Genomic DNA, 57,081 nt, shown 5'->3' on the forward strand with positions numbered 1-57,081 from the left:
CCTGCGGGTGACCTGCCCGGGTGCGGCGTTCATGGTGAACGCCTCGCCGGCCACCTGGAACGTGACCTGCTGCGGCAGGCCCACGCCGGCCCCGGTCCGGTCCACGGACAGCACCGCTTCGACGGTCTCGGCGGTGTTGGTCTGCTCGGGCACCTGGACGGAGAAGACCGGGGTGGTGACGGCCTTGACGTTGGTCACCGTGCCCTTGGCGTACAGGACGCGGCCGTCCAGGGTGAGTTGGATCTTGCCGCCGGTGGGGGTGTAGGTCCTGGCCTTGCCGAACTGGTCGGTGACGGTGACGCGTTCGGTGGTGGACAGCTCGACGGTGCGGGGGGTGTCGGCGGTGGTCCACAGGGTGCGGACGGTGTCGGAGCCCGACCCGAACCGGTAGGACCGCACCTCGGCGGCGCCCGCGTCGTCGCGTCCCGCGAAGGCACGCCCGGCCAGTTGACGGGTGAGCACGCTCAGGGTGATCGCACCTGGCTTGGGCTGCCAGGCGGTCACCGAGCCGCTCGGGCGCTGGAACAGACCGAAGTTGTGCTCCCGGTCGGTTGCGTTGGTGCCGTCGTTGACGACGTCGTACCAGTAGTAGCGGTCAACCCCCGACGCGAAGGCGAACACCTCCGCCCGCGGCAGGAACATCGCCTGGGTCGCCGGTGTGACGCCGTCGTTGTGGGTGGGGTAGCCGTTCTCGTCGAGCCACAGCGGCTTGTCCTGGCCGCCGGCCGCGTCGAGGTCGGCGCGGACCTGCGGCAGGGCGGCCAGCGCTTCCTCCGGCGGCCTCGGGTAGCCGTAGTGGTGGATGCTCACCGCGTCCAGGTGGTCCAGGCCGCCCAGGGAGTACAGCCGGTTGAGCCAGCTCCGGTCGATCCCGGCGATCGCGGGGCCGACGACGGTGGCGTCCGGCACCTTGGCGTGCACCTTGCCGTAGCTGGCCTTGAGCAACTCGAGGTAGCAGTCAGCGGTGAGGCCGCAGGCGCCGGTGTTGAACGTGGGGTGGTTGTACTCGTTGTAGATCTCCACCTCCTTCGTGTGCTGCTGGTACCTCTCCACGAAGGCGGCGGTGAACTTCCCGTAGGCGTCCAGGCCCTCGGGTGACGACGGGGTCTTGTTGTCGTCGTAGTTGGGATTGCGGAACGCGGTGATCGGCAGCACGGTCAGGCCCTGCGAGGCCGCGTACGGGATGGCGCCGTCAGTGGGGTACCTGTCCCAGGAGTACTCCCCGGGGGTCCGTTCGATCGCCGACCAGTTGGCGTCCGCGCGGACCTGGCCGGTGCCCATGAGTCTGATGGAGCGCAGCAGCTTGTTGTCGTCGCCGTTGTAGTGGCCGAAGTGCATGGCCACGCCGAAGCGTTCGTCGGCGGTCTCGTGGCCGGCGAGCGGGGGGACGACGCCGAAGTCGGCGGTGCGGGTGGTGTCGCCCGCGGTCGCGGAGAGCGTGTAGAAGCCGGGGCCGAGCCCCGACAGCTCCACGGTGGCCGTGCCGGTGGAGACCGGTGCGGTGCCGGAGGCCACCGGCAGGCCCTGGGCGTCCGCGGCGCGCCAGCTCACCGACGACTGGTCGGTGTTGAGCGTGATCTTCGTCTGTCCCCTGACGAAGAGCAGGTCGGGGGAGGTGACGGTGAGGGTGGCCGCGGCGTGCGCGGTGCCGGCGAGCGGCACAGCGGTCACCAGAGCGCTCAGCATCGCCGCCGTGCCGCCCCAGGCCAGGCAGCGGCGGAGCCGGCCAGCCGGTCCGGGACCTGACTCGGGTCTCGACCGGGTCGTGCCCTTCTGTTCCATCGAGCGTCCTCTCGATCGGATCGGTGCCGCGGTGCCCGTTGCCAACGCGCGTTCCACCGGCCGTACCCGGTGGAGCGCACCGCTCAGCCACCGGCGGCAGGCACCGCGCTGGCCGCCGGCGAGTCGTTCGTCCTCGGACTGGTGGGCGTGGCCCTGGTCCACGTGCCCCGCCGGGCTCAGCCCTTGAGCCCGGAGAAGCCCTCCCCGCCCCGCATGATCTGCCGCTGGAAGATCAGGAACAGCAGCAGCGGGGGAATGATCGCCAGCAGCATCGCGGCGATCAGGACCGACTGCTCCGCCCGCTCCGCCAGCCGGGGAAGGGCCGCAGCGATCGGCTGTTCCCCGGTGTCGGGGATGGCGATCAGCGGCCAGAGGAAGTCCTTCCAGGCGTTCATCACCGTCAACACGGTGATCACCGCGACGATCGGCCGGGACATCGGCAGCACGATCCGCCAGAAGACGGTGAACGGTCCCGCCCCGTCCACCTTCGCGGCCTCGAACAGCTCGCGCGGGATGCCGTCGAAGAACTTCATCACGATCAGCACCATGAAGGCGCTGGCCGCGTGCGGCAGCCACACCGCCCACGGCGTGTTCACCAGCGAGATCCCCAGCAGGGGGATGTCCAGGACGGTGAGGTAGAGGGCGACCAGGGAGATCGACCCGGGGATGAACAGCGTGGCCAGGACCAGCCAGCGGATCGGGGTCGCCCACTTGGGCCTGAGCACCGACAGCACGTACCCGCCCGTGGTGGCGACGACCAGGTGCGCGATGACCGACCCGGTCACCAGGATCACGGTGTTGCCCAGGTAGTGGCCCACGCGCAGGTCGGTCCAGGCGTGCGACAGGTTGCCCCACTGGGGGTCGCTCGGCCACAGCCTCAGCGGGTGGCGCAGCAACTCCTGCGTCGGGGAGACCGCCCCCTTGAAGGTCCAGTACAGCGGGCCCAGGCCGAACGCGAGCAGCGTCAGCAGGGTGATCCCCTGGATCGACGACAGCCACACCCGCACCGACGTGCGGCGACGGTCGGCCGACGACAGGAGCTTGCGGCCCCCGTCCTCGTTCCTGCGGTCCCTGCGGGCCAGGGCGCGTATGGCGTCCCTCGTGCTCCTGCTCATCAGTTGCCCCACCTCCTCGTCGCCCGCAGATAGACCGCCGACAGCGCGCACAGCACCAGCGCGAGCAGCACGCTCAGTGCGGTGGCGGCGCCGTAGTCGCCGTTCTGGAAGGCGTAGTTGTAGATCAGCATCAGCACGGTGACGGTGGAGTTCTCCGGTCCGCCGTCCGTCATGACGAACGGCTCGGTGAACACCTGGAGGGTGCCGATGATCTGGAGCAGCAGCATGATCAGGATGACGCCGCGCATCGACGGCAGGGTGATGTGCCACACCCGGCGCCAGATCCCGGCCCCGTCCAGCTCCGCGGCCTCGTACAGCTCACCCGGCACCGCGGCGAGCGCCGCCAGGTAGATGATCACCGTGCCGCCGAAGCCGGCCCAGGTCGCCTCCAGCACGATCGACACCAGCGCGGTGTCGGTGGACTGCAACCAGGGGAAGGGGCCGAGACCCACCAGCCCGAACAACTGGTTGAACAGCCCGTCCTCGGGTTCGTAGAACAGCTTCCACAGCAGCACGGAGACCACCGGCGGGATGGTCACCGGCAGGTAGACCAGGATGCGGAACAGCGTTCCGCCCTTCTTCAGCTCCGAGATGAGCACCGCGAGGAACAGCGGCACCGGGAAGCCGATGAGCAGGGCGAGCACCGCGAACATCCCGGTGTTCTGGACCGCCGTCCACAGCAGCGGATCGTCGAGCACCCGCTCGAAGTTGTCCAGGCCCACCCACTCGCTCGGCCCCACCAGGTTGGTCTGCTCGAAGCTCAGCCGCAGGCTCCGTGCGATCGGCCACCAGGAGAACAGGGCGAAGCACACCACCATCGGCAGACCGAACAGGACGGTGGTGATTCCGCCCTGCCGGACCCAGCGGACGAAGCGGACCGAGGGACTGCCCCGCCCCGGGGACACCGCCCGGGCCGACCCGGTGGGCCCGGAAGCCGGGTCACCGGGCCGCGTGGCCGTGTCGAGGTGCCGCGTCAGGCGGCCGGCGGGCTCCGGCGGGGCCTGCGACTTGCTCATGGAGGTGTCTCCTCGCTCCTGCTCACGGCGGCGCACCCGTCCGCCGTCTGTGTTCGACGACCGGCCACGACCGGTTACTGCTGGGCCCGCTCCACCTGGGACTTGACCAGGTCGTTGGCCTTGTTGAGCTCCTTGGCCGGGTCCGCGTCCTCGCGGGTCAGCACGGCCTGCACGGCGTTGTCCAGGGCCTTGTAGACGTTCTGGCCCTCCACCGGGGGTTCGACGACCAGCTCGTAGTCGCCGAGCGACTCCCGGTACGCGGCGAAGTGCTCGAGGGGCACGTTTGCGTGCTTGTTGACCGCCTCCTCGACCGGATCCGAGATCTCCGGCTTGAAGAACGCGACCAGCGGCGAGCCGACGGTCAACCCGTCCTTGTTCTGCACGGCGGCCTGGTCGCCGGCGCGCTTCGGGTCGTACTTCGAGGCCAGGTAGTAGAAGTCGATGAACTTGACCGCCGCCGCACGCTGCTCGGGGCTCGCCTTCGGGCTGATCACGGCGACGTTCCCGCCGACCAGGGTCCGCTTGGCGGAGCCGTCGCTGGGCATGGGGCCGATGCCCACGTCGTTCTTGTCGCTCTTGTACTGGTCGATGACATGGTTGATCATGTTCGGCGCGGCCATCGTCATGCCGATCTTGCCGGCGGCGAAGTCCCTCTCGATGTCACCACCGTTGCGGAGCTGGTTGCGGCCCATGCTCTTGTCGGTCCAGCGCATCTCCTTCAGCAGGTCCAGGGCCTTGTGCGAGCCGCTGCCCTCCTTGTGGAAGGAGTTCACCCACCTGCCGCCGGACTGCTCCTGCATGTCGTCGCCGAAGGAGTAGGTCATGGCGGTGAGCATCCAGCCGCCGGTGTTCTCCTTGGTCATCTGCGCGTAGCCGTCGACGCCGGTCTTGTCCTTGATGGTCTTGGCGGCCTCGCGCACCTCGTCCCAGGTGGTGGGTGGGGAGTCGGGGTCGAGTCCGGCCTTCTCGAAGAGCTTCCGGTTGTAGACCAGGCCGAGCGCGTACTCCTCGGTCGGGACGCCGTAGGTCCTGCCGTCCTCGCCCCTGGCGACCGACAGCACCTCGTCGTTGAACTGGGCGCCGTGCTTGACCTGCTTGAAGTCCTCGGTGATGTCGGAGACCTGCTTGCGCTTGATCAGCGAGGACATCTCGGTCAGCGGTACCCGGACGACGGTCTCCAGGTTGCCGCCGGCCACCTTGGCCTGGAAGCTCTGCTGGTCGTACTCGTACTCGTTGGTCTTGACCCTGATGTCGGGGTTGGCCTTCTCGAAGGCGGCCACCTTGTCGTCGAACAGCTTGACCGCCGCGGGGTTCGCAGCCGCCGGGCGGCCGGAGACGGTGATGGTGACGGTGCCGTCGGCGCCCGCGTCACCGGAGTCGGAGCAGGCGGCGAGCGGAATGACGAGCGCGCCGAGGGCGATGCCGGCCAGGGTGCGACGCGGGGAGGGTCTCATCGGATGGCTCCATGTATCGAAGGGGCGGGGCGAGTGCCCCCAGACGCTTTTCTGGAAAACGCTTTCCCACTCCGGGCTACCTTGCACTGGCTGACCGGTGGCGTCAATGGTCGCGGAGCAGGGATTCGTCCTAAATCCCCGAACCAATCCCCCTTGCTGTCCCGCCGTCAGGGACATAACCTCCGGAAAACGGATTCCGAGCTTGGAAGGCCCTCCCCGTGCCCTCTGCCCCGTCCCACGGCATGCGCGACCACGACCGCGCCCTGTTGCTCGCCGGCCTCGCCGAGGGCGACCGCCTCTGGGACCCAGACGAGAACCTGCTGCTCATCGAGGCCCCGTACAACCCGATCCACACCTCGATCAAGGGCGGCAAGGCCCATCCGACCCGCCACTCCCTGCACTACGCCCTGCTGCTGCTCGAGCGCGCCGCCGCCGCGGACGACGGCAGCGGCGACCTCGCCCGAGCGTGCGCCGTCCTGGAACGGATCGCCGCCCTCCAGGACCGGACCCCGGAGAACGACACCTACGGCATCTGGGGCTACTACGCCGAGGAGCCGCCGTGGGAGATGGTCCCGGCCGACTGGAACTGGGCCGACTTCCTGGGGACCGCCCTGCTGCTGGTGGACCTGCGCCACGGACGGCGGCTACCGGAGCCGGTCCGCGCCGAGGTGCGGGAGTCCCTGCGCCACGCCGCCGCGTCCATCGTCCGCCGCGACGTCTCCATGACGTACACCAACATCGCCGTCATGGGCACCTTCGTCACCCTGGTCGCCGGTGAGCACCTGGACGACGCCGAACTCGCCGCGTACGGACGGCAGCGGGTCCTGCGGCTCGCCCGGGCCATCGACGAGACCGGCAGCTTCGCCGAGTTCAACAGCCCTTCCTACTGGGGTGTCGTGCTGGAGTCCCTCACCCTCCTGCGCCAGTACGCGCGTGACCCCGACTCACTGCGGATCGTCGACCGGCTGCACGACCGGCACTGGGAGCACTTCCTGGCCCGCTGGCACCCGGCCACCCGTCAGCTCTCCGGCCCCATGGCCCGCTGCTACAGCAACGACCTGGGCGCACCGCCGCACCTGGTGAAGGCCGTGGGGGGCCTCCTGCCGGTCCAGGAGAAGACGCGGGCCGAACCCAACGACATCACCACCAGCATCACCTCCTGCGTCGACTACCGCGCCCCCCACTGGGCGCTGCCCCGGCTCGAGGCCCTCGCCGAACCCCGGGAACACCGCGAACTGTTCTCCACCCACGGCCCCGCCCCCGAGGTGGGCACCACGTGGCTCGACCACGTCACCACCCTGGGCAGCGTCAACCACATCGACACCTGGCTCCAGCGCCGCCCGCTGTTCGGCCACTGGCGACGCCCTGACGGCACCGCGGGCCACATCCACTGGCACCTGGTCAAGGACGACGGCGCGGAGGACTTCGACTTCGCCTCCGGGGTCGTGACCACCGTCCAGTCCGGCCCGCACGCGGCCTGGCTCGTCGGGTTCGCCAGCCCGGCGGGGGACCGCCACCACCACCTGGACATGATCCGGCCCGGGGACCGCTTCCCGGTGCGTTCGCTGCGCGTGGTCGTGGACGTCGTCGGCGCCCACCTCCCCGACGGCGGCGCCGACGGGGTGCGGGACGGCCACACCGTCCGGCTCGACCTGGGCACCGCCCGGCTCACCCTCCAGTCCGCGGTGGGCGGCTCGTTCGCCGGCCGGCCCACGGCCCCACCCCGGGTGACCCCCCGCGACGACGGAGTCCGCATCGAGACCGTCCTGTTCGAAACCTACCAGCCCACCGACCTGAGCTGGAACGACATCGCCGACGCCTACGCCGGCGGCACCCTCTCCCTGGAGCCGGCCCACCCCGACCTCCCCGACGGGCCCTGGGCCGCACCGTCCCTCACCCCGACCGGCGACGGCGCCGCGCGCCTGGAGTGGACCACCCCGCAGGGGCGGGCCCTGACGGTGGAGGGGGCCACCGGCGTCGTTGCCCGGGAGGCCCATGCCGCCCGCCACGCCACCACCCTCGACGGCGCCCCGGCCCCGGTCGTCCGCCTGTCGCGGTCGCTGGTGGCCGAGGGGGACTGAGCCGGACCGCCGCGGTCCACCCGCGGCCACCGGGTGCGTGCCGCACGGGCCGGCGCGCACCCGGTGGGGTACCGCGGCTCCCTGTCCGACGGTCTCGTGCGTGCGCTCCGCTTCGGTGATGCTCCGTGCCCCGGCCGGATCGCTGTGGGACCGCCCCTGTTCCCGGGCGGGTCCGCGGCGGGACCAGCCAGTACCGCACCGCCGTGGGGCTGTCCTCCAGCACCACCCCGGTACGCCCGCCAAGGCGTGCGAGCAGCATCTCCCCCACGCAGCGGTCGCCGACCCGCACCGCGTCCCAGTGCACCCCCGCGGCCACCGGCACGGCCATCACCCGGCGTGGCGGGGACCACCCCTCCCCCTGATCTTCCGAGCCCGTCACCGGTACCGAAAGCGCCGGCCGTAACCCTGCCGCCCTCAGACACCGACCCAGCGTGCATAGCGTGTCAACTCGCGGGACCGGCTCCGGGTTGCTCGCAGGAGAGCCGTGATCGTTTCTCGGGTCGTGGGATGGTAACGGGTCTGACAGGGAGCCGCGTTCCGCGCCCTCAGCAGCGCGGCCAACGCCTCTTCTCTCCTTCCGATGCGTTCGTATCCACGGGCCATGTCCATGTGGTGGTGACCAGCCCGGTTCAGCGCCCATCCCGGAGGAAAACGCAGGGCGGCGCCGTGCTCGACCGCGCCACCCACGTCCCCCACGTCGATCCGGACGGATGTCGCGTGGATCTCGACATTGGCCCGATCGAAGACCAGCCCGTGGGCATCTGGTTGGCCGGCCGTGTGCCCCGCCAGCTCGCGGGCTTCCTCGATGTGGGTGAGGGCGTCCTGCGTGCAGGTCTCGGTGCGCTGGCGGGAGTGGAGAACCGCGGCTTTGAGGTGCATGGTGCCCATGGCCGACAGTGCCCTCATGTCGCCGCGCCGTACCTGCTCGATGGCCCGGAGCCCGATCTCATAGGCGCCGTGGTGGAGGAAGTAGTTACCCCGGTAGTGACAGATGGCCACAGGAAGATAGGGGTCGTCGGAACGGGCGGCGGCGGTTTCCATCCGGTCCAGCGCGAGCAGGGCAAGGTCCAGGAAAACCGAGTTTGTGTGCGAAGGAGTTGGCGAGCCGGTAGGCCATGGCGAGTGCTGAGTGCAGGCCCTCCACTTCCGCCGTGGACGCCGCGTGTGCGGCGTTGATCAATTCTTCGATGAGAGCGGGAACGGAGGCCCCGATGCCCATGTACTCACCACGCAGACGGCTCTCTTCCAAGGTGCGGATGTCCGTGCGGATCGCTTCCAGGGGACGAGGCGGAACGTCGTCACGGGTGGGGAGGAAGGGATTGGCGATGGCGTGGCGCAGCGGCTGCACCAACTCCTCGAGTTGGTCCTGCCTGAGCTCTTCCATGTACGGCTGGCCCGTGAGGTCCGTGACGGGAACCCGCAGGGCACGGGCACATGCCGAGGTCACGGCGGGGGAGGCGGCCATGTGCCCGGATTCGATCTTCGTTAACGTGCTGTACGACACGAATGCGCGCTGTGCCAGGGCGCGCTGAGTCCACCCACGCTGTTTACGGATGGACGTGATGCGCCGGCCGACACTGTCATCGGTGTGTTCGTCGTGTGGTCCTGGCATGCTGAACTCCCTCCGACGTCAACAATGGGAACGGTACGCCTGGACGACTGCGGGGTCAGGACAACAGCTTTCGCCTCAATCAGAAGGTGAGCCCTGAACCGTGGGCGTGGCGCAATGATTTCCGGCCACCCCGTTCCTCTCGGTCTACTGCGCGATGTCCCGGAGGAAAGAGGGAAGGCAGTGCCGTGAGTTACGAAAACCCTCTCGAACTCTTCCGCCATGATGCTGGCGAAAGCCCGTCGGTCTTTGTGGATCGGCTCCGCGGCACGCCGTGCTCGGGATCGTCGGTGGCGAGTGGAGCCGTGACCGGGCGACCGGCAGCACCCCGTCTCCCGCGGAGTCGGGCCGGTGCGTTCGCCGTCGCCGTCGCGCCTCGGGAAGTCAGGGCGAGGTTCCGCAGCCGCCGCAGCCGTCGGCCTCGCCACGTTGGATCATGGCTCGCCCCTCCGCAGGTGACACCCGGGGCATCCGCAGGTCCACGGTGAAGCAGCCGGGGGCGTGCACGGTGGCGGGAGGGAGCGTCCCCGAGACGTGCCACCGCTTCTCCACCGCCCACCAGCGCGGCTCCTCCTCCGCCTCCCGGGTGGCGATCAGCCGGTCCACCAGCGCGAGTTGCGCGGCCAGCCACCGGCGTACGGTGCGGAGCTGGGGCAGGGTGGGGCCGGCGGGTTCGTGCATGTGTTCGATTCTAGGGGTTCTGTCAGCACACCGAGCCGCAGGTCATGGACCCCTCGGCGTTCGAGGAGGCGTTCTGCGTCCGACCCACGCCGCTGGCCGCCACCCTGGCCACCACCCTCGACCGGTGCCGGGGCTGGCTCGGGGAGCAGGGCCGCCCGTGGTAGATCGGCGGGATGGTTGACCGCTACTTCGCCGATCCCGACCTCGCCCGGTTCTACGACGCCCTGTGCGCGGGAAGGGACGACTTCCACTTCTACCTGCCCCTGGTGATGGCCGCCCGCTCGGTGCTCGACGTCGCCTGCGGGACGGGTGACCTGCTGCACCGGGCCAGGAGGGCCGGGCACACCGGGCGGCTGTGCGGCCTCGACCCCGGTGAGGGGATGATGCGGCGGGCGCGTCGGCGCACGGACATCGAGTGGGTCCTGGGCGACCTGTCCCGCACCGACTGGTACCGGGAGTTCGACCTGGTGGTGATGACGGGGCACGCGTTCCAGGTGTTCCTGACCGACGAGGAGTTGGGTTCCTCCCTGCGGGCGATCCGGTCAGCCCTGACCGACGACGGGCGTTTCGTCTTCGAGACCCGCAACCCGCTGGTCCGGGAGTGGGAACGGTGGACGCCGGACGTCGTCGTCGAGGCGACGGACGACGCTGGTGCGCTGGTGCGCGCCCGGCACGAGGTGGAGGAACCAGTGGTGGGGGACCTCGTGAGCTTCAACACGACGTTCACCAGTCCCGGGTGGGACGGCCCCAGGACCAGCCGGAGCACGCTGCGGTTCCTGGGTCCGGACGCCCTGTCGTCGTTCCTGGGGGACGCCGGCCTGGAGGTCGAGGAGCAGTTCGGTGACTGGTCGCGGGGCCCGCTGACCCCTGTGAGTCCGGAGATCATCACCGTTGCCGGGCGCCGGACCGGCCATGGTGCGCGTGGCCGGTTTACGTAGCCGATTAGGTAGTTCCACGGATGCCCGCGCAGGTGACGGTGGGGCAGGCTGTCGCTCAGATGGGTGGGGGAGGAGCAACCCCGCCGCGCGATCCGGCTCAAGGGCGGCGGCTGACCCGGTCCCGGGGACCCGGGGGCCGGCGGTCCCGCAGGGCGGCCGGCCCGCGCGGCGGGGCAGGTCTGTCCGTGGCGCGTCCGTCAGTGGCTTTCCCGCCAGTGGTGGCCAACCCCGGTCGCCCACCAGACCCACACTTTCGACAGCATTGAGTCCATGGCGAACACCTTCCAGGTCGACCTGCGGGGACTGGTCGACCTCCTCTCGCACCACCTCTACTCCAGCCCCAAGGTCTACCTGCGCGAGCTGCTCCAGAACGGGGTGGACGCCGTCACCGCCCGTCGCGCGGTCGAACCGGACGCGCCGGCCTCCGTGCGGCTGGTCCCCGAGGGGGGCACGCTCCGGGTCGAGGACAGCGGCATCGGGCTGACCGAGGCCGAGGTGCACAGTCTGCTGGCCACCATCGGGCGCAGCTCCAAACGGGACGGCCTGGAGGCGGCGCGCGCCGAGTTCCTCGGGCAGTTCGGCATCGGGCTGCTCGCCTGCTTCGTCGTCGCCGAGGAGATCCGCGTCGTCAGCAGGTCCGCCCGGGACGCCGAGGCGCCGCCGGTGGAGTGGCGGGCCCGCGACGACGGTTCGTACACCGTGCGCACGCTCCCCGAGGACGCCCGCCCCGAACCGGGCACCACCGTCCACCTCACCGCGCGGCCCGGCGCCGCGGAGTGGCTCGCCACCGACCGCGTCACCGAACTCGCCCGGCACTACGGCTCGCTGCTGCCGTACGACGTCCGCGTCGGGGACACCCCGGTGTCCGAGCGGCCAGCCGTGTGGGAGCGCCACCACCCGGGGCCGGCCGCGCGCCGTGCGGCCCTGGCCAGGCACTGCCGCGAGACGTTCGGTTTCACCCCGCTGGACGCGATCGAACTCGACGTTCCCCTGGCGGGGCTCCGCGGCGTGGCGTACGTGCTGCCCTCGGCGGTCAGCCCGGCACAGCGCGGCGCCCACCGGGTCCACCTCAAGGGGATGCTGCTCACCGAACGCGCCGACGACCTGCTGCCCGAGTGGGCGTTCTTCGTGCGCTGCGTGCTGGACACCGACAGCCTGCGCCCCACCGCCTCCCGGGAGAACCTCTACGCCGACGACACCCTCGCCGCCGTCCGCGACGTGCTGGGGACCCGCATCCGCGACTGGCTCAGCGAGCTGGCGGCCGGCGACCAGGAACGGCTGGCCCACTTCCTGTCCGTGCACCACCTGGGCGTGAAGTCGCTGGCGCGGCACGATCCGGAGATGTTCGCGGTCATGCTGCCGTGGCTGCCCTTCGAGACCACCGAGGGGCACCTGTCCCTCGACGAGTACGCGCGCCGCCACCCGGTGATCCACTACACCCGCACCACCGAGGAGTTCCGGCAGGTCGCCGCCATCGCCGCGGCCCAGGGCGTCGGCGTGGTCAACGGCGGGTACACCTACGACACCGAGCTGGTGGAACTGCTGCCGCGGGCCCGCCCGGGCACGGCCGTCGCCGAGCTGGACACCGACACCGTCACCGCCCACCTGGACCCGGTGGACGCCGAGGAGGAGCTGGCCCTCACCGCGTTCCTCGCCGTGGCCCGCGCCACCCTCGAACCCCTCGGCTGCGACGTGGTGCTGCGGGCCTTCCAGCCGCTGACCGTTCCCGCCCTGCACCTGGACGACCGGCAGGCCAGGCACGAGCGGGCCCGGGCGGAGGAGGCCGAGGCGGCGGACGGCCTGTGGGCGGGCATCCTCGGCTCGTTGCGGGACAGCCGGCCCCGCGCACGCCTGGTGCTGAACCACCGCAGTCCGCTGGTGCACCGCATGGCACGGGCCGAGAGCGAGGAACTCCTCGCCGCGGCCGTGGAGGCGCTCTACGGCCAGGCCCTGTTGATGTCCCAGCGGCCGCTGCGGCCCGCGGACTCCGCCCTGCTCAACCGCGCCTTCCTCGCGCTGCTCGACTGGGCGGTACGCCCCCAGGCGCCCTCCGACCCGACCGAACGACCCGCAGGGGAGCCCCATTGACCAGCCGTTCGATCGACGACATCCGCTTCGACCTGTACCGGAACGGCGACGAGCCCATCGGCTCCCCCCGCAACGCCCGGGCCGAGCAGCTCGTCGCCGAGGCGGAGGGCACCGGGGACCAGCCGCTGCTGGTGGAGGCGCTGATCGGGCTGACCATCGCCTACAGCCACAGCGCCGAGTGCGACAAGATGTTCGTGCCCTTCTCACGGCTGCTCCGGATGTGGGACGAGAACCCCGCGGACTTCGACGAGGACGACGCCCACCAACTGTTCTGGATGTTCAAGTGGGTCAGCGGTGACGCGATGGCGCAACCACAGATCCCACTCGCCTCCATCGAGGAGTGGCTGGTGGAGATGCGCCGCCGCTACCGCATCGCGGGCCACTCCGAACGGGCGGTGCACGCCCGGGACTTCGAGGTGGCCCGGTACCTGGGCGACGTGGAACGGGCCGAGCGCGCCCTGAGCGCCCTGCTCGCCGCCGACCGCGACGAGATGGCCGACTGCCACGCCTGCGAGCTGCACGAACAGGGCCAGTGGCAGGTGGAACGGGGCGACGACGCCGCCGCGTTGGAGGTGTGGCGGCCGGTCCTCGAGGGCCGCGAGAGCTGCCTGCACGAGCCGCACGCGACGCTCGCCCGGTCGCTGCTGCCGCTGGTGCGGCTCGGCCGCCTGGACGCCGCGCGCTCCCACCACCTGCGGGGCTACCGGATGGCGCGGTCGGTGGAGGCGTTGGGCAGCTCCGTCGCCGCCCATGTGGAGTTCTGCGCGCTGACCGGCAACGAACCGCGCGGCTTGGAGATCCTGGCCGAGCAGACGCCGCGCTGGGAGCTTCGCGGGGACGCCCTGCCGTACATGGAGTGGATGGCCTGCGCCGCGCTGCTGTCCCGCCGGGTGGTGGACCTCGGCCACGGCGACCGGCCCGTTCCCGGCCCTCCCGGCAGGCAGTGGACGGCCGCCGCCCTGCTCGAGCACGCCACCGACGAGGCCCTGGCGATGGCGGTGCGCTTCGACGAGCGCAACGGCAGCACCCGCGTCTCCGACCTGCTCCGGCTCCAGATGGGTGCCGAGCCGCTGCTGGACTCGCTCCCCCTGGGCCTGCGCTCCGCGCCGCTCGGTCAGGCAGCGTCAGCGGTCGGTGCCGCGCGGGGCACGGGGGCGCGGGTCCCGGCCGTGCCAGGGACGGGGACGGAGGCGGGGGCGCGGCAGTCGGCTCCGGCGCCGCGGTCCGCGTCGGCCGGAGCTCCCCGGGCGTCGGACGACCCCCGGGAACTGCTGGTCCGGGCCAGGCAGCTCAGCGACACGCTCCACCCCTCCGCCGGCGCCGCCTGGCAGCGCGCCGCGCGGGCCGTCGAGGGTGGGGGCGGCGCCCTCGACGACGGTGACCGGGCCGACCTGCTGGACGCCACGGCCCTGGGCCTGCGCGGCCCCGGTCAGCGGGCCGCCGACCTGCTCGCCGAGGCGGCCGAAGCCCACGAGCGCGCCGGGCAGCCGGGGAAGGCGTTGGTCTCCCGGGGGCGCGTCACCCTGGCCGCCCTCCGTTCCGGTCGGGCCGAAAGCGCCCTGGAGGAGATCGAGGAGCTGTGTGCCCGGGCCGAGGCGCTGCACGCGGACGGCCGTGCCAGCACCCGCCAGGTGGCCACGGTGCTGGTGTTCCGCTGTCGGGTGCGGGCCGCGCTGCTCGGTGCCGCCGCCGACCCCCACGCCGAGGCCGCGCGGCTCAAGGCGGAGCTCGATGACCTGCTCGCCTTCGCCCGGCCCCACCACGACGAGCCCGGCGTCCTCAGCCGGGTCGCCGACGCCACCGAACTGCTCGGGCTGCTCGCCGCGATGGACGACCCGGCCGCCGCCGTCCCCCTGTTCACCGCGGCGGTCTCCCACCACCACGCGTCGGGGCGGCCGTGGTTGGCGGTGAGCGCCGAGATCCAACTCGCCCAGTCGCTGTTGGCGCAGGGGGAGAAGGACAGGGCCACGGCGGTCGTCCGGGCCGTACTGGACGACCCCGACCGGGTCGCCCTCCTGGACCCGGTCAGTCGGGCCCGACTGTGCTTCGCCCTGGCCCAGGCCGTGTCCGGCCAGGAGGGGCACGAGGCCGAGGAGGCGGCGCTGCTGGTGGACACCGCGCACTACGCCGACCTCTCCGGCGAGTTGCCAGCGCTCGCGCTGCGGGCCCGGCACCACCTCGGGGGCCTGTACTGCGACCGGGGGCGCCTGGAGGAAGCGGCGTCCGTCCTGGAGTCCGTGCTGCCGGACCTGGCGCAGACGCTCGGGGAGAGCGACATGGTGCAGGCGAGGGTGTGGCTGGCGCACTGTTACACCGGTACCCAGGAGCACCGCCTCGCCGCCGAGCAGTACGCGCTGGCCGCCACGACCGCCCAGCACTGGGACGACCAGCGGCACCACGCGGTCCTCACCCACCAGGCCGGACAGGCACTCAGCGCGGCCGGCATGAACGAGGAGGCCGTGCGGGCCTACGAGCAAGCCGTGGCGCTGTGGCGCGGGATCGGTGACGTCGGCGCCACGGTGCGCGCGCTGCGCGCCCAGGCGTGGGAGGCCCTCGGGGCGCGCGGGCAGTCCACCGCCGAGGCCCTGATGCGCGAGGCCCTGGCGGAAGCCGAGAAGGGCCTGCGGGACACCGAACTGCCGGAGGAACGCGCCGCGCTGGGCATCGACGTGGGCGAGACCCACCAGCAGTTGGCCCAGTTGCACCTGGAGGGCACCGACGGCCCCCCGGACCGGCAGCACGACACCGACGAGCAGTACGCCATCAACGTCGCCGCGTTCGAGGCGGCGCTCGTCTGCGCGGGCCGGGCCGTGGGGGCCTTCCGCGCCTGCGGCCAGCACGGGCAGCAGGCCATGCTGTCGGCGGAACTCCAGGCAGCCCGGCTTGAGCTGGCGCTGGAACGTCCCCGGGACGCCGCGCTGCGCACCCGCCGCCTCCGCGCCGAGCTGGAACGGCTCCCCGATCCTGACGGGACGCTGGCCGACCTCGCCGACGAGTGCGACGCCGTCCTGATGATGGCGGAACGGAACCTCCCGGGGCGGTAGGGGGCCAGCCGGAGGAGGAACCCCCGCGGCGCGGTACGGTACCGGGCGCGGCGGTGGGCTGCCCGCCGGCCACCGTGCGGGACGGGGCGGAGCGGGAGTGCACGGATGACCGGGAGCCGCGCGGTGCGTTTCCGCAAGCACCCGGGCCGAACGCGGGGGACGCAGTGGGACGAGTGATCGACGGTCGTTTCGAACTGCTGGAACGGCTCGGCGGGGGCGGCATGGGCACCGTGTGGCGGGCCCGTGACCTGGTCCTGCGGCGCGAGGTGGCCATCAAGGAGGTGCGGCCCCCGGACCCCGCGTACGCCGACGTCGACCCGGAGGGCGCCCGGATGCTGCGTGCCCGGGTCCTGCGGGAAGCCCGTGCCCTCGCCCGGATCGACCACCCCCACGTGGTGACCGTCCACCACGTCGTGGACAGCGCCGACGAGGCGTACCCGTGGATCGTCATGGAGCTCGTGGCCGGCGGCTCGCTCCAGGAGCGTTGCGACCGGGGCCCGATGGACCCGCGCGCCGCGGCCCGGCTGGGCCGCCAGGTCCTGTCCGCGCTGCGGGCGGCCCACGACGCCGGGGTCGAGCACCGCGACGTGAAGCCCGCCAACGTGCTGCTGCGCGCCAACGGCGCCCCGGTCCTCACCGACTTCGGCATCGCCGCCGTGCGCGAGTCCACCAACCTCACGGCCACCGGCTCGGTCATCGGCACCCCCGACTACATGGCGCCCGAGCGGGTCAGCGGGAAGGACAGCGGGCCCGAGGCGGACCTGTGGTCGCTCGGCATGCTGCTGTACGTCGCGGTCGAGGGCCACCACCCGCTGCGCAGGCAGAACACCCTGGCCACCCTGGCAGCCGTGCTCAGCGAGGACGTGCCGCCGCCGCGCCGGGCCGGGCCGCTCGCCGGCGCGCTGGTGTCGCTGCTGGTGCGCGACCCGGGGGCGAGGCCGGACGCGGCGACCCTGGACGGCATGCTCGCGTCCGCCGCGGACGGCAACCCCACGGTGCCCCTGGTCCCGCGCGACGCGCTCGCGCCCCGGCCCCTGCCCAGCCCTCCGCCCCGGACCGGCCCCGGGGGCCCACCGTGGCCCGGGCCGCACACCCCGCTCCCGGTACCTTCGGCACCGGGGAACCGACGGGTGCGGGTGCTGGTGGGCGCCGGGCTCGTGCTGGGGCTCGCGGGAACCGCTGTGGCCGGTGTCCTGGGGTGGCGGTCGCTGACCTCCGACGACGGGAAGGCGGACGATGCGGAACGCCCCCGGACCTCCGTGTCGTCCACCGTCACCGGCACCAACGCGGGGACCGGCACCGACGCGGGGACCGGAGCCAACGCGGGGACCGGCACCGACGACACACCGGAGGCGCCGAGCACGCCGAAGAAGGTGAACCTGCTGACCGCGGACGGCATCCGCACCGCCATCGACAAGCTCGAACCGGTCATGGGCGGCACCGAGGTGACCGGTTTCGTGGTGTACCCCGACTACGTGGTGGCGGAGGCGCTGGTCAAGGGGAGCACCAACCGGTACGACCGGTTCAGCTACCGGGGCGGGGACGTGGCCATCCGGGACGGCGCCGGCGGCACCGTCATCACCGGCACCGTGCCGGTGGACCTGGACACCTACGACTGGGACGCCGTCCCCGCCCTGCTGCGAAGGGCGGACCGGGACCTCGGCGTGGCCGAACCCACCCACCGGTACCTGGTCGTCGACCCGCCCTCGACCGTGTTCAACACCGAAGCGGGCCTGAGCATCTACCTCTCCGACGACTACGCGTCCTCCTACCTCGAGGCGGACAGGCAGGGCAAGGTGACCGACGTCCACGCCCGCGAGGACTGACACCGATCCGCGGGCCGGCGCCCCGGCCCGTCACCACCGGCCGGCCCCGTCACCGCGGGCTATCAGCGAGGCGAGCGCGGCCCGCGACGGCACGCCCGTCTTCCGGTAGACCCTGGCGACGTGGCTCTCCACGGTGCGCGTGCTGAGGCAGAGCCTGCTGGCCACCGCCTGGTTGCTGAGGCCCTCCGCGATCAGCTCGGAGATCTGGCGTTCCCGCGGGGTCAACCCGGCCAACCGACCGGCCGGGCCCGGTGGGACGCCGTCCACCGCGCCCCGCACCTCCACGCCCGTGCGGTCCGCCAGGGCCACCAGTAACCGGGCACCGCCGTCCACCGCCAGCCGCCGCCCCCGCCGCCACATGGACGCCGCCCGTGAGCCGTCACCCGCGGCCAGCACCTGGGGAGCGCCGAGCAGGAGGCTCTGCGCCTCACGCAGCGTCGCCCGGGACCTGGCGCACGACTCGGCGGCCTCGGTGAACGCCCGTGCCGCCGCGGCCGGATCGCCGCGGTGCGCCTCGAGCAGCCCGACGCCGCGCAGCGCCGCCCCCTGTTGCGCCGGCAGACCCAGCCTCCGGGCCTCCTCGACACCGCGGGCGGCCCAGTACTCGGCGTCGGCCGTGTCACCGGTGTCCAACGCGGACTCGACCAGCAGCTCGAAGAGGTTGGGCCGCACCGAGGGCTGCAACCGCGGCAGGTCCCGGCCCCCGCCGACGGCCAACAGGACGTCCCGCACGCGGTGCGGGTCGCCCGCGCCCCGGGCGGCGTACGCCAGCAGGGAGCGGGCCAGCGTCGCCCACCAGCCGTCCACCGCGCCCACGTTCGCCGCCGCCTCCTCGGCGGCGGCGAGCACCTCCGGATCGCCCGGGGCGCGGGCGTGCATCAGCACCAGGGACCTGATCGCCCGGGTGAAGCCCGGCAGCTCGCCGCCGCCCAACGCCCGGGCGACCGCCACCGACTCGTCGGCGAGGCCGAGCGCCGCGGTGACCCGGCCGGTCATCAGGTGGGCGTACGCCGAACACAGCAGCAGGTGCGCGAGCGCGAACGGCCGGCCGGCCCGCCGGGCGACCAGCACGCCCCGCTCGGCGTGCCGCTCCGCGTCGGCGTACCGTTCGAGGAACACCTCGCTCCAGCCCAACCTGACCAGGGACTCGCACTGGGTGATCAGGTCCCCGTCGGTCACCACGTCAACGAGCGCCGCCGCGGCGTCCACCTGGGTGCCGGCCGTGGCCACCCGACCCTCGTACGCCTCTCCCATGGCGGTCAGCGTCAACAGCTCCGCCTCACCGGCCTCGTCACCGCGGGCACGCGCCTCGGCCAGTGTCCGGGCGAGCTCCTCGCGCACCTCGGGGAAGCGGTTGGCGAACAGGGCGCAGCACCCCCACTCCACGACCAGGCCCGTCCGCTGGACCGGCGAAGGCCCTGGCCGCCGGTCGAGCTCCCTGCGGAGCAGTGCGCTGGCCGCGGGGTAGCGGCCCAGGTGACGTTCGAGGAAGGCGCACAGCACCACGGCTGAGGTGCGCAGGTCGTCATCGACCGCGGGACGGCGCAGGGAGATCAACCGGTGGAGCAGGTCCCGGCTGCGCCGCACCGCCCCGGTCATGCCCAGCACCCGGGCCTGCGTCAGCATCAGGGCGCAGCGGCGGTCCAGGTGCTGGGTGGTGTCGGGCAGGAGTCCCAGGACGATGTCCAGCCAGCGGGCGGCGCGGGTGGGGTCCGACGCCGCGGACCTCTCGGCCGCCTCGACCAGCACGGCCGCCGCGTCCGGGTCCCAGCGGGTCAGCGACTGCTCGATGTGGTGCGCGCGTTCGTCCAGCGGAGCGCCCGTCAGCGCCAGCGCGGCGGCGGCCCTGCGGTGCAGCTCCTGGCGCCGCCAGGGGTCCGTGCTCGCCAGGACCAGCGCGCGCACCAGCGGGTGACGCAGCTCCACGCGGTGCCCGCCAGGGGCTGGGCGGGCCAGGTCGCGGCCGACGACCTGCCGCAACGCCGCGACGAGACGGAAGTCGTCCGCGCCCGTGACGGCGCCGAGCAGGCTGGTGGTGGCGTGCCCGCCGAGCACCGCCACCGCTTCGAGCACGCTGCGCTCCAGTGGTGTCAACGGCGCCAGCTCGTCCAGCAGCAGCGCCGCCCCGGGACCCACGGGCACGCCGCACGGGGGCACCGGCGCACCGGGGGGCGCGCCCGCGCGCAGGGCCTGGAGCAGTATCTGGAAGTACAGCGGGTACCCGCCGCTCGCGGCGTGGATCGCCACGGCGTCCTCGGCTGGCAGGTCAGGGGCGAGGACCTCCAGGCCCTCCCGCCCGTCCAGGGGCCCCAGGGCGATCCGCACCACCGCACCCGCGTCCGCCCCGCGGGCCAGCACGGACTCCACCGCGGGTGGGGACTGGCGTTCCCTCCGGGAGACCACAAGCAGCAGGGGCGCCCGCACCGGGTGCCTGACCAGGTGGTCCAGGAGGTCCAGGGACGCGGTGTCCGCCCAGTGCAGGTCGTCGAGGACCACCGCGAGACCGGGCGGGGTCACCCGGCCCAGCGCTGCCGCCGTGGCCCGGAACAGCCCGAAGTGGTCCAGTGGTGCCGGACCACCCACCCGGCCGGCGGCGCTCACCTCACCGGCGGCGCTCGCTCCACCAGGCTCCCCCCGCACCTCCGCTGGCAGGTCCGCCAGCGCGGGGAACACCCGCAGCGTCCGTTGGTCGAGGTCGGCGAACGCGTCGGTGAACGGCCGGAACGCCCGGGCCCGCGCACGCTCCGTGGCCCGGCCCCGCAGCACGGTCACCCCCCGGCTCCGGGCCCGCGCCGCGAACTCCGTCAGCAGCCGGCTCTTGCCGATGCCGGCGTCCCCGATGACGTCAACGACCGCCGAACCCCCCGCCGCCACCCGCTCCAGCACCGCTTCGAGCCGCCCCAGCTCCGCCGAGCGCCCGGCGAACGGCCCCAGGCCCGCGCCACCCACCGACCCCACGGTGGCCTCCCCCGTCACCGTGAACCCCTCGTCACCGCAACCCACCTGTCACCGCGATCCCCACCAGCACAGCCCGTCACCACCTCGTCCTTACTTTCCGTAGTCATTTGTACCGCGCGGCTCTGACACCCCGTTCCGGTCGAACCCACCCCGGCCCGCCGGGGGTTGTCAGCGGACACCGGGCCGAAGTCCCCGGTGGGCCACACGGCGCGACCCCCCTCGAACGACACGGCGCCCCGCCGCGATGCCGAAGGGACCCCGACGATACCCAGGACGGGTGCCGCGTCAGGACCGTGTCCGTCCGCGGGCCCCGCGGACGGACACCCCGGGCACCCTCCGGGCCCCGCACGTCCCCACACACCGCCGCCCCGCCGCTCCACCGGAAACAATCCCTGGCATGGCACACCCAGCGAACTTCATCGTCGCCGACGAACGCGGTTGGCGCCTGCACCGCACCGCGTCGGGCGCCGGCGAGATCTGTTCCCTGCTCGTCCGGGGGCCCCTGGCCGTCCGACGGGCCGTCGAGTCCCTGCCACGCGCCGAGGACCCGCGGCGCGACTGGTACGGCGACACCCTCGCCGCGGGCGGCGCGCTCCTCGACTTCACACACCGGCGGCTGCTCTTCCACGGTGACGACGCGGGCGTGTACGGCGACGGAGAGGTCCGCGTCCTCCGGGAGCTGCTGCGCCGGATCTGGCGCGACTGGCACTGGCAGGTCCGGTGGGCGTACGACGGCCCCGGGGACCTGGTCGCCGCCGTGGGCCTGGACCGGGCCGTGGTGCGCGCCCGGGTCGCCCACCCGGCACCGGACCGCACCGAGTCCGATCTGTCCCGTCCGGTCCACCTGCTGACGGTGCGGCACGCGGACGGGGTGCTGCACGCCTGGCCGCTGGGACGGGACGAGCACTCCGGGTGGCAGGGTCCCGTGCTCCTGGACCGGCTTCCCGCCGGAGGGGCGGAGCGCCTGGACCTCGGGGCCGTTCCCGCCAGCGGCACCCACGTCGACGTCGGCGAGCGCACCGTCGGCGTGTGGACGGGTTCGACCTGCCCGGGGTTGCTGCCGGCGCTCGCCGGGCTGTGGCCCGGCTGGCGCACGGAGTTCTGGGGCGACCGCCACGAACAGCAACTCCTGACGTGTGAGGAGGCGGTGACGGCGCCTCCGTTCGACGCCGGAGCCGGGCTCGACGGCGTCCTCGCCCACCTGCCGGCCGGACGGGGGACCCCCCTGCGCGCGGGGATCAGCAGGGCCCTGGGGGACGACGTCGAGCACGGCTACCGCGCCAGGGACACCGCCCGGCTGCGGGCCGGTGACCCGCCCTCCGAGGACGACGACTGGTACTGGGCCGGGCGGGCCGCCGGCGGGCTGCTGCGGGACCTGCGCCGGAGGCGCGCCGAGCCGGACGCACCGCCGTGGATGCGGCCCGCGCCGCCCCTCGCCGACTTCCTCCGCGCCCGCCTCGACGAGCTCGAGGAGGCGGCCGAGGGGACGGCCCGGCTCGAAGGCAACCTGCGCGCCTGGGAGTACTGGTTCAGGACCGCTGCCTTCCAGTCCCCCTCGCCGGGCTACCAGGAGCAGGTCGCACACTGGCCGCACTGGGACGTCAGGGACCCCCGTGACGGGTACCGTCCGCACGGACCGGTGCCCCCTCCCCCTGCCGGTGCCACGTTCCCGCCGCCCGGCCCGACCGCCCCGCCCGACCCCCTGGTCACCGTGGGGCGCTTCCACCTGGCCCCTCCCGACTTCATGGGCGAGCCCCCCGGGCCGATGCGGCGCGACGCCCGCCTCGCCGGGACCCACCTCAGCCACCACTCCCCGGCCCGCGCGCGGGCGGACCTCGACGCCCGACGACGCGTGCTCGACCGCTACACCCGCGCGGCGTCCGACGTGGAACGGCTACGCGCGCAGGGCGCCCCGCAGGCGGCCCTCACCGCGGCCCGCCTGCGCTGCCACACCCTCTTCCTCGCCCTCCGCGACCTGGCCGCGGCCTTCGCCCACCACCCCGACCACAACCCGGAGTGGAACCTTCCCGCCGGCACCCCGTACCGGGCCTGATCCGGACCGTGGCGGCCCCGCGCTCCGCCGGGACCCCTCCCCGCGGGCCCTCCCTACCATCCCGCCCATGACCACCCACCGCCAGGACCTCCCACGCCAGCGCCGTCCGCGGCTCGTCCTCGGAGGCGCCGCGCTGCTCGTACCGGTCGCCGTGACGGTGTTCCAGGCGCCACCGGCCACCTCCGGGTCCGTCACCGCGTCCGCCGCGCGGCGACTGGTCATCACCGAGGGAGGCACCCCGGGGAACCCCGTCGTGCACGACGGCCACGGGCGGGCCGTCGACGGCATCACCGTGGAGGCCGACCACGTGGTGGTCGAGAACTACACGGTGGACACGCCACGGGCTCCGGGCATCGAGGTCACCGGCCACGACATCACGGTCCGGAACAACACCGTCGTCCGCCCGCACGGCGGTGACGGCGACGGCCTGCGCTTCTTCGGCGACGACCTGAGGATTCTGGGGAACACCATCCGCGGCACCTCCAACCGCCACGGGCACGCCGACTGCATGCAGACCTTCGCCAGTGACACCCCGCCAAGTCGCCGGGTGCTGATCGAGGGCAACCGCTGCGAGGACATCGACAACATGTGCCTGATGGCCGAGGGCCCGAACGACGGCGAGGGCGACGGTCACGGCGTCACCTCGGACCTCACGTTCAGGGACAACCACTGCGAGACGTTGGAGGCGTCGCAGGCCCTGATGTTCGAGGACGTCAGGGACGCCACCATCACCGGCAACACCTTCGCCGCGGCCCCCGACCACGCGATCGGACTCGCCAGGGGCTCCACCGGTGCCCACGTCAGCGGCAACGACGTCAGCCCCGACATCCGTTACGAGGTCGGCATCGACGAGTCCTCGCTGCCCGGCTACCGGGGGCCGGAGCCGGGCGGCCCGCCCTGACCGGCAGCCAGCCCCACGGTGACCCGAGCGGGCCGCCCCGATCCCGTCGCCGGGCGTCCGCCCGGGTCCGCTGGGCCATGTCCGGTGCCGCGCCCGCGTGTTGCGTTTTCGCAGCGGGGGGAACCGCGGCCGAACGATGATCGTCCAGGCCGGGTGAACGAGCGCAGCTACCCGGCAAGGAGAACACACATGACCTGGCGGAACGACAGTTCGTCCGCACCGCGGCGCAGGGGCGGGACCAGTGGGGACCGCGGGTCCGTGGAAGGGCTGAAGACGCTGTTGTCCGCCCTGGTCATCCTCGGGATCGTGGGCGCCGTCGCCTGGTCCTGGTGGGGCCGCGACGACGACTCGTCGGACACCAAGGCGAGCAAGGGCTCGCAGGAGTGGACGGTCGGCGGCTGCGGCGGCCCGGACCCGGACAACGGCCCCGACGGCTACCAGGTGCTCGACTGCAAGGACAGCGCGGCCACGATGAAGGTCCTCAAGTTGGAGGACGCGGGGGTCCTCCCCGGGTCCGTGCAGTGCCCGGGCGGCACCGACCTGATCGTCCAGGTGTCGATGTCGTTCGGTGCCGGCGACGCCGGTGGCGGGCTGCCCACGAAGACCGTCTGTGGCCGCAACCTGTCCGCTGACCACCCGGGTGACCCCGGACAGGGGGGAGGGCAGTTGGTGAAGGGGGACTGTGTGAACTCCACCGCAGCCGAGATCGCCTGCGGCTCGGGCGACGAGGAATCGATCAAGGTCCTCGACCTGGTCTCGGCCCAGGAGGAATGCCCCGCGGGAACCACCCAGCCCCTTGAGCTGATCGTCCAGGTCGGCAGGCCCTATTCCTGGATCTGCGGCGGAGCGGCGTAGGACACGCCCGCCCGGCCCGAGCGTGCGGGTCCCCGCGCGGTGTTCCCGGTGGCCCCCGGGCAGCGGCTGGCCACGCCGCTGCCCGGGGCGGGTCGGAGCCGGATCAGGCGGGGGAGACGGCCATCACCACGGCCTTGGGCTCGGTGAAGAACTCGCGGCTGAAGTTGCCCCCCTCACGACCCACGCCGGAGTCCCCGACGCCACCGAACGGGGCGCGCAGGTCGCGGACGAAGAAGCAGTTGGCCCACACCGTGCCGGCCCTGAGCGCCGCGGAGACGCGGTGGGCGCGGGAGAGGTTCTCGGTGAAGACCATGGCGTTCAGTCCGTACGGCGTGTCGTTGGCGGCGGCGACCGCCTCGGCCTCGGTGTCGAACGGGGTGACGGTGACCACCGGGCCGAAGACCTCCTCGCGGCGGACCCGGGCGGTGGGCGGCGCGCCGGTGATGACGGTGGGGCGCACCACCCAGCCGTCGCCGGTGCCGCCGGTGACCACGGTGCCGCCGTCGGCCTCCGCGCCGTCGAGGTAGGAGCGGACCTTCTGGTAGTGCTCGTGCGAGGCGAGCGGACCGAGCTGGGTGACCGGGTCCTTGGGGTCGCCGATGGTCAGGGCGTCGGCCGCGGCGGTGAACCGGGCCAGGAACTCGTCGTGGACCTCGCGCTGCACGAACAGCCGGCTGCCGGCGAGGCACACCTGCCCGGCGTTGTGGAAGATCGCGCGGATCGACCAGGCGACGGCGGAGTCCAGGTCCGCGTCGGCGAAGACCAGGTTGGCGCCCTTGCCGCCCAGTTCGAGGCTGACCGGGGTCAGGTTGGCGGCTGCCGCCCTGGCGATGGCGCGGCCGGTGCCGGACTCCCCGGTGAAGGTGATGCGGTCCACCCGGGGGTCGGTGGTCAGTGCCTCACCGGCCGACCCGGGACCGTACCCGTGCACCACGTTGAGCACCCCGGGCGGCATCCCGGCCTCGAGGGCGAGCCTGGCCAGGATGGCGGCCGACGCCGGGGTGTCCTCCGCCGGCTTGAGCACCACGGTGTTCCCCCAGGCGAGGGCCGGCGCCACCTTCCACGTCTCCAGCATCAGCGGGAAGTTCCACGGGGCGATGGCGGCGACCACCCCGGCCGCCTCGAACCGGGTGTAGGCGTGGTGGCCGCTGTCCATCGGCAGGGCGTCCCCGGCCGCGAGCCGGGCGTGGTCGGCGAAGAAACGGAAGTTGAGCGCCGAGCGCGGAACGTCCTTGCTGGTGCTGTCGGCGATCGGCTTGCCCATGTCGGTGGTGTCCGCGAGCGCCAACTCGTCCCGGTGGGCCTCCATCAGGTCGGCGAGCCGGTGCAGCACCGCCCCGCGTTCGGCGAAGCCCATCCGCGGCCACGGGCCCTCGTCGAAGGCGCGGCGGGCCGCGGCCACCGCGGCGCCGGCCTCCTCGGCGCCGCCGAGGGCCACCTCGGCCCACGGCTCCCTGGTCCAGGGATCGGTGGTGGCGAACCGGGCGCCGTCGCCGGACTCCGTCTCCTTACCGTCAATGAGGTGCGGTATGAGGTCCATGGTGCTCTCTTCTCTCCTCGATGGTCATGTCCCCGGCGGCCCAGTGCGTGGCGGGCACCTCGCGGAGGATGACGCGGATGCTCGACCGCGGTGCGCCCAGCGCGGTCTCGGCGGCCTCGGTGAGCCCGGTGATCAGCGCACGGAGCTGTTCGGGTGCGCGTCCCTCGACCAGGGACACCTCAATCAGAGGCATCGGCGTTCCTCTCCTCGGCGGTCAGGTGGTGTGGTGGTCGGCTGGTCGGGCGGCCGGGCGCTGGCGGACCGTCCGGGCCGCGCGGCCCGCGAGCACGTCCACCGCGGCGTCACCCGGCACCACCTCGGCGAACACGGTGCCCATCAGCCGCAGGCTGTTGCGGTGGAGGTCCTCCACGTACCCGGCGACGGCGTCCGCGGCGACCACCGCCCGCAGGTCGCGGAAGAACGCGTCCCGGACGGTGGACTCCACGCAGAAGTCCGTGCGTACCCCCGCGACCACGAGCGTCCCCACGCCCAACTCACCCAGCAGCGCCGCCAGGTCGGTGCGGTGGAAGGCGCTGAACCTGGGCTTGGTGACCCGGTGGTCCTCCGGCCTGCGGTCCAGGCCGGCGAGCGGCTGGGCGCCCCAGGTCCCGCGCCGCAGTCCGCGGGTGCGCAGGAACGGGCTGCGCTCGGCGAGCAGCCCGACGCTGGCGTCGTCCGGCCACTCCATGTCCACCCAGATGACCGGCCTGTGGTGGGCGCGGGCCGCCGCGACCAGGGCGTTGATCCGGTCCACCAGTGCGTCCGGGTCGGCGACCCGCAGCCCGGCGGCGGCGAACACGCCGTCCGGGTGGCAGTAGTCGTTCTGCACGTCGATGACGAGCAGGGCGGTGTCGTTCGTGGTCATCCGGCCTCCCGGCGCGCGACGGTCAGTGAGAGGTGGGCGGCCAGGGCCCGGTTCAGCCGCTCGGCGTCGCCGGCGGCGATCGCCTCGACCAACTCGCGGTGGACCGCGGGTCCCTCGGGGTCGTTGCGGGCCGGGTCGTCGGCGGTGACGCCCCGGAGCCTGCTCTCCACGTACTCCAACAGGGAGACGTAGGTGTGCCTGAGGATCTGGTTGGGGGTGATCTCCGCGATCCGCCGGTGCAGCGCCCAGTTCGCCGCCAGGTAGTCCGCGGTGGACTGCCCGCGGGGGGCCATGGCCGCGGCGAGGCCGCGCAGTTCGGCGACGTCGGCATCGGTGCGGTGACGCATCGCCTCCTGGGCGACCAGCGGTTCCAGGGTGTCCCGGACGACGAGGCAGTCGGAGACGGACACCGAGTCGCCGCTGAGTTCCAGCATCTTGCGGCCCAGTCGGACCAGTGCGGGCGGCGAGGCGACGAAGACGCCGCCCTTCACGCCCGGCCGGACGGAGATGGTGCCGCGGGACACCAGGAGCCTGACCGACTCGTTGAACGTGGCCGCCGCCACGTCGAACTCCCGCCGCAGGCTCTCCTTGGTGCCCAGGCGGTGGCCGCTGCGCAGGGCCTGCTCGGAGATCCGTGCCTCGATGCGCTTGGCCACCGCCTCGGCCCGCGACGACCGCCGCAGCTCGTCCGTCGCTCCTTCGGTGCTCATGTCTGCTGCCCTTCGCCGTGATGGGGTGGGACCGCGAGAGTAGCGACCGGGTCACGGCCGCTGGCGTCCGACGGCGCGGTGGCGCCCGGCCCGGACCCTCCGGGGTCCCCCGACGCCAACACCAGCCCCGGAAGGAGCACTTGGGCGTTGCCGCCGAGGATCGCGGCCTCCTCGTCCTCGCCCAGGCCGATGCCGCGGACGGTCCGCAGCGGATCGCTGTCCACCAGGTCGAAGGGGGCGTCGGTGCCCAGCAGCACGTTGGCCGCGGTCACGTCCTCGACCAGCCGGCCGAGGACCTTGCTGTCGAACACCGCGGTGTCGTAGCGCAGGCGACGCAGGTAGTCGGTCGGTGCGTTCGCCACCACGCGGGTCACCGGCTTGCGGTGCCAGCCCAGGTCGAGCCTGGCGCCCACGGCGGGCGCGCAGCCCCCGCCGTGGGCCAGGCACAGCACCAGGTCGTGCCGGTCGAGCACCCCGCCGAAGATCAGCCGGGAGGTGGCGAGCGCCGTCTCCACCGGGTAGCCGAGGAGCTGGACCAGGTGGTAGTCGGCGAGCCGGTCCCGGGAGGAGACCCGGCTGGGGTGGAGCAGGGTGAAGCACCGGCGTTCGGCCAGCGCCGCCCACAGTTCCTCGTTGACCGGGTGGTCAAGCTCGCGCCGCCCTCCGAAGGAGCCCATGGTGGCGCCGACCATGCCGAGCTGGTCCAGGCAGCGGGCCAGTTCCTCGACCGCGCCGGGCACGCCGACGGGGACGGTGGCGAGACCGGAGAGTCGGCCGCCCGAGGCGGCGGTGAACTCGGCGACGGCGTCGTTGGAACGGCGGGTGACGTCCAGCACCAGCCGCTCGTCAGCCGACTCGGACGCGAAGACGAACGGTGGGGCCGCCACCACCTGGTGGTCGACGCCGGAACGCCGCAACTGCTCCAGCCGCCGCGCCAGGTCGTACTGCTCCGGCGCGAGCGGCACCGGCGCGCCCGGCGGCAACCCGCACAGCTCCGGATCGAGGGTGAGCACGTTGCGGCCGGCCCCGGACAGGTCGGCGCGGCCCTCCCGTTCGAGCTGCCGGAGGAAGGGCATCGGCATGGCGTGGGTGTGGATGTCGATCACCGGTGCGGGTGGCACCGGGGTGTCGTCCGTCAACTGCTCACTCACCGCGCTCCGCCATGTAGCTCTCGTACTGGTCGCCCAGCAGCGACCTGATCAGCTCGGTCGCGGCCTGCGAGGTCCCTGCCTTCTCCCCCGTGCCGTGGATCAGGCGGGCGAGCTGGGAGAGCAGGTAGGGATGGAGGCCGAGTTCGTGGAGGCGGCGGAAGTCCCGCTCCCTGATCGCGGTCCGCTCCTCGTCGCTGAGCGGGTAGTCGGCCAGCACCTGGGCCTCGTCGGCCTCGAAACGGGCCCGTAGGTCGCGGTCCCACTTCAGGTCCTGCACCAGGTCGTTGGTCCGCAGCAGTGGGTTGAAACGGTCGAGCGCCATGGGGTTCGTCCTTCCGTGTGGTTGAGAGCGGGCGCCGGTGGACTGGGTCAGGAGAGGTCCCACTGGACGGCGCCGACGCCGCAGCGCCACTGGTCCACCGCGGAGTAGCCGAGCGAGGTGCAGGGGCGCGGACCGATCGCACCCATCACGACCACCCAGGACAGCAACTCGGCGGTGCCGCCGGAGCCGGCCTCCTCCATCCGCTCGAAGGTCGCCTCGGCCAGGACGCGCTCGTGGTCGCCGGCCACCAGCAGGTCGAGCCACCACCGGTCGAACTCCTCGTCGATCTCCAGGTAGCGGGGGCCCCCGGGCTCGTGGCTGAGCCCGCCGGAGCCGAGCAGTCCCACCCGGAGGCCGTCGGGCAGGGCGGTGCGGATCGCGGTGCCCAGGGCCTGGCCGAAGGCGTAGCAGGCGCGCTCGTCGGGGACCGGGGGAACCGTGCAGTTCTGGAGCACCGGCACCACGGCCACCCCGGTTCCGGGCAGGTCAGCCATCGCGCTGGGGACCGAGAGGTTGTCGTCGAACCGCAGGTTTTCCCGCACGGCACGGACGGTGCGGCCGCTGTCCCGCACCTGGTCGTGGAGGGTCGCGGCGACGTCGGGGGCGCCCGGCAGGGCGTAGTCGGCGACGCGCAGCCACGGCTTGAACCACTCGTCGGGCCCGGTGTGCCGCTCGGCGAGACCGAAGGTGAAGTCGGCGTAGTCGTTCACCCTGGCGTTGGCCACGTGGTCGTTGCCGATGACCAGGAGCACGTCCGTGCGCGAGTCGAGCACGGCCTGGTGGATCGCGTCGTAGGCCCGTCTGACGATGCGCCGGTCCTCGTCGGGGGCCTTGTCGAACCACCCGGTGAGGCCGGGCGTGTGGCTCGCGGCCAGGGCCAGGCTGATCTCTGCCATGTCTCCTCCGCTACCTTCCGCTGAACGATGTGATGGATGTGGTTGATGGCGTCAGCCGCGCTCGAGCCGCTCGACGATGGCCGCCGCGGCCTGTTCCGCCGACAGCAGGTGGGACCGGTGCCCCTCGGCCGCTCCGGCCGCCGCCGGGTCACCGAAGTAGCCGAGCGGGGTGGTGCGCCGCGCGTCGTCGTGCCCCCGGCGCCAGACGGCCAGTTCCTCCGGCCCGAGGTCGGTGGGCGGCAGCGTGGCGCGCACCTCGTCCCGGACGAGGTCGGGGTGGCAGTGCAGCATCATCGACGTCTCCCAGCGCCCGGCGTGCACGTCGAGACCGCCGCCGGGGGCGTCGCCGTCCGGGGCCGCCGCGGTGGAGGACGAGAACGCCGCACCGCCGTCCACCGGGCCGGTGGCGTGCAGCGTCAGGCAGGGGTCGTCGGGGGACAGGCCGAGGCGCCCGGCCAGCTCCGGTTCCATCACGAAGCTCGCGTCGATCCCGGTCCGTTCGCGGGCGGCCCGCACCCCGGCGTGCACGGTCCGGTTGTGCAGGGCGTCGCCGTGGCCGCTGAAGCAGAAGACGTGCCGGAACCCGTCGCGCGCCATGCCGGCCATCAGGTCGGCGACGACCTCGGTCATCAGCTCGGGGCGGATGCTGTAGGAGGCGGGGAAGCTGCCGGAGACCACGTTGATGCCCCAGTAGTACGGCGGCACGATCAGCGCCCGGACCCCACGCTCCGCCAACAGCCCGCGCACCTCCCGCAGCCTGGCGCTGGGCAGGTAGACGTCGGTGCCGGTGGGCAGGTGCGGCCCGTGCTGTTCGATCACGCCGAACGCCCACAGCAGGACCGCGCCGTCCAGGGCCGCCCGCTCCACCTCGTACCAGGTCAGCTCCGCGATGGTGTCGTGGAAGACGTCGGCGCGGGCGCCGGTCCCGGTCGTCGGGTCGGCGCCGGCCGTACCCGCGCTCACGCCGACGCTCCCGCCGCGGGTGCGGTGTGGAACGTCTTGGCCCGCTGCACCTGCTCGTAGACGTGGGCGCGCAACTCGGCGAAGCGGGGCAGCGCACGGGTGCTCAACTGTTCGCGTTCCGCGGGCAGGTCCACGGCGACGTCTTCCATGACCACTGTTGGTGACCCGGAGAGCACCAGCACCCGCTGCCCCAGGTACACCGCCTCGTCGATGTCGTGGGTGACGAACAGCACCGTCATCCCCAGGTTCCGCCACAGCGAGCGGGTGAGGTCCTCCAGTTCGGCCCTGGTCTGGGCGTCCACGGCGGCGAAGGGCTCGTCCATCAGCAGCACGTCGGGCTCGTAGGCGATGGCCCGGGCGATCGCCACCCGCTGCTGCATGCCGCCGGAGAGCTGCCAGGGGTAGGCGTGCGGCACGTCCCTGAGCCCCACGGATTCCAGCGCCTCGGCGACCAGCGCGGCACGGCGCGGCTTGGGTGTCCGTTTCTGCTTCAGCGGGAGTGCGATGTTGTCCGCGACCGTCATCCACGGGAAGAGGCTGCGGCCGTACTCCTGGAACACCACGGCCATGCCCGGCGGCGGCCCCTGCACCCGTGCCCCGCCGAGCCGCACCTCGCCCCCGGTGGGGGGCAGCAGACCGGCGATGCACTTGAGCAACGTCGTCTTGCCGGCGCCCGACGGGCCGACGATGCAGGCCAGCTCGCCCGTTCCGACGGAGAACGTCAGGTCCCGCACCGCCTCGACGGTCCGGCCCGAGCCGTAGTAGGTCTTCTGGACGCCCCGGACGTCGAGCAGGCCCGAGTCGGCGCGCACCGCGGATTTCACGTCCGTGCTGGTCATTTCTCTCCCTTTTGCGATTGGCGGAGCCCGCGGTGCCAGTGCAGGACCCGGGACTCCAGGAGGCCGAAGAGCAGCGAGAGGGCGAAACCCAGCAGACCGAGCAGGAGGATGCCGCTCCACATCTCCGGGATGGCGAAGCTCCGTTGGAACTGGACGATGGCGAACCCGAGCCCGCTGGAGCTGGCGAACATCTCACTGATCACCATGAGGATGATCGAGATGGACAGCGCCTGGCGCATGCCGGCCACGATCTGTGGGCTGGCCGCCGGCAGCACCAGCCGGCGCAGCCGGGCGGCGCCGGTGATCCCGTAGCAGCGCGCGGTGTCCGCCAGCACGTCGTCGATGGCGCGGACGCCCTCCACGGTGTTAAGCATCACCGGCCAGACGGAGCCGACGATGATGACGGTGATCTTCATGCTGTCCCCGATGCCGCTGAACAGCATCAGCACGGGGATCAGCACCGGCGGCGGAATGGCCCGGAAGAACTCCAACACGGGTTCGAGCAGGGCCCGCAGTTGGCGGTGCGAACCGAGCAACACGCCGAGCGTCACCCCGAGCACCACCGCACCGAGGTAGCCGACGGCCAGCCGCCAGAGGCTGGGCAGCACGTCGTCCACGATCCGGGAGGAGAACCAGGTCTCCCCGAAGGCGGAAAGGATCTCGTTGAGCGTGGGGTAGTAGAAGCTGTCGCTGCGCGCGGCGAAGAACCACCACAGCGCGAGCAGCGCCGCGGGCAGTCCGAAGAGGTGGAGGAACGCCCTGGCTCCTGCCTTCAGCACGTTCACGTCACGGCCTCCGTCCGCACCGAGGTGTGCCAGGCGAGCACCCGCCGTTCCAGGGCACGGGCGGCCACGTTGACGCAGACCCCCAGCGCACCGGTCACGATCACCAACGCGTACATCTCCTCCACCGCGTTGCTCGACTGGGCCAGCGCGATCTCCTTCCCAATGCCCGGGCTACCGATGATCAACTGCGAGCTGATCGCCAGGATCAGCGCCACCGAGGCCGACAGCCGCACCCCGGTCATCAGGTACGGCAGGGCGGTCGGCCAGGTCACGTGCCTCAGCCGCGCCCACCGGGTGAACCGGTAACTCGCCGCGGTGTCCCTGGCCACCGGGTCCACGTCCCGCACCCCGGCCAGCATCTGGAGCAGCACCGGCCACACCGCCGCGTACACCACGAGCAGCAGCGTGGACTCAAGACCGGTGCCGTAGACCAGGACCGCGAGCGGAACCAGCGCCACCGAGGGGATCGGCCGCAGGAACTCGATGGTCGACGCGGTGGCCCGGCGCAGCACCTCCACACTGCCGATCAGCAGGCCGAGCCCGGTGCCGACGCCGACGGCGATGGCCAGGCCGTAGCCCCAGCCCTCGGCGGTGTCCAGGAGCGCCTGCCAGAAGGACTCCTCGCCGGCCACACCGACCAGGGCGTCCGCGATCTCGCTGAACGGCGGCAGGTAGTCCGCGGAGACCACGCCGGTCCTCGGCAACACCTCCAACACCCCGGCCAGCAGCACCAGCCCGAGCAGGCCGAGCAGCGGTTCGGGAAGGGCGCCCGTCCGGGTGCGGGACCGGGGGTGGGGGGCCGGGGGCGGGCCGGCACGGCGCGGTTGAAGTGTCACGTCATCTCCGACTTGTCGAGGCTCGGAACGGTGGGTCGGGGTGCGGGGTGGACGGCGACCCGCTGGGCCGCGGCAGGGAGTGGGGAGCGGTCGTGCGGGCCCCGGCCGGCGGCCCGCCGGGCGCGGACACCCGCCGGCCGGGCCCGGAGCGTCACTGGTCGAGCAGGGCGTCCAGGGGCTTGAGGTCGTCGATCAGACCGGCGTCCACGGTCAACTTCGCGAGGTTCTCGATCTCGTCGCGGGAGGTGGTCGGGTCCCAGCCGGGCAGGGTGACCGCCGCGCTGACGCCCTCGTCGAGCTTGAGGTAGCTGTCGAGCGTGGCCCGGGCCTCGTCGGGGTGCTCCTCGGCGTACCGCAGCGACTTCTCCAGGGCGGTGGTGAACCGCTTGACCACCTCGGGGTTGTCGGCCGCGTACCGCTCAGCGACGAACCAGCCGGCGAACGGCATCTGCTTGCCCATGGCCGCGTAGCTGACCGGCACCGGGTGCGCGCCCTGCTTCTCGGCGACCGTGACGAACGGCTCGCCCATCATGGCGGCGTCGACGTCACCGGACTTCAGGGCGGCCGGCATGTTCGGGATCGGCACCTCGACCAGGGACACGTCGTCGCCCGGGACACCGCTCTTCTCGAGGCTGGTGCGGACGGCGACCTCGTTGATGCCCTTCAGGGTGTTGACGGCGATCTTCTTGCCGGCCAGGTCGGCCACGGTGTTGATGGAGGACGAACTGGTCATCAACTGACCCGAGCCGTCGTCGAGTTCGTCGTCGGAGGCCCGGGCGCCGACCGACACCATCTTCACCGGCACGCCCTTGCTCTTGGCGACCAGCAGACTGACGATGTTGCTGTACCCGAACTGGTAGTCCCCGCTCACCACGGCCGGCACGATCGCGGCGCCGCCCTGGGACTCCTGGAGCTTGACGTTCAGGTTCTGCTCGGCGAAGAAGCCCTTCTTCACGCCGAGCTTGATCGGGGCTATGTCGATGATCGGGATCACGCCGAGGGTGATGTCGGCCTTCCCCGAGCCGGACTTCCCACCGCCGCCGGAGTCCGACCCGCAGGCCGAAACGGCGGTGAGGGCGATGGCGGCTGCTGCTGCTGCGGCGGCGAGTCTGTGACGACGGTGGAAAACAGGCATGCCGGGGCTCCAATGCGAAGGAGGGTGAGGGGAGGCGGTGTGGGGGTGACCGACGGCGTGGGCCTGGGCGGGAACAGGGTGGCTGCCGCCGGGTCCCCGGGGACGCGCGCGGGAGTCCGTGAGGGGAACGCCGGGAGCGGTGGCCGGCGGGACGAACGGGTCGGTCAGGACGACGGGAAGACGTGGCGGGCACGAACGGGCCGCCGGCGGAACGGTTGGGGCGACGGTGCGGAGACGGACCCACGAGGAGCGGCGGGGGGGGAGCCGCGGGGGCGGTGACCGGTCAGCGGTCGCCGGGAGTCGAGGGCTCTCAGCCCACCGCGGTGGTCAGGGACAGGCTGCCCAGGGTGTCGAAGTCAACGGTGATCGTGCGGCCCGGCTCGGCGAGGACCGCGTCGGTGAGACCGCCGGTCAGCACGGTCCACCCCGCCTCGATCGCCAGGCCGCGCCGGGCCAGGTCGTTGGCGGCCAGCGCCAGGGCCGCCGCCGGGTGACCCAGGACCGCCGTGCCGGTGGCCTGGTCGACGGGGTCGCCGTCGATGCCCAGCCGGCACCCCTCGGCGGCCAGGTCCAGGCCGTGGGGCGGTACGGCGGTCGAGGAGACCACGAACCGGCAGGAGGAGGCGTTGTCCGCCACCACGTCCCCCAGCGCGAAGCTGAAGTCCCGGTAGCGACTGTCGATCACCTCGAACCCGGCGTGCACGGAGGCGACCGCGGCCAGCGCCCGCTCCGGCGTCACGTCCGGGCCGGCCAGACGCTCGCCCATGGTGAAGGCGATCTCCGGCTCCACCCGGGGGTGGATGGTCTCGGCGAGCGGGACGGGCGCCCCTTCGGGCAGCACCATGGCGTCCGTGAGCCAGCCGGTCAACGGCGAGTCCACACCCATCCGTCGCTGCTTGGCCCGCGAGGTGAGGCCGAGTTTGACCCCGACCACCCGCTCGCCCGCGTCCACCTTGCGCGCCAGCAGCGCGTCCTGCACCCGGTACGCCGTCCCGAGGTCCAGCGCCGGCCACTGGTCGGTGATCCGACCGCCGTCCTGACGTTCCCGCTCCCTGCGGAGCAGTTCGTCAACGGCCGTGTCGATCGTCCACTCAGCCATGCGGTTCTTTCCTTCCGGCTTGCTGCGGCGACTGGCCGCGTCGATGGGTCCACCGGCCCCCTGAACGGCGGGACCCCGAGGTCGGCGTGGTCCGGGGCTCACTGACGAGCCGGGGACCTCACCCTCGTAAGGCCGGAAGGGGACGGATTGACGCGGCCGGAGCCGCCGCCTGCGACGACGTGAACACCCGCGCCTCCAGGTCGAACGGTGCGCCAGTCGTTGCAGTATGGAACATGAAAATAGTGCAATCAATAGATTGATAGCGATGAGTTTGGCGAACCCCGCGCCGCCCACCGGCGAGGGCGCGCCGCGGAGGTTCACTGCCCGGGGGCGTCCGCGGTCCCGACGGTCGCCGCCGCGACACGGGACCGGTCTCCCTGTTCCACCAGGTCCAGCGCGACGTCCATGATCATGTCTTCCTGGCCGCCGACCATGCCGCGCCGCCCCACCTCGACCAGGATGCTGCGGGTGTCCAGTCCCACCTGGCGGGCGGCGGCCTCGGCGTGGCGCAGGAAGCTGGAGTAGACCCCGGCGTAGCCCAGCGTCAGCGTCTCCCGGTCCACCCTGACCTCGCGGTCCTGCAGGGGGCGCACCAGGTCGTCGGCGGCGTCCATCAGCGGGAACAGGTCGCAGCCGTGCTGCCAGCCCATCAGGTCGGCCACGGCGATGAACGCCTCCAGCGGGCAGTTGCCCGCCCCCGCCCCCTGACCGGCGAGTGAGGCGTCCACCCGGGTGACCCCGTTCTCCACGGCCACCACGGTGTTGGCCACACCGAGCGCCAGGTTGTGGTGCGCGTGGATGCCGAGTTCCGTGGAGGGTGCCAGGACGTCGCGGTAGGCCCGCAGGCGGTCGCGCACCCCGTCCATGGTCAGGCGGCCCCCGGAGTCGGTGACGTACACGCAGGTGGCCCCGTACGACTCCATCAGCTTGGCCTGCCGGGCGAGTTCCTCCGGGGCGGCCATGTGCGACATCATCAGGAACCCCGCGACGTCCATGCCCAGGTCCCGTGCCGCGGCGATGTGCTGGGCGGCGATGTCGGCCTCGGTGCAGTGGGTGGCCACCCGGACCGAGCGGATGCCCAGGGAGTGCGCCCGCCTCAGGTCGTGCAGGGTACCGATGCCGGGCAGCAGCAGCGTGGTCGGGACCGCCCGGCGGGTGACGTCCGCGACGGCCTCGATCCACTCCCAGTCGGTGTGGGCGCCCACGCCGTAGGTGATGCTGGACCCGGCCAGGCCGTCGCCGTGGGCGATCTCGATAGCGGACACCCCGGCCGCGTCGAGCGCGGCGGCGATGGCCCGGGCCTGGTCCACGGTGTAACGGTGTCTGACGGCGTGCATGCCGTCCCGCAGCGTCACGTCCTGGACGTACAGCGCGGGAGCGTTGCTTGACCCGGTCATCGGACGGCCACCTTCCCGGAGCGGTGCGCGGCGATGCGCTCGGCGGTGCGCAGCGCGGCCGAGGTCATGATGTCGAGGTTCCCCGCGTAGCTGGGGAGGTAGTGGGCGGCGCCGGCGACCTCGAGGAACACGGACACCTTCAGGGCGGGACCGCCCGTGGCGCCGGCAGGTAGCAGCCGCCGCAGCGGATCGTCGTCAGGAACCGGGGTGAACTGCACCCGTTGTTTGAGGCGGTAACCGGGGACGTAGCCGGAGACGTGGTCCACCATGGCCTCGACCGAGGCGCGCACGGCCTCCCGGTCGCAGTCGGAGACCAGGCAGTAGACGGTGTCACGCATGATCAACGGAGGTTCCGCGGGGTTGAGCACGATGATGGCCTTGCCCCGCGCGGCGCCGCCGACCCGTTCCAGCGCGGACGCGGTGGTCTCCGTGAACTCGTCGATGTTGGCGCGGGTACCGGGGCCGGCCGAGCGGGAGGCGATGGACGCCACGATCTCCGCGTAGTGCACCGGCGTGACGGCTGAGACCGCGGCGACCACCGGGATGGTGGCCTGACCGCCGCAGGTCACCATGTTCACGTTCGGGGCGTCCAGGTGCGCGTCGCCGTTGACCGGGGGCACCACGTAGGGGCCCAACGCGGCCGGGGTGAGGTCGACGAGGACCCGTCCCCGCGGGCGCAGCACCTCCTCGTGGCGCTGGTGGGCGCCGGCGGAGGTGGCGTCGAAGACGATCTCCACCTCGGCGAACTCGTCCATCGCGACCAGGCCGTCCACACCGGCGTGGGTCGTGGCGATCCCCAGGCGGCGGGCCCTGGCCAGCCCGTCGGAGTCCGGGTCGATCCCGGCCATCGCGACGACCCGGAGGCCCTCCGAGAGCCGCAGCACCTTGATCATGAGGTCGGTGCCGATGTTGCCCGAGCCGATGACCGCGACCGCGGTCCGTCCGCTGGGTCCTGTGGCGTTCATCGCCGGCCTCCCTGGTCCTGGTCGTCGGTGGCGTGCGGGGCGAAGCCGACCCGCACGGAGCCGAGCCCGTCGATGTGGGCCTCGAACGCGTCCCCGGGTGAGGCCGCGGCCATCGGCCCCAGCGCGCCGGTCAGCACGACGTCCCCGGCGCGCAGCGGGTCCCCCACGGCGGCCAGGGTGGAGGCCAGCCAGACGGCCGCGTTCAGCGGACTGCCCAGGCAGTCCCGGCCGGACCCCCGCGAGACCAGGTCGCCGTTCCGGTCCAGGGTCATCCGGACGTCGCGCAGGTCGATCGAGGTGAGGGGCACGGGTGTGCCGCCGAGGACGAACAGGCCCGACGAGGCGTTGTCGGCCACCGTGTCCACCAGGCTGATGTCCCAGTCGGCGATCCGGCTGTCAACGACCTCCAGTGCGGGCAGCGCGAACTCCACCGCCCTGAGCACGTCCGCCGCGGTGGTCCCCCGGTGCGGCAGGTCCGCCCCCAGGACCAGGGCGACCTCGGCCTCGACCTTCGGCTGGAGGAGCCGTCCGCCGGGGACCACCCCGCCGTCGAGCACGGCCATGTCGGAGAGCAGGGCCCCGTAGTCGGGCTGGTCCACCCCGAGCTGCCGCTGCACGGCCGGAGAGGTCAGGCCGATCTTGCGGCCCACCACCCGGTGCCCCCGGGCCACCCGCCGCTGGACGTTGACCCGTTGCACGGCGTAGGCCGCCGCGACGTCCGCGGGCGCGAACCGGTCACGGACAGGGGAGCAGGGAACGCCGGTCTCGGCTGCCCGGGCGAGGGCCTCGGCCGCCGCCCGGACCGGGTCGGTCGGTTCCGTGGCGGTCATGGGGACCGCCGGTGGGTCGGGAGGGGGCGGATGCGGGACGTGGACACGCGGGACCTCCGGGAGCTGGGTGTGGGGGTGGGCGCGTCCGACCGGTGGGAGCGCGCCGGGTCCTTCGGGTATAGACGCCGCGCTGCGCCTGGGCCAAACTTCGTTCCATGACACGGAACAGCTCCACCGGCAACATGCTAGACAAATCGGTATCACTGCTGGAGTGTTTCCGTGATCCCGGCCAGTCGTACCGCCTAGCGGACCTCACCGCGCACACCGGGCTGTCCAAGACCACGGTGCACCGGCTGGCCGCCGACCTGGTGCGGCTCGGACTGCTCGACCGGCACGGGGACACCTACCAGCTCGGCGGGAAGCTCTTCGAACTCGGCATGCTGGTGCCGCGGCGCCTGGACCTGCGGGAGACGGCCCTGCCGTTCCTCCAGGACCTGTTCGAAGCCACCAGGGAGACCGTCCACCTGGGAATCAGGGAGGGCCACGAGGTGGTGTACGTGGAGCGGATACACGGCCACGACGCACTGGTCCTGCCCTCCCGCGTCGGCGGCCGTCTGCCGCTGAGCTGCACCGGGGTGGGCAAGGCGCTGTTGGCGTTCGCCGGCCAGGACCTCGTCGAAGGGGTGCTCGCCGCCCCGCTCCCGCGGCTGACCCCGTACTCGCTGACCGACCCCGCCCGGCTGCGCACCGCCGTCGAACAGGCCCAGGTCGCCGGCCTCGCCTACGAGGAACAGGAGGCGGTCCTCGGCGTGAGCTGCATCGCGGCGCCCGTGTTCGCCGGGGGTGCGGCGGTGGCCGCGCTGTCCGTCGCCGTCCCCGTCAGCCGCTACCAGCCGGGGCGCCTCGCCCCGGCCGTGCGCACCGCGGCGCTCGGTCTGTCCCGGGCCCTGCGCGGGGCGGCCTGACGCCGGGGAGGGGTTCCGGCCGGTGGCGCCGGGCGCCACCTCGAGGCCGTCCGCGGACGGGGGTAAGGACCGTGGATGTCGGCCGAACCCGACAAACCCTGCCTACTCGCCTTTACACCTCGGCTGGGGCTGACGAACGATCGGGTGGACGCTACCGGCTGCACCCACCGTGAACTCCAGCGATGACCCGTGGCCGCCTACCGCAAGGGAACCGGGAATGAGCCGCTTCGAGCCTATCTGGGACAGTTTCTGGACCGATCTCCACGAATCCCCGGGGGCATCGCCCTGGGACGTGGACCCGAACTACGTTGCGCACGCTCACCTGGATCTGTTCGGCAGTGTCCTCGATCCGTCCCTGCCCGTCATCGACGTCGGCTGTGGGGACGGCGCGCAGACCGCCGCGCTCGCCCGTCACTTCGACCGGGTCATCGGTGTGGACGTCATGGCGGACGCCGTTCCGAGCTGGGACCGCACAGCGATGATGTTCCACGTCTCGAACCGGACGAGGTCGGCCGTCAAGCGCGGGGACGACGCGGCCCCGGTGCCGGGCATGGGGGGAACCGATGCTCGACGTGTTCGGTGACTTCAGCTCGCACGACCCGGCAGCGGCTCTCGCCGAGGCAGCCGGGGGCTGCCCCTTCCAGTGGGAACCGGGGACGCGCGCCCTCTACGCGTTCCGTGGCGCGCGACGTCAGGCAGGTGCTGGCCAGCGACCACTTCTGGAGCGAACGCGCGGCTGACCGCAGGAACGGGGCACTCACCGAGGAGGACCGGGAACGACGTGAGGCACTCAGGGACTTCTACGCCCACTGGCCGGTCTTCTCCGACGGAGACCGTCACCGGCGCCTCCGACGCGCCGCGATACGACTGCTCCGTGACGTGGTCACGCCGGGGCTCCCCAGCTCCTGTGAACGACTCGTCGCTCATCGGCTCAACCAGTCCCGGGCGGGCACGTTCGACGGGATGGAGAGGGTCGCACGTCCGCTGGCACGTGAGGCCGTCGTGGCCCTCACGGGCCGAGCCGGCGCCGACCGGCTGATCGAGCTCGGCGGCGTCGTCATGAACGAACTGGCCACGCCCCGGATCGAGATGGCGCGGATCGACGCCGCACTCGAGGTGATTGACGCGTTGCGCGACTGGCTGCGCACCGCGCCGGCCGGGCCCCCCTCGGCGTTCGTCGCCGGACTCGCCGAGCTGTGGGAGGACGACACGCTCGGACCCGACGTCGCGACGGCCCTGCTCACCCAGATCGTCACCGGTGCCTACGAGCCGACCGTGACGGCCCTGTGCCTCGTGGGGGAGCGGGTGACCGGCGGCGTGCTCGCGGAGTCGCCCCGCCAGACGGTGCTGGAGGAAGTGGTTCGCCTGGCGACCCCGTTCCGGTTCGCGAGCCGCTACGCCCGTCGCCCGGTGACGGTCGGCCCGCACCGGCTCGACGTCGGCGACGGGATCGTCCTGTGTCTCGGCACGGCCAACTTCGACCCCGACCACTACCCGGAACCACTGGAGCTGCGGCGGCGGGGCAGGACACCCCGTTCCTTCAGCTTCGGCGCCGGGGAGCACTACTGCCCCGGTGCTCCGCTCGCCCAGGCGATCACGGGTGTCCTCCTCGACTCACTCACCAGGCTCGGCGTCCACCTCTCCGTCGAGCGGGTGGAGCGCGAGCCGGAGCTCTCCATGTTGCGGTACCGCCGGCTCGACGGCCGCCTGGTGCACCGCGACGTTCCCGCACCGCGAGTGCCGCACCGTGACGTCCGCCCCGGGACAGCCTTTCGCTGCCCGCTGACCACCTCCCTGGGAGCCGCTGTGACCGTGCTGGTAATCGACACCGATCCCGGGCTCGACGACGCCCACGCGCTGGCCATGGCGCTGACGCCCTCCCCCACGCGCCCCCGGCTCCCGGTCGCCGCGGTCTGCACGGTCGCGGGCAACGTGGACATCGACACCGTCACCGCCAACGCCCGCTGGCTGCTCGGTGCGTACGGCGGGGCGGCGGCCGAGACCCCCGTGCACCGGGGCGCGGCCGGACCGATCGCCGGGCCGACCGTGCGCGCCGCCGACATCCACGGCGCCGACGGGCTCGGCGACCTGCCCCGCTGGGCCGTGCCCGACGTACCCGAACGCGCGGCACCGGCGGCCCTCACACTGATCGACGCCGCCCGTCGGCACCCGGGTGGGACCACGGTCGTCGCGCTCGGGCCCCTCACCAACGTCGCCCTTGCCGTCCGACTGGAGCCGCGCCTGCCCGAGCTGCTTGACCGGGTGGTCGTGATGGGCGGCGCCATCCACGGTCGCGGCAACCTCACCCTCAACGCGGAGTTCAACTTCGGCGCCGACCCGGCGGCGGCCGATCTGGTCCTGGCGAGCTTCCCCCGGCTCACCCTCGTCTCCTGGGAGACGACGCTCGCCCACTGCTTCACCCCGGCCGAGTTCGCGGGGTTCTTCGCGGGCGACGGCCGGGCCGCCGGCGTGCTGCGGCGCATCGTCGAGAACCGCTTCGCCACCGATCCCGGCTACGCGGGCCGCCCCGCCTACCTGCGCGCCGACCCGTTGGCCATGGCCGTCGCCCTCGACCCGGGCGTCGTCACCGGGGCCGAGCACCACCGGGTCTGCGTCGGCTACGGTCCCGGCGGCCTCGCCCACGGCCTGACCGCCGTCGACTGGTGCGACACCCGGACCGACCGGCCCCCTGTCGAGATCGTCCTGGAGGTCGACCGGGACCGTCTGCTCGAGCTCCTCACGATCCACTGACGCGGTCCACGGCCGTCCCCCTGCCGCGCTGACGGCGCCTGACGCCCGGCGCTGGGGGAACCCTGGGGTCGGCGTGCCCCGACCGGCGGGATGCCTGGTCGGGGCACGGCCATCGGGATGGGGCAGGTGGTGAACGGTGCCCCCGGCGGTCAGGAGGCGGCGCCGACCTCCTTGAGGCGCTCGACGTAGTTCTGTGGAATGCGTCCGGACTTGTCCGGGCCGACGTTGAGCAGGAACAGCGCGTTGCCGGCGGTGGCCTTGGCCAGGTTGTCGGTGATGTCGGCGGTCGAGCGGGGCTCACCCGTCGAGGTGGTGTTGAACCAGGTTCTGTTGGTGTCCATGGTGTCGCTGGCGTCGATCGGCCGGGCGTTGGTGGCCGGCGGCATGCCCTCGACGGGGACTTCGTAGATGATGACGTCCGTGGTGAGCAGAGTGCCGCGGTGGTCGTTGTTGGCGACCACGGTGTTCGGGGAGATCCTGCGGATCATGTCCCGGACCGGCTGGTAGGGGATCTGTGAGTAGGGGACGTGCCAGCCCCAGCCGTCGAACCAGAGGTAGTCGATCTGGCCGTACTCGGTGAGGAGTTCGCGGAGCTGGTTCTGGACGACCTTCGTGCTGTCGCCGTTGTGCCGGTCCCAGATCGAGAAGTACAGGCCCACCTTGAGGCCCTCGGCGCGCATGGCGTCGACGTACTCGCGGATGACGTCGCCGTTTCCGTCCTTGTAAGGGCTCGCCGCCACGTCGTGGTCGGACAGCTCGCTGTCCCAGAGCGCGAACCCGTCGTGGTGCTTGGCGGTGAGCACGCCGAAAGTCATCCCGGCGTCCTTCATGGAACGCGCCCACTGCCGTGGACTGAGCGCGTCCGGGTTGAAGAGCGCCGGTGAGGCAGTCGGTTCCGCCCACTGCTTGTTCACATATGTCGACATGTTGTAGTGCAGGAACATCCCGAACCGGTTGTCCTGCACCCACTGCTGCGCGCGGGCCGACGGCGAGATCACCTCGTCGCCGAACGCTTCGACCTCCGCGAGCGACAGGTAGTCGGTGCCTTCGAGCTGGATGCGGAGGTAGCGGGCGGACCGGTCGAAGGCCACCTCGACGGACGGGCCGGAGAGCGCGGCCACGCGGGTCGCCGTGACCCCGCGCCGCGTGCGCGCCTCCTCGAGGCTGCGAGCGGTGATGGGGGTGTCGGAGGCGATCACCCAGAAGTTGGACAGCCGGTCCACGCAGCAGTCCGTGCGGTTCCAGACGACCACCTTGTCGAGCCTCTTGGACGCCCCCAGGTCTGTCTGCCAGTAGGGCTCGGCTTCCTGGGAGGTATGGGTGACGGAGCCGCCGGTGAAGTCCCCGTAGCGGTTGCCGTCGGCGGCCCGGGCTGCGGCGCCGTTGTAGTCGGTGCTGCTCTGGGTCGATGACGCGCCGAACACCAGGTTGCGGAGTTCGCTGCCCGGGGGTACCTCACTCGCGGCCGGTGCCGCGCCGGCGTGGGTCACGCCGCCCGCCAGCAGGCCCAGTGCCGCGATGACCACCGACAGGCGCGTTCTCATGGAACGCATCAGAACTGCCTCCCTCATAGGAGTTGACGAAGTTTCGTATATGATTCTGTCCTGATAGTGGACAGTCAAGCCCCTTGCTGGGACGTTCTGAAGTACACAGAAAGCGCCTTCTTGCAGGCATTTTGCCGCAGGGGTTGACGGGAGGTGCCGGGGTGGCGCAGCATCGCGAGGACAAAAATCGTATCTGATTTGCGGAGGCTGGGATGTACTACGGGACCGTTCTCAGACGCCTGGGGGGCGCGGCGGTGGCCGCCGTCCTCCTGTCAGGCGCCGCCGCGTGCACCGTCAAGAACTCCGACGAGCCCGACGAACAGCGGGCCGCCGCGGCGCGGCCGGGCAGTGGGACGGCGGAGCTGGCGGATGGGTCGGGGACGAAGGTCGCGCTGGTTCCGGGCGGCGCGCACCCCTACTTCCAGCCGTGGAAGAAGACCGGGGCCGACGCGGAGAAGACGTACGGCCTCGGCGACGTCGTCGTCGATGAGACGGCCGAGTGGGACCAGCAGAAGCAGAACAACCTGCTGTCCACCCTCGCGGCTCGCGGGTACAACGCGTTCGGGGTGTTCGGCGTGTCACCCACCGACATCAACACCACGTTCTCCGACCTCAAGTCGCAGGGTTTCGCCGTGGCGTCCCTCGGCTCGTGTCCGGCCGGCCCCACGAACAAGGCCGACTTCTGCCTCTCCACAGATGTCGAACTCGCCGCCTACAAGGCTGCCCAGGCGAGCATCGACGCGATGGGCCGCGAGGGCACCCTCGTCCATCTCACCGGCAACAACGTCGACGCCAACACCCAGTTGCGGATCAAGGGCGTGGAGAAGGCGGTGCAGGAGTCCGGCGGCAAGGTGAAACTGCTGCAGACTATCACCGACATCGACAAAGACCTACAGACCGCGCAGAAGGCAGTCGCCGACCTCCTCGCCGCGAAGGGGCAGGAGATCGACGGCATCGTCACCACCGCCTACAACCCGGCGGTCGCCGCAGCCGAGGCAGTGAAGAACTCGGGCTCGCGGGCCAAGGTGGTGGCCATCGACGACGACGCGAAGATCCTCGATTCGATCAAGGACGGCTCGGTCAGCGCCACCGTCGTGCAGAACCCCGCCGGCCAGGCGGAGATCGGCGCCTGGGCCCTCGCGCTGCTCCAGACCGAGCAGTGCGTGATGACCACCCCGGGCCAGGTGGTCGACTCCGGCTCGTTCGTCGTCACCAAGGAGAACGTCGCCGGCTACGACCGGGACAGGCAGGCCAAGACCGACGAGCTCAAGAAGCAGTTCGCGGACGAGCTGCTGTCCTGCGGCTGACCGCGGTCGACGAACCGGACACAGAAAGCCACGCCACCACATGAGCATCATCACGACCGCCACGGCCAGGCTGGCCGACATCGCGGTGGAGAAGGACCGCACCGACGCGGTGCAGTCCTTCGTCAAGCAAGAGACCATCCTCGTCGACATCACCACGGTGGACGGCCAGGAGGGCACCGGCTACGCGTACACCATCGGCACCGGGGGCACCTCGGTGCTCGCCCTCCTGCGGGACCACCTCCTGCCCGTCCTGCCCGGCCTGGACGCGCGCAACGTGGAGGCCCTCTGGCAGCGGCTGTTCGCCCTGACCCGGGCGACCACCACCGGCGCCATCACCTCCCTCGCCCTCGCCGCGGTCGACACGGCACTGTGGGACCTGCGCTGCAAGCGCGCGGGCGAGCCGCTCTGGCGGCTGGCCGGTGGCCACCGGCAGGAGGTGCCCGTCTACGACACCGAAGGCGGCTGGCTCCACCTGCCCACGGAGGAACTCGTCGCATCGGCTGTGCGCGCACAGCGGTCCGGCTGGTCCGGGGTGAAGATCAAGGTCGGCAAGCCGAACCCGGCGGAGGACGCCGAGCGGCTGCGCGCCGTCCGCGAGGCCGTCGGCCCCGCCATGCACATCATGACCGACGCCAACCAGTCCCAGAGCGCGTCCTCGGCGGTCCGGCTCGCCGCCGCACTCGCGCCCTACTCCCCGTTCTGGCTCGAGGAGCCGCTTCCCGCGGACGACGTCAGCGGCCATGCCCGGCTCGCCGCGGCCAGCGGGATTCCGCTCGCCGTGGGCGAGTCGCTGTACTCGCCGATGCAGTTCCGCGCCTACCTGGAAGCCGGTGCCGTCTCCGTGGTGCAGGTCGACGTGGCCCGGGTCGGCGGCATCACCCCCTGGCTGAAGGTCGCACACCTGGCCGAGGCACACAACGTCATGGTCTGCCCGCACTTCCTGATGGAACTCCACGTCAGCCTGGTCGCCGCGGTCAGCAACGGCATGTACGTCGAACACATCCCGCAACTGCGCGCCGTCACCCGGACAGAACTCGCCTTCCGCGAGGGCCGGGCGGTCGCACCGGACGAGCCCGGTATCGGCATCGACTGGGACGCCGACGCCCTCGACGACCGGACCGTGGCATGAGGACCGCCGCCGTGGCACCGGACGCGGGCACCGAGGAGCCCCAGACCCCTCCCCGCACCTCGGACCGGCTGCCGTTCTGGGTCAACCAGCGGCTGGGCCTGCTGGTCCTGACCATCGGCCTGGCCCTGCTGTTCGGGGCGCTGCGCCCGGCGTTCTTCGACGCCAGGCTCGTGCTCTTCCCCCTGCTGCGCGACATCTCGACGCTCACCGTCGTCGCGCTGGCGCAGATGGTCGTGCTGTCCGTCGGGCACATGAACCTCGCGGTGGGCCGGATGGCCGCGTTCGGCGCGCTGTTCGCCGGCTTCGGCTACGACCGGCTCGGCCTCCCGCTGCCTCTGGGGCTGCTGCTCTGCCTGGCGGCCGGGGCCGCGATCGGCGCGCTGACCGGCTGGATCATCGCCCGCACCGGAGTGGGCTCCTTCGTGGTCACCCTCGCCATGGACTTCGCCCTGCTGGGCCTGGTGTCCCTGGCCTACTCCGCGCTCACCGAGAACGCCGCGTTCACGTCCACCCCCGCCGGCCTCGACGAGTTGCGCGCCTACTCCCTCGCCGACATCTGCGTGGGCCCCGTGTGCGGCTCGCCCGCGATACCGCAGATCGCCCAGTTCACGGTACTCGCCCTGATCGCGCTCGGCTTTCTGTACTCCTGCACCCGCATCGGCAGGGAACTGCTGCTCACCGGCGCCAACCCGGCCGCGGCCGAGCTGTCCGGCATCCCCACCAAGCGGCGCGTCGTCACGGCGCACGCCCTGTCGGGGCTGCTGGCCGCGCTCGCCGGGTTCATGGCCGCCGCCGGCACCGGCACCTTCCGCGCCTCCATCGGCGACGACTTCATGCTGCCCTCGTTCCTCGGGGCCGTGCTCGGCGGGACCCTGCTCACCGGCGGTGTCGTCTCCGTGGTCGGAGCCCTGCTCGGCACGTCGCTCGTCGCAGTGATCCGCAAGGGGCTCGACCTCCTGGGCGTGGGCCTGGAGAGCCTGAACATCTACCTCGGCTGTGTCCTGCTGCTCGCCCTCTCGGCCGACCGGGTGCGCAACGTCCTCTCCTACCGCAAGGTGGTGCGCTCCACGTGATCGCGATCCGAAGCCGGAGCGCCGGCGCGGTGCCGGCCCTGCGGCGCTTCTCCCGCTCCACCGCCATGACGCTGCTGTGTGTCGTCGTCATCGGCTACCTCGCACTCGGCGTGGCCTCGTCCGGTTCCTTCTTCGAAGGCCCCTCCGTACGCACCTTCCTGCAGTACCTGGCCACCCCCATCCTCATCGGCCTGGCCCAGATGGTCGTCCTGTGCGTGGGGCAGCTCAACCTCGCCGTCGGCGCCCTCGGTGGCTTCACCGCCTGTCTGATGGGGGTGCTGATGGCCGACGCGGGGGTGCCCGCGGCTCTGGCGGTGCCGGCGGGGGTCCTCTCTGCCACCCTGATCGGCCTGCTCACCGGGGTGTTCATCGTGGCCACCCAGATCAACGGCTTCATCGTCACGCTGGGCACCATGACCATCCTGCTGGGCGCCCAGTACCGGCTGACCGGGACCCGTACCGTCGACGGCTACTCCTCGACGCTGCGCGACCTCGGCCGCGCCGCCCCCCTCAACCTCCCACTGGTCTTCCTCGTGGCGCTGGTCACGGCCGTGTTGCTGGCGGCCTTCCTCTACCGCGCCACCGCCGGCCGCCGCCTCCTCGCGGCCGGCGGCAACCCGTTGGCGGCACGGCTGTCGGGCATCTCCACGGACCGGCAGACAGTCCTCGCCCACACGTTGTCCGGGCTGCTCATCGGCCTCGCCGCGCTGACCGCCACCGCGTCGCTGCCCGGCGTCAACCGCAGCGTCGGCGGCGACTGGCTGCTGCCCAGCTTCGCCGCCCCGATCATCGGGGGCGTCGCGCTCACCGGCGGGTCCGTGGCCGTTCTCGGCACCGTGCTGGCGGCCTTCGTGATGCGGCTCATCGACGCGGCACGGGCCGAGTTCTCGCTCGACCCCAGTTGGGTCAACTTCCTCATCGGACTGGTCATGCTGGGCACCGTCGTCGGCGGCCGGCTGCACCAGGGGCACCTCGAAAGGGCCGGCAAGAACCGGCGAACCCCGACCGCGCCCACCGGCGGCGGCACCGCGCCCGCCGCGGACAGCCTCCTGGCCGGCACCGGAGGTGCCCAGTGAGCGAGCCGCTCCTCGCATGTGAGGACATCGTCAAGGTCTTTCCCGGCGTACGCGCCCTCGACCAGGTGGGGCTACGCCTCCAGGCAGGCACGGTGCACGCGCTGCTCGGCGAGAACGGGGCCGGCAAGTCGACGCTCATCAAAGTGCTGACCGGTGTCCACGCGCCGGACGGCGGCCGGCTGCGCTGGCAGGGGGACGAGGTGCACCTCCGCTCACCGCTGGAGGCCGGCCGGCTCGGCATCGGCGTCGTGCACCAGGAGCGCAACGTCATTCCGGGCTTCTCGGTCGCCGAGAACATCACCCTCCAGCAGCCACCCGCCCGCCGCGGGCTCATCAGCCCCGCGGCGATGATCGGGCCCGCCCGCGACTGCCTCCAGGAACTCGGCCTCGACCTCGACCCGCGCCTGCCCGTCCGTGAGTTGTCGGTGGCCCAACAGCAACTGGTGGAGATCGCCAAGGCCCTCCACACCGACAGCCGCGTCCTGCTCCTGGACGAGCCGACCGCGTCCCTCTCGCCGGGCGAGGCGGAGCGGCTGTTCGAGGTGATCCGACGGCTGACGGCCCGGGGGACCTGTGTGGTCTTCGTCAGTCACAAGCTGGAGGAGGTCTTCGCCCTCTGCGACACCGTCACGGTCCTGCGTGACGGCCGTTCCGTCCTGGAGTCCGCGCCCCTGTCCGAGCACACCCACGACGACATCGTCAGCCTCATGGTGGGCCGTGCCCACGCGGCCACCGCCTTCACGCCCCGCACCGTCGACGCGTCCGGGCCCGCCGCACTCAGCCTCACCGGCATCGCCACCGCCGCCGGTCACGAGGACGTCTCCTTCGACGTCGCCACGGGAGAGATCGTCGGTCTCTACGGACTGGTGGGCGCGGGACGCAGCGAACTGGTCAAGGCCGTGCTCGGACTCGACCGGGTTCACTCCGGCGAGGTGCGGGTGCACGGCGAGCCGGCGAGCATCTCCTCGCCCCGCCAGGCCCTCCACCGCTACGGCATCGGCTACCTGACGGAGAACCGCAAGGAAGAAGGGGTCTTCCTCGACCAACCCATCACGCGGAACATCGCGGTGACCGTGTGGCGGAAGCTCGCCGGAGCCCTCGGCCAGGTCTCCTCGAAGCGCGAACAGGCCGTCGCCCAGGACCTGGTCGACCGGCTCGGCATCCGGCTCGCCCGGCTGGGCCAGAACGCCGGCGAACTGTCCGGCGGCAACCAGCAGAAGGTCAGCCTCGCGAAATGGCTGGCCACCGACACCAGACTGCTCATCGTCGACGAGCCCACCGTGGGCGTGGACGTCCGCACCAAGCACGCCTTCCACGAACTGCTCTGGGAGCTGGCCCGTGACGGCATGCCCATCGTGCTGATCAGCAGCGATCTCGGCGAGATGGTGACGCTCGCCGACCGCGTGGTCGTCATGGCCGGGCACCGCGTCCGCGGCCAGGTCGCCAACGACCACGACTACGAACGGATGAGCCAGCGGATCATCCGCCTCATCCACGACAGGCCCGCGCCGGAAGCGGCCGTGGAGAAGGGACGCATGACCCCATGAAACGCGTCGCGCAGGTCATCCGTGTCCGCCCGGAGAAGCTCGACGAGTACCGCGAGCTGCACCGCAATGTTCCCCAGCCGGTGCTCGACACGCTCCGCCGCTGCCACATCGCGAACTACTCGATCCACCTCCTCGGCGACCGGCTCTTCAGCTACTTCGAGTACCACGGCGACGACCTGGCGGCGGACCTCGCCCGGATGGCCGCCGACGAGCACACCCGGGAGTGGTGGGAACGCACCGACCCCTGCCAGCAACCCGTCGAGGAGGCCGCTCCCGGCGACTGGTGGACGCCCATGGAACAGGTCTTCCTCATGGAGTAGCCGAGCGGCATGAGCCACCGCCGTACCACCGTCCCTCACACGAGCCGCACAACCGGCCCGCGACCGCAAGGAGAACCACCCGTGACCGACCCGCCGCGTCCTGCCGCCTCCGGCCGGGAGCGCCCCGCAACGACCGTCACCGCCCTGGACACCTACGACATCCGCTTCCCCGACGGCGACTTCCGGGCCGCCGGCCGGAAGGAGAACCGGCACCGATGAAGGATCTGGCTGGTTTCAGGGCCTTGGTGACGGGCGGCGCCTCCGGTATCGGGCTGGCCACAGCCCGGCTGCTGACCCTGCGCGGCGCGGAGGTAGCCGTCCTCGACCTGGCACCGCGGGGACTGCCCGCACCGCTGCGCGGCTACCAGGCCGACGTCGCCGACGACGCCTCCGTGCGTGCGGCGGTCACCGAGGCCGCCGACGACCTCGGCGGCCTCGACATCCTGGTCAACAACGCGGGCATCGGTGCGGTCGGCACGGTGGAGGACCACGCGGACGCCGAGTGGCACCGGGTCCTGGACGTGAACGTGCTCGGTGTGGTCCGGACGACCAGGGCCGCGCTGCCGCTGCTGCGGCACGCGGCGGCAGCCAGGCCGGGCGCCGCGTCGATCGTGAACGTGTGCTCCATCGCGGCCACCGCCGGCCTGCCGCGGCGTGCTCTGTACAGCGCGAGCAAGGGAGCGGTGCTGTCGCTGACGCTGGCCATGGCCGCCGACCACGTACGGGAAGGCATCCGCGTGAACTGCGTCAACCCGGGCACCGCGGACACCCCCTGGGTCGGCAGGCTGCTCGACCAGGCCGCCGATCCCGCGGCGGAACGGGCCGCGCTCGAGGCCCGGCAGCCCCTGGGCCGGCTGGTGACGGCTGACGAGGTGGCGGGCGCAGTGGTCTACCTGGCGAGCCCGTCCGCGGCCTCGGTCACCGGCACCGCGCTGGCGGTGGACGGCGGCATGCAGGGGCTGCGGCTGCGCCCGGCGGGGCAGCGATGAGCGGCCCCACGCCCCCCGCCGCCCCCGCCACGCGCCGTGCCGTCCTGGGTGGCAGCGGTGTCGCCGTCACCCGCCTCGGGTTCGGCACGGCGGCCATCGCGGGCCTCTACAGCGAGGTCGCCGAGGACGAGGCGATCGCGACGATCGAGGCCGCGTGGGATGCGGGCATCCGCTACTTCGACACCGCCCCGCACTACGGCCTGGGCGTGTCCGAACGCCGGCTCGGCGTCGCCCTGCGCGGCAGGCCGCGGGCGGAGTACACGGTGTCCACCAAGGTTGGACGCGTGCTGGAGCCGATCCCCGGCGCCGCCCACGGCGACGACCGGGCGCACGGCTTCTCCGTGCCCGCCACCCACCGGCGGGTGTGGGACTTCAGCTCCGACGGCGTCCGCCGCTCGCTCGAGGACAGCCTCGTCCGGCTGGGCCTGGACCACGTGGACATCGCCCTGATCCACGATCCCGACGAGCATGCCGAACAGGCGTTTGGCGAGGCGTACCCGGCACTGGAGCGGCTCCGCGACGAGGGTGTGGTGCGCGCCATCGGAGCCGGGATGAACCAGTCCGCCATGCTCACCCGCTTCGTCGAGGACACCGACGTGGACGTGGTGCTGTGTGCCGGCCGCTACACCCTGCTGGAGCAGCCCGCCCTGGACGACCTGCTGCCGGCCGCCGCCGCCCGGGGCACCAGCGTGATCATCGGGGGGATCTACAACTCCGGCCTGCTGGCCGACCCCGCGGCACCTGGCGCCACCTACGACTACGGGGTGGCCCCGCGGCACCTGCTGGACCGGGCACGGGCGAGTGCCGAGGTCACCGAGGCCCACGGCGTGCCGCTGCGGGCGGCTGCCCTGCACTTCCCCCTCGGCCATCCCGCGGTCGTGTCGGTGCTGACCGGGGCGCGGTCGGTGGAGGAGGTCCAGGACACGGCGGCCCTGTTCCAGCGTGCGGTGCCCCCGCGGGTGTGGGACGAACTGCACGCGACAGGGCTGCTCCCGCCGGCCGTGCCCGTTCCGGGGAAGGAGTAGACGTGCGGATCGCCCTGTTCGTCACGTGCCTCTGCGACACGCTGTACCCGCAGACCGGGAAGGCCGTCGTGGCGCTCCTGGAACGGCTCGGCCACCGTGTGGACTTCCCGCGGGCGCAGACCTGCTGCGGCCAGATGCACTTCAACACCGGTTACCGGCCCGAGGCACTGCCGCTGGTGCGCGGCTTCGCCGACGCCTTCGCCGGCTACGACGCCGTCGTGACCCCCTCCGCGTCCTGCGCCGGGATGGTCCGCGAACACCACCGCACGCTCGCCGTCCAGTACGGCGAGCCCGAACTTGCCGCCGCGGTCGATCGGCTGGCACCGCGGGTCCACGAGCTCTCCGAGTTCCTCGTCGACGTGCTCGGCGTCACCGACGTCGGCGCGTACTTCCCCCATCGCGTCACGTACCACCCCACCTGCCACTCCCTGCGGATGCTGCGCACCGGCGACCGCCCCCTGCGGCTGCTGCGCGCCGTCCGCGGGATCGAACTCGTCGAACTGCCGGAGGCGGAGAGCTGCTGCGGCTTCGGCGGCACGTTCGCTCTGAAGAACGCCGAGGTCTCCGCCGCGATGCTCGCCGACAAGGTCCGGCAGGTGAGCGCCAGCCGCGCCGACGTGCTGTGCGCGGCGGACAGCTCCTGCCTCCTGCACATCGGCGGCGGCCTCTCCCGGCTGCGGACGGGGATCGGCACCCGGCACCTCGCCGAGATACTGGCCGCCACCGAAGGAGCGGAACGATGACCCGCACCGCGAAGAACGAACCGCCCGGCGTCGTCTGGCTGGGCACCCCCCACTTCCCCGTCGCCGCACGCACCGCGGTCGGCGACCCCCAACTGCGGGAGAACCTGCGCAGGGCGACCACGACCATCCGGAGCAGGCGACTGGCCGCCGTGGGCGAGCTGGACGACTGGGAGGACCTGCGCACCGCCGGCGCCGCGGTCAAGCGGGCGGCGCTGCGTCACCTCGACACCCATCTGCTGCGGCTGGAGGAGTCCGTCGAGCGGGCGGGCGGCACGGTGCACTGGGCGGCCGACGCCGCCGAGGCCAACCGCATCGTCACCGAGCTGGTGCGGGCGACCGGGGAACGGGAGGTGGTCAAGGTCAAGTCGATGGCCACCCAGGAGATCGGGCTGAACGAGGCGCTGTCCGCGGCGGGCATCACCGCGTACGAGACCGACCTCGCCGAGCTCATCGTGCAACTCGCCGACGACCGCCCCTCGCACATCCTCGTGCCCGCCATCCACAAGAACCGCACCGAGATCCGCGAGCTGTTCACCACCACCATGGGCCAGTGGGGGAGACCCGCCCCCGAGAACCTGACCGCCGACCCGGCCGCCCTGGCCGAGGCCGCCCGCCTCCACCTGCGGGAGAGGTTCCTGCGCGCCAGGGTCGCGGTCTCCGGCGCCAACTTCGCCTGCGCCGACACCGGCACCGTGGTCGTCGTCGAGTCCGAGGGCAACGGCCGCATGTGCCTCACGCTCCCCGAGACGCTCATCACCGTCATGGGCATCGAGAAGGTGCTGCCGACCTTCGCCGACCTGGACGTCTTCCTCCAACTGCTGCCCCGCTCCGCCACCGGCGAGCGGATGAACCCGTACACCTCGATGTGGACCGGAACCCACGACGGCGACGGCCCCCGGGACTTCCACCTCGTCCTCCTCGACAACGGCCGCACCGCGACCCTGCGCGACACCGTCGGCCGTCAGGCACTCGCCTGCATCCGCTGCTCGGCATGTCTGAACGTCTGCCCGGTCTACGAGCGCACCGGCGGCCACGCCTACGGTTCGCCCTACCCCGGCCCCATCGGCGCCGTGCTCACCCCGCAGCTCGCCGGGATCGAGCACGCGCCGTCACTGCCCTTCGCCTCGACCCTGTGTGGCGCCTGCTACGACGCCTGCCCAGTGAAGATCGACATTCCGGAGGTGCTGCTCCACCTCCGTGCCCGGGCCGTCGAGTCGAAGAGGGGGCCCCTGCCCAGCCCGGAGGCCCTGGTCATGAAGGCCGCCGCCACCACGCTGGCTTCTCCGCGCGCACTGGCGTGGGCACAGCGGGCCGCGGCGCTCGGCGGTCGCGTGCTGGCCCGGCGCGGCGTCCTGCGCCGCCTCCCCGGCCCGCTCGCTCGCTGGTCCGCCAGCCGCGACACCGCCGCACCCCCGCGCGAGACGTTCCGCGCCTGGTGGCGCCGTACGCACCGGCGGCCGGGCCAATGAGCAGCCGACAGGAGATCCTCACCCGGATCGCGGGCGCTCTGCGTGACGTACCCGAGGACGAAGGGGCAGAAGCAGCACCGGCCGACCGCCGGAGCCCCGTGGTGCGCCACCCGCCCGACCCCGTGGCGCTCTTCGCCGAGCGGGCCGCCGAGTACCGCGCCGCCGTCACCCGGACCACGGAGTCCGAGGCGTCCGCAGCCATCGGCGCCGCCCTCGCGGCCCGGTCCCCGGCCCGCCTCGTCGTCCCGCACGGCTTCCCCGAGGCGTGGCTGCCCGCGCGCCGGACCTGGCAGCGACTCGAGGACGACCCTCCCCTGCGGCCCGCGCAGCTCGACGCCGCGGACGGGGCCCTCACCACCTGCGCCCTGGCCGTCGCCGAGACCGGCACCCTGGTCCTGGACGCGGGCCCCGGTCAGGGCAGGCGCGCCCTCACCCTGCTCCCCGACTTCCACCTCTGCGTGCTGCGGTCCGCGCAGATCGCCCCGGACGTGCCCACAGCACTGCGCGGTCTCGACCCGTGCTGCCCGCTGACGTTCGTTTCGGGGCCGTCCGCGACCAGCGACATCGAGCTGGAGCGGGTCGAAGGAGTGCACGGCCCCCGCGTCCTGCACATCGTCATCGTCGAACCGGACAGCCGAGGAGCTGACACGCACCCATGAGCACCGCCTCGCAGCGCGTCGACGCGCACCACCACGTCTGGGACCTGACCGTGCGCGACCAGGAGTGGATCAACGGCCCGGACCTCGCTCCGCTGCGCCGTGACTTCTCGGTGTCGGACCTGGCCCCGCTCGCACAGGAGGCCGGGGTCGGCGCCACGGTCCTCGTCCAGACCGTCACGGTCGCCGACGAGACCCCCGAGCTGCTGGCCGTCGCGGAGGAGCACGACCTCATCGGCGCCGTCGTCGGCTGGGTCGATCTCACCCTGCCGGACGTCGCGGAGCGGCTGGCCCGGTTGCGCGAGCTGCCGGGTGGCCGGTACCTCGCCGGAATCCGCCACCAGGTCCAGGCCGAGCCGGACCCGGACTGGCTGACCCGACCCTCCGTGCTGCGCGGCCTGCGCGCCGTGGCGTCGGCCGGACTGGCGTACGACCTGGTCGTTCTGCCGCACCAGTTGCGTGCCGCCGCACGCGCCGCCGCCGAGGTCCCGGACCTGGTCTTCGTCCTCGACCACCTGGGCAAGCCCCCGGTCGCCGCCGGCGCCCTGGAGCCCTGGGCCGACGGGGTGCGCCGCCTCGCGTCCCGGCCCAACGTGACGTGCAAGCTCTCCGGTCTGGTGACCGAGGCCGACTGGGCGTCCTGGCGGATCGACGACCTGCGCCCGTACGCCGACACGGTGCTCACGGCCTTCGGACCCGACCGGACCATGTTCGGCTCCGACTGGCCCGTGTGCACCCTCGCCGCCACCTACGGCGACGTCGTCGCGACCGGCCTGGCGCTCACGCAGGCGCTGAGCCCCAGCGAGCTGACCGCGGTCTGGTCCGGCACCGCCACGCGCGTGTACCGGCTGGCCGGCTGATCCGACACGAGCGGCGCTCCCGCCGCGCGGTCAGTCACCGCCCGCCGTCACGGCTCCTGCCGGAACCGCGCCCGCTGCCGCTCCAGGCTGCGTTGGAGGTGCTCCTCCATGGCCGCCGCGGCGCGGTCGGGGCTGTGGCGCAGCAGTGCCCGCAGGACCCGGCCGTGCTCGGCGAGCGTGTCCGGACTCGCGCCGGCGACCGGACTCAGCCTGAACAGGTGCAGGTGTACGTGCAGGCGCTCCACCGCGTCCCCGAGCAGCCGGCGACCGGAGGCTTCGGCGATCAGTTCGTGGAAACGCTGGTCCAGCGTCGCGAAGCCGCCGTACTCGGCGTAGCTCTCGCCCAGTTCGGGCCGCTCCCGCATCTCCTCGAGGAGCCTTTCCATCAGGTCGAGCTGCGCCTCCGTGGCGTGCTCCGCCGCCCGGGCAGCGGCGTACGGCTCCAGCAGCATCCGCATCTCGAACAACTCCTCGACGCCCTGACGGTCGAGGAGCTCCGTGGCGCGGTATCCGGACAGGGACCGCTTGACCACCAACCCGTCGGACTCCAGCCGGGCCAGGGCCTCGCGCACCGGGGTCGGCGAGACCGCGAGCGCCCGGGCCAGAGCCTGGATGCCGAGCCGGCCGCCGGGGGCGATACGGTGGTCCATGACCATCGCCTTCACCTCCTCGTAGACGCCGTTTACGAGGTCTGGGCGCTTCGGAACCGACGGCGAAGGGGAGACGTCGGCCTTGTCGGCGTCAAGCTCCTCCGACAGCATGGGCCCCTTTCCGTTCGAGCGTCCTTGATTGTATCCGGGCCGTGCGGCCGGGCAGGGTCAAGACCCTTCCCGATGGCTGCGACGCTGACGTTCCAGACTGCGGGTGAGGTGTTCGGTCATCGCCTCCGCGGCCCGCCCGCTGTCGCGGCGCAGCATGGCCCGGAGGATTCGTTCGTGCTCCACCACTGTGGG

Annotated in this window: 51 protein-coding genes (1 of these 51 only partly in view); 24 read left to right on the top strand and 27 right to left on the bottom strand. The window is 72.5% G+C overall.

Annotated features, from left to right (window positions below):
- The 4 genes from A3IG_RS0107685 to A3IG_RS0107700 form a co-directional block, all read right to left on the bottom strand.
- Nucleotides 1-1,782, bottom strand: a 1,782-nt coding sequence (locus tag A3IG_RS0107685; protein WP_018382967.1) for a hypothetical protein, incomplete at its 3' end; no start/stop codon positions are given.
- A 176-nt stretch (nt 1,783-1,958) separates the two neighbouring features.
- Nucleotides 1,959-2,897: a carbohydrate ABC transporter permease gene (locus tag A3IG_RS0107690; RefSeq protein ID WP_018382968.1), complete on the bottom strand. Its 939-nt coding sequence runs from the start codon at nt 2,895-2,897 to the stop codon at nt 1,959-1,961.
- On the bottom strand, nt 2,897-3,913 hold the full coding sequence (locus tag A3IG_RS0107695) for a carbohydrate ABC transporter permease (protein ID WP_018382969.1): 1,017 nt from the start codon (nt 3,911-3,913) through the stop codon (nt 2,897-2,899). The genes A3IG_RS0107690 and A3IG_RS0107695 overlap by 1 nt, the downstream gene beginning before the upstream one ends.
- A gap of 74 nt (nt 3,914-3,987) precedes the next feature.
- Nucleotides 3,988-5,367, bottom strand: coding sequence for an ABC transporter substrate-binding protein (locus tag A3IG_RS0107700; protein WP_018382970.1), 1,380 nt, complete (start codon nt 5,365-5,367; stop codon nt 3,988-3,990).
- A gap of 242 nt (nt 5,368-5,609) precedes the next feature.
- On the opposite strand from A3IG_RS0107700, the gene A3IG_RS0107705 reads away from it, so the two are divergent.
- Complete coding sequence (locus tag A3IG_RS0107705; protein WP_018382971.1) at nt 5,610-7,448, top strand: hypothetical protein; 1,839 nt, start codon at nt 5,610-5,612, stop codon at nt 7,446-7,448.
- Nucleotides 7,449-7,862: 414 nt separating this feature from the next.
- Here A3IG_RS0107705 and A3IG_RS31795 read toward each other — a convergent pair whose 3' ends face one another.
- The 3 genes from A3IG_RS31795 to A3IG_RS0107715 form a co-directional block, all read right to left on the bottom strand.
- On the bottom strand, nt 7,863-8,447 hold the full coding sequence (locus A3IG_RS31795) for a hypothetical protein (protein WP_078500170.1): 585 nt from the start codon (nt 8,445-8,447) through the stop codon (nt 7,863-7,865).
- Entirely contained in the window at nt 8,422-9,060 is a 639-nt protein-coding gene (locus A3IG_RS32395; protein WP_078500171.1) for a helix-turn-helix domain-containing protein, read from the bottom strand. The genes A3IG_RS31795 and A3IG_RS32395 overlap by 26 nt, the downstream gene beginning before the upstream one ends.
- Before the next feature lie 381 nt (nt 9,061-9,441).
- Complete coding sequence (locus A3IG_RS0107715; protein ID WP_018382974.1) at nt 9,442-9,738, bottom strand: hypothetical protein; 297 nt, start codon at nt 9,736-9,738, stop codon at nt 9,442-9,444.
- 173 nt (nt 9,739-9,911) lie between these two features.
- Here A3IG_RS0107715 and A3IG_RS0107725 point away from each other — a divergent pair, with 173 nt between their 5' ends.
- The 4 genes from A3IG_RS0107725 (at nt 9,912) to A3IG_RS0107740 (ending at nt 17,634) form a co-directional block, all read left to right on the top strand.
- On the top strand, nt 9,912-10,676 hold the full coding sequence (locus A3IG_RS0107725; protein ID WP_018382976.1) for a class I SAM-dependent methyltransferase: 765 nt from the start codon (nt 9,912-9,914) through the stop codon (nt 10,674-10,676).
- 270 nt (nt 10,677-10,946) lie between these two features.
- Nucleotides 10,947-12,764, top strand: coding sequence for an HSP90 family protein (locus tag A3IG_RS28925; RefSeq protein WP_018382977.1), 1,818 nt, complete (start codon nt 10,947-10,949; stop codon nt 12,762-12,764).
- Nucleotides 12,761-15,808 (top strand): hypothetical protein, encoded by a 3,048-nt coding sequence (locus tag A3IG_RS28930; RefSeq protein WP_018382978.1) that lies wholly within the window; start codon nt 12,761-12,763, stop codon nt 15,806-15,808. The genes A3IG_RS28925 and A3IG_RS28930 overlap by 4 nt, the downstream gene beginning before the upstream one ends.
- A 173-nt stretch (nt 15,809-15,981) precedes the next feature.
- Entirely contained in the window at nt 15,982-17,634 is a 1,653-nt protein-coding gene (locus A3IG_RS0107740) for a serine/threonine-protein kinase (RefSeq protein ID WP_018382979.1), read from the top strand.
- A gap of 30 nt (nt 17,635-17,664) precedes the next feature.
- On the opposite strand, the gene A3IG_RS0107745 is transcribed toward A3IG_RS0107740, so the two are convergent.
- The gene (locus tag A3IG_RS0107745) at nt 17,665-20,610 is read right to left on the bottom strand and encodes a helix-turn-helix transcriptional regulator (RefSeq protein ID WP_236719228.1); all 2,946 of its coding nucleotides are present in this window, start codon (nt 20,608-20,610) and stop codon (nt 17,665-17,667) included.
- Nucleotides 20,611-20,989: 379 nt separating this feature from the next.
- On the opposite strand from A3IG_RS0107745, the gene A3IG_RS28935 reads away from it, so the two are divergent.
- From A3IG_RS28935 to A3IG_RS0107760, 3 genes are all read left to right on the top strand, one after another.
- A complete protein-coding gene (locus tag A3IG_RS28935; RefSeq protein WP_018382981.1) occupies nt 20,990-22,645 on the top strand; it encodes a DUF6221 family protein in 1,656 nt (551 codons plus the stop codon).
- Nucleotides 22,646-22,712: 67 nt separating this feature from the next.
- Entirely contained in the window at nt 22,713-23,546 is an 834-nt protein-coding gene (locus tag A3IG_RS0107755; RefSeq protein ID WP_018382982.1) for a right-handed parallel beta-helix repeat-containing protein, read from the top strand.
- Between the two features lie 189 nt (nt 23,547-23,735).
- Nucleotides 23,736-24,401 carry a hypothetical protein gene (locus A3IG_RS0107760; protein ID WP_018382983.1) on the top strand — a complete coding sequence of 222 codons (666 nt, stop codon included), beginning with the start codon at nt 23,736-23,738 and terminating at the stop codon, nt 24,399-24,401.
- Nucleotides 24,402-24,504: 103 nt separating this feature from the next.
- Here the strand turns inward: A3IG_RS0107760 and A3IG_RS0107765 are convergent, their stop codons facing one another.
- The 16 genes from A3IG_RS0107765 to mhpD all read right to left on the bottom strand — a co-directional run bounded on the left by A3IG_RS0107765 (nt 24,505) and on the right by mhpD (nt 38,734).
- A complete protein-coding gene (locus A3IG_RS0107765) occupies nt 24,505-25,941 on the bottom strand; it encodes an aldehyde dehydrogenase (protein WP_018382984.1) in 1,437 nt (478 codons plus the stop codon).
- Nucleotides 25,916-26,134, bottom strand: coding sequence for a tautomerase family protein (locus A3IG_RS0107770; protein ID WP_018382985.1), 219 nt, complete (start codon nt 26,132-26,134; stop codon nt 25,916-25,918). Before A3IG_RS0107770 ends, A3IG_RS0107765 begins: the two co-directional genes overlap by 26 nt.
- A 21-nt stretch (nt 26,135-26,155) precedes the next feature.
- Nucleotides 26,156-26,806 (bottom strand): cysteine hydrolase family protein, encoded by a 651-nt coding sequence (locus tag A3IG_RS0107775; protein WP_018382986.1) that lies wholly within the window; start codon nt 26,804-26,806, stop codon nt 26,156-26,158.
- A complete protein-coding gene (locus A3IG_RS0107780) occupies nt 26,803-27,516 on the bottom strand; it encodes a FadR/GntR family transcriptional regulator (RefSeq protein WP_018382987.1) in 714 nt (237 codons plus the stop codon). Before A3IG_RS0107780 ends, A3IG_RS0107775 begins: the two co-directional genes overlap by 4 nt.
- Complete coding sequence (locus tag A3IG_RS0107785; RefSeq protein ID WP_018382988.1) at nt 27,513-28,667, bottom strand: amidohydrolase family protein; 1,155 nt, start codon at nt 28,665-28,667, stop codon at nt 27,513-27,515. Before A3IG_RS0107785 ends, A3IG_RS0107780 begins: the two co-directional genes overlap by 4 nt.
- Nucleotides 28,660-28,989, bottom strand: coding sequence for a hypothetical protein (locus A3IG_RS0107790; protein WP_018382989.1), 330 nt, complete (start codon nt 28,987-28,989; stop codon nt 28,660-28,662). The genes A3IG_RS0107785 and A3IG_RS0107790 overlap by 8 nt, the downstream gene beginning before the upstream one ends.
- A gap of 47 nt (nt 28,990-29,036) precedes the next feature.
- Nucleotides 29,037-29,885 (bottom strand): DODA-type extradiol aromatic ring-opening family dioxygenase, encoded by an 849-nt coding sequence (locus tag A3IG_RS0107795; protein ID WP_018382990.1) that lies wholly within the window; start codon nt 29,883-29,885, stop codon nt 29,037-29,039.
- Nucleotides 29,886-29,936: 51 nt separating this feature from the next.
- The gene (locus tag A3IG_RS0107800; RefSeq protein ID WP_018382991.1) at nt 29,937-30,848 is read right to left on the bottom strand and encodes a creatininase family protein; all 912 of its coding nucleotides are present in this window, start codon (nt 30,846-30,848) and stop codon (nt 29,937-29,939) included.
- Nucleotides 30,845-31,687, bottom strand: a complete 843-nt coding sequence (locus tag A3IG_RS0107805) for an ABC transporter ATP-binding protein (RefSeq protein ID WP_018382992.1) — start codon at nt 31,685-31,687, stop codon at nt 30,845-30,847. The genes A3IG_RS0107800 and A3IG_RS0107805 overlap by 4 nt, the downstream gene beginning before the upstream one ends.
- Complete coding sequence (locus A3IG_RS0107810; protein ID WP_018382993.1) at nt 31,684-32,472, bottom strand: ABC transporter permease; 789 nt, start codon at nt 32,470-32,472, stop codon at nt 31,684-31,686. The genes A3IG_RS0107805 and A3IG_RS0107810 overlap by 4 nt, the downstream gene beginning before the upstream one ends.
- Nucleotides 32,469-33,308, bottom strand: a complete 840-nt coding sequence (locus A3IG_RS0107815) for an ABC transporter permease (protein ID WP_018382994.1) — start codon at nt 33,306-33,308, stop codon at nt 32,469-32,471. The genes A3IG_RS0107810 and A3IG_RS0107815 overlap by 4 nt, the downstream gene beginning before the upstream one ends.
- A gap of 151 nt (nt 33,309-33,459) precedes the next feature.
- Nucleotides 33,460-34,443 carry an ABC transporter substrate-binding protein gene (locus tag A3IG_RS0107820; protein WP_026220009.1) on the bottom strand — a complete coding sequence of 328 codons (984 nt, stop codon included), beginning with the start codon at nt 34,441-34,443 and terminating at the stop codon, nt 33,460-33,462.
- A 310-nt stretch (nt 34,444-34,753) separates the two neighbouring features.
- Nucleotides 34,754-35,542: a 2-keto-4-pentenoate hydratase gene (locus A3IG_RS0107825; protein ID WP_018382996.1), complete on the bottom strand. Its 789-nt coding sequence runs from the start codon at nt 35,540-35,542 to the stop codon at nt 34,754-34,756.
- A 317-nt stretch (nt 35,543-35,859) separates the two neighbouring features.
- Complete coding sequence (dmpG, locus tag A3IG_RS0107830; protein WP_018382997.1) at nt 35,860-36,939, bottom strand: 4-hydroxy-2-oxovalerate aldolase; 1,080 nt, start codon at nt 36,937-36,939, stop codon at nt 35,860-35,862.
- A complete protein-coding gene (locus tag A3IG_RS0107835) occupies nt 36,936-37,904 on the bottom strand; it encodes an acetaldehyde dehydrogenase (acetylating) (RefSeq protein WP_018382998.1) in 969 nt (322 codons plus the stop codon). Before A3IG_RS0107835 ends, dmpG begins: the two co-directional genes overlap by 4 nt.
- Nucleotides 37,901-38,734: a 2-keto-4-pentenoate hydratase gene (gene mhpD / locus A3IG_RS0107840; protein ID WP_018382999.1), complete on the bottom strand. Its 834-nt coding sequence runs from the start codon at nt 38,732-38,734 to the stop codon at nt 37,901-37,903. Before mhpD ends, A3IG_RS0107835 begins: the two co-directional genes overlap by 4 nt.
- A 155-nt stretch (nt 38,735-38,889) precedes the next feature.
- On the opposite strand from mhpD, the gene A3IG_RS0107845 reads away from it, so the two are divergent.
- From A3IG_RS0107845 to A3IG_RS33265, 3 genes are all read left to right on the top strand, one after another.
- Entirely contained in the window at nt 38,890-39,639 is a 750-nt protein-coding gene (locus A3IG_RS0107845; RefSeq protein WP_407701017.1) for an IclR family transcriptional regulator, read from the top strand.
- Between the two features lie 217 nt (nt 39,640-39,856).
- Nucleotides 39,857-40,222, top strand: coding sequence for a class I SAM-dependent methyltransferase (locus tag A3IG_RS28940; protein WP_018383001.1), 366 nt, complete (start codon nt 39,857-39,859; stop codon nt 40,220-40,222).
- 95 nt (nt 40,223-40,317) lie between these two features.
- Nucleotides 40,318-42,390 (top strand): cytochrome P450, encoded by a 2,073-nt coding sequence (locus A3IG_RS33265; protein ID WP_018383002.1) that lies wholly within the window; start codon nt 40,318-40,320, stop codon nt 42,388-42,390.
- Between the two features lie 149 nt (nt 42,391-42,539).
- Here the strand turns inward: A3IG_RS33265 and A3IG_RS0107860 are convergent, their stop codons facing one another.
- Nucleotides 42,540-43,934: an alpha-L-fucosidase gene (locus A3IG_RS0107860; RefSeq protein ID WP_236719229.1), complete on the bottom strand. Its 1,395-nt coding sequence runs from the start codon at nt 43,932-43,934 to the stop codon at nt 42,540-42,542.
- A 212-nt stretch (nt 43,935-44,146) separates the two neighbouring features.
- Between A3IG_RS0107860 and A3IG_RS0107865 the strand changes: the two genes are divergently transcribed.
- The 13 genes from A3IG_RS0107865 (at nt 44,147) to A3IG_RS0107925 (ending at nt 56,128) form a co-directional block, all read left to right on the top strand.
- Nucleotides 44,147-45,241, top strand: a complete 1,095-nt coding sequence (locus A3IG_RS0107865; protein ID WP_018383004.1) for a sugar ABC transporter substrate-binding protein — start codon at nt 44,147-44,149, stop codon at nt 45,239-45,241.
- A gap of 40 nt (nt 45,242-45,281) precedes the next feature.
- Nucleotides 45,282-46,370: a mandelate racemase/muconate lactonizing enzyme family protein gene (locus A3IG_RS0107870; protein WP_018383005.1), complete on the top strand. Its 1,089-nt coding sequence runs from the start codon at nt 45,282-45,284 to the stop codon at nt 46,368-46,370.
- Nucleotides 46,367-47,443 carry an ABC transporter permease gene (locus tag A3IG_RS0107875; protein WP_018383006.1) on the top strand — a complete coding sequence of 359 codons (1,077 nt, stop codon included), beginning with the start codon at nt 46,367-46,369 and terminating at the stop codon, nt 47,441-47,443. The genes A3IG_RS0107870 and A3IG_RS0107875 overlap by 4 nt, the downstream gene beginning before the upstream one ends.
- A 65-nt stretch (nt 47,444-47,508) precedes the next feature.
- Complete coding sequence (locus A3IG_RS0107880; RefSeq protein ID WP_104530691.1) at nt 47,509-48,519, top strand: ABC transporter permease; 1,011 nt, start codon at nt 47,509-47,511, stop codon at nt 48,517-48,519.
- Complete coding sequence (locus A3IG_RS0107885; RefSeq protein WP_018383008.1) at nt 48,516-50,066, top strand: sugar ABC transporter ATP-binding protein; 1,551 nt, start codon at nt 48,516-48,518, stop codon at nt 50,064-50,066. Before A3IG_RS0107880 ends, A3IG_RS0107885 begins: the two co-directional genes overlap by 4 nt.
- On the top strand, nt 50,063-50,386 hold the full coding sequence (locus A3IG_RS0107890) for an L-rhamnose mutarotase (protein WP_018383009.1): 324 nt from the start codon (nt 50,063-50,065) through the stop codon (nt 50,384-50,386). Before A3IG_RS0107885 ends, A3IG_RS0107890 begins: the two co-directional genes overlap by 4 nt.
- Before the next feature lie 81 nt (nt 50,387-50,467).
- On the top strand, nt 50,468-50,605 hold the full coding sequence (locus A3IG_RS34135) for a hypothetical protein (RefSeq protein WP_018383010.1): 138 nt from the start codon (nt 50,468-50,470) through the stop codon (nt 50,603-50,605).
- Nucleotides 50,602-51,375 (top strand): SDR family NAD(P)-dependent oxidoreductase, encoded by a 774-nt coding sequence (locus A3IG_RS0107900; protein ID WP_018383011.1) that lies wholly within the window; start codon nt 50,602-50,604, stop codon nt 51,373-51,375. Before A3IG_RS34135 ends, A3IG_RS0107900 begins: the two co-directional genes overlap by 4 nt.
- Complete coding sequence (locus A3IG_RS0107905) at nt 51,372-52,400, top strand: aldo/keto reductase (protein WP_018383012.1); 1,029 nt, start codon at nt 51,372-51,374, stop codon at nt 52,398-52,400. Before A3IG_RS0107900 ends, A3IG_RS0107905 begins: the two co-directional genes overlap by 4 nt.
- 2 nt (nt 52,401-52,402) lie before the next feature.
- On the top strand, nt 52,403-53,143 hold the full coding sequence (locus A3IG_RS0107910) for a (Fe-S)-binding protein (protein WP_018383013.1): 741 nt from the start codon (nt 52,403-52,405) through the stop codon (nt 53,141-53,143).
- Nucleotides 53,140-54,612 (top strand): LutB/LldF family L-lactate oxidation iron-sulfur protein, encoded by a 1,473-nt coding sequence (locus A3IG_RS0107915; RefSeq protein ID WP_018383014.1) that lies wholly within the window; start codon nt 53,140-53,142, stop codon nt 54,610-54,612. Before A3IG_RS0107910 ends, A3IG_RS0107915 begins: the two co-directional genes overlap by 4 nt.
- Entirely contained in the window at nt 54,609-55,271 is a 663-nt protein-coding gene (locus A3IG_RS0107920; RefSeq protein WP_040911013.1) for a LutC/YkgG family protein, read from the top strand. The genes A3IG_RS0107915 and A3IG_RS0107920 overlap by 4 nt, the downstream gene beginning before the upstream one ends.
- Nucleotides 55,268-56,128: an amidohydrolase family protein gene (locus A3IG_RS0107925; RefSeq protein ID WP_018383016.1), complete on the top strand. Its 861-nt coding sequence runs from the start codon at nt 55,268-55,270 to the stop codon at nt 56,126-56,128. Before A3IG_RS0107920 ends, A3IG_RS0107925 begins: the two co-directional genes overlap by 4 nt.
- Before the next feature lie 47 nt (nt 56,129-56,175).
- Here A3IG_RS0107925 and A3IG_RS0107930 read toward each other — a convergent pair whose 3' ends face one another.
- On the bottom strand, nt 56,176-56,889 hold the full coding sequence (locus A3IG_RS0107930) for a GntR family transcriptional regulator (RefSeq protein ID WP_018383017.1): 714 nt from the start codon (nt 56,887-56,889) through the stop codon (nt 56,176-56,178).
- Between the two features lie 57 nt (nt 56,890-56,946).
- Nucleotides 56,947-57,081, bottom strand: the 3' portion of a protein-coding gene (locus tag A3IG_RS0107935) for a GntR family transcriptional regulator (RefSeq protein ID WP_018383018.1). It continues 510 nt past the right edge of the window; the window shows 135 of its 645 coding nt (coding positions 511-645); its start codon lies beyond the right edge, outside the window; it ends in the stop codon at nt 56,947-56,949.

The sequence above is a fragment of the Wenjunlia vitaminophila DSM 41686 genome (assembly GCF_000380165.1).
GTDB lineage: Bacteria > Actinomycetota > Actinomycetes > Streptomycetales > Streptomycetaceae > Wenjunlia > Wenjunlia vitaminophila.

Excerpts from the sequence above, each read along its gene's own strand:
- A3IG_RS0107690 (WP_018382968.1), bottom strand. The coding sequence starts at position 2,897 with ATGAGCAGGAGCACGAGGGACGCCATACGCGCCCTGGCCCGCAGGGAC.
- A3IG_RS0107695 (WP_018382969.1), bottom strand. The coding sequence starts at position 3,913 with ATGAGCAAGTCGCAGGCCCCGCCGGAGCCCGCCGGCCGCCTGACGCGG.
- A3IG_RS0107700 (WP_018382970.1), bottom strand. The coding sequence starts at position 5,367 with ATGAGACCCTCCCCGCGTCGCACCCTGGCCGGCATCGCCCTCGGCGCG.
- A3IG_RS0107705 (WP_018382971.1), top strand. The coding sequence starts at position 5,610 with ATGCGCGACCACGACCGCGCCCTGTTGCTCGCCGGCCTCGCCGAGGGC.
- A3IG_RS32395 (WP_078500171.1), bottom strand. The coding sequence starts at position 9,060 with ATGCCAGGACCACACGACGAACACACCGATGACAGTGTCGGCCGGCGC.
- A3IG_RS0107715 (WP_018382974.1), bottom strand. The coding sequence starts at position 9,738 with ATGCACGAACCCGCCGGCCCCACCCTGCCCCAGCTCCGCACCGTACGC.
- A3IG_RS0107725 (WP_018382976.1), top strand. The coding sequence starts at position 9,912 with ATGGTTGACCGCTACTTCGCCGATCCCGACCTCGCCCGGTTCTACGAC.
- A3IG_RS28925 (WP_018382977.1), top strand. The coding sequence starts at position 10,947 with ATGGCGAACACCTTCCAGGTCGACCTGCGGGGACTGGTCGACCTCCTC.
- A3IG_RS28935 (WP_018382981.1), top strand. The coding sequence starts at position 20,990 with ATGGCACACCCAGCGAACTTCATCGTCGCCGACGAACGCGGTTGGCGC.
- A3IG_RS0107755 (WP_018382982.1), top strand. The coding sequence starts at position 22,713 with ATGACCACCCACCGCCAGGACCTCCCACGCCAGCGCCGTCCGCGGCTC.
- A3IG_RS0107760 (WP_018382983.1), top strand. The coding sequence starts at position 23,736 with ATGACCTGGCGGAACGACAGTTCGTCCGCACCGCGGCGCAGGGGCGGG.
- A3IG_RS0107765 (WP_018382984.1), bottom strand. The coding sequence starts at position 25,941 with ATGGACCTCATACCGCACCTCATTGACGGTAAGGAGACGGAGTCCGGC.
- A3IG_RS0107770 (WP_018382985.1), bottom strand. The coding sequence starts at position 26,134 with ATGCCTCTGATTGAGGTGTCCCTGGTCGAGGGACGCGCACCCGAACAG.
- A3IG_RS0107775 (WP_018382986.1), bottom strand. The coding sequence starts at position 26,806 with ATGACCACGAACGACACCGCCCTGCTCGTCATCGACGTGCAGAACGAC.
- A3IG_RS0107780 (WP_018382987.1), bottom strand. The coding sequence starts at position 27,516 with ATGAGCACCGAAGGAGCGACGGACGAGCTGCGGCGGTCGTCGCGGGCC.
- A3IG_RS0107790 (WP_018382989.1), bottom strand. The coding sequence starts at position 28,989 with ATGGCGCTCGACCGTTTCAACCCACTGCTGCGGACCAACGACCTGGTG.
- A3IG_RS0107795 (WP_018382990.1), bottom strand. The coding sequence starts at position 29,885 with ATGGCAGAGATCAGCCTGGCCCTGGCCGCGAGCCACACGCCCGGCCTC.
- A3IG_RS0107805 (WP_018382992.1), bottom strand. The coding sequence starts at position 31,687 with ATGACCAGCACGGACGTGAAATCCGCGGTGCGCGCCGACTCGGGCCTG.
- A3IG_RS0107820 (WP_026220009.1), bottom strand. The coding sequence starts at position 34,443 with ATGCCTGTTTTCCACCGTCGTCACAGACTCGCCGCCGCAGCAGCAGCA.
- A3IG_RS0107825 (WP_018382996.1), bottom strand. The coding sequence starts at position 35,542 with ATGGCTGAGTGGACGATCGACACGGCCGTTGACGAACTGCTCCGCAGG.
- dmpG (WP_018382997.1), bottom strand. The coding sequence starts at position 36,939 with ATGACCGGGTCAAGCAACGCTCCCGCGCTGTACGTCCAGGACGTGACG.
- A3IG_RS0107835 (WP_018382998.1), bottom strand. The coding sequence starts at position 37,904 with ATGAACGCCACAGGACCCAGCGGACGGACCGCGGTCGCGGTCATCGGC.
- mhpD (WP_018382999.1), bottom strand. The coding sequence starts at position 38,734 with ATGACCGCCACGGAACCGACCGACCCGGTCCGGGCGGCGGCCGAGGCC.
- A3IG_RS0107845 (WP_407701017.1), top strand. The coding sequence starts at position 38,890 with ATGACACGGAACAGCTCCACCGGCAACATGCTAGACAAATCGGTATCA.
- A3IG_RS28940 (WP_018383001.1), top strand. The coding sequence starts at position 39,857 with ATGAGCCGCTTCGAGCCTATCTGGGACAGTTTCTGGACCGATCTCCAC.
- A3IG_RS0107860 (WP_236719229.1), bottom strand. The coding sequence starts at position 43,934 with ATGAGAACGCGCCTGTCGGTGGTCATCGCGGCACTGGGCCTGCTGGCG.
- A3IG_RS0107865 (WP_018383004.1), top strand. The coding sequence starts at position 44,147 with ATGTACTACGGGACCGTTCTCAGACGCCTGGGGGGCGCGGCGGTGGCC.
- A3IG_RS0107870 (WP_018383005.1), top strand. The coding sequence starts at position 45,282 with ATGAGCATCATCACGACCGCCACGGCCAGGCTGGCCGACATCGCGGTG.
- A3IG_RS0107875 (WP_018383006.1), top strand. The coding sequence starts at position 46,367 with ATGAGGACCGCCGCCGTGGCACCGGACGCGGGCACCGAGGAGCCCCAG.
- A3IG_RS0107880 (WP_104530691.1), top strand. The coding sequence starts at position 47,509 with ATGACGCTGCTGTGTGTCGTCGTCATCGGCTACCTCGCACTCGGCGTG.
- A3IG_RS0107890 (WP_018383009.1), top strand. The coding sequence starts at position 50,063 with ATGAAACGCGTCGCGCAGGTCATCCGTGTCCGCCCGGAGAAGCTCGAC.
- A3IG_RS0107900 (WP_018383011.1), top strand. The coding sequence starts at position 50,602 with ATGAAGGATCTGGCTGGTTTCAGGGCCTTGGTGACGGGCGGCGCCTCC.
- A3IG_RS0107905 (WP_018383012.1), top strand. The coding sequence starts at position 51,372 with ATGAGCGGCCCCACGCCCCCCGCCGCCCCCGCCACGCGCCGTGCCGTC.
- A3IG_RS0107915 (WP_018383014.1), top strand. The coding sequence starts at position 53,140 with ATGACCCGCACCGCGAAGAACGAACCGCCCGGCGTCGTCTGGCTGGGC.
- A3IG_RS0107920 (WP_040911013.1), top strand. The coding sequence starts at position 54,609 with ATGAGCAGCCGACAGGAGATCCTCACCCGGATCGCGGGCGCTCTGCGT.
- A3IG_RS0107925 (WP_018383016.1), top strand. The coding sequence starts at position 55,268 with ATGAGCACCGCCTCGCAGCGCGTCGACGCGCACCACCACGTCTGGGAC.
- A3IG_RS0107930 (WP_018383017.1), bottom strand. The coding sequence starts at position 56,889 with ATGCTGTCGGAGGAGCTTGACGCCGACAAGGCCGACGTCTCCCCTTCG.